General features: G+C 49.3%; 50 protein-coding genes and 2 pseudogenes (2 of these 52 cut by a window edge). 45 read left to right on the forward strand and 7 right to left on the reverse strand.

The annotated features are described in order from the left end of the window. From tssL to D6C13_RS08345, 37 genes and pseudogenes are all read left to right on the forward strand, one after another. Positions 1–304, forward strand: the 3' end of a protein-coding gene (gene tssL / locus D6C13_RS08175; protein ID WP_120132289.1) for a type VI secretion system protein TssL, short form. It extends 350 nt beyond the left edge of the window; 304 of the gene's 654 nt are visible here — the last part of the coding sequence; the start codon falls outside the window, past its left edge; it ends in the stop codon at positions 302–304. Positions 305–307: 3 nt separating this feature from the next. Beyond that, positions 308–2002 (forward strand): OmpA family protein, encoded by a 1695-nt coding sequence (locus D6C13_RS08180; protein WP_120132290.1) that lies wholly within the window; start codon positions 308–310, stop codon positions 2000–2002. Positions 2003–2034: 32 nt separating this feature from the next. Then, on the forward strand, positions 2035–2526 hold the full coding sequence (locus D6C13_RS08185; RefSeq protein ID WP_120132291.1) for an Hcp family type VI secretion system effector: 492 nt from the start codon (positions 2035–2037) through the stop codon (positions 2524–2526). A 169-nt stretch (positions 2527–2695) separates the two neighbouring features. Then, positions 2696–5341 carry a type VI secretion system ATPase TssH gene (gene tssH, locus D6C13_RS08190; RefSeq protein ID WP_120132292.1) on the forward strand — a complete coding sequence of 882 codons (2646 nt, stop codon included), beginning with the start codon at positions 2696–2698 and terminating at the stop codon, positions 5339–5341. A 96-nt stretch (positions 5342–5437) separates the two neighbouring features. Beyond that, the gene (locus D6C13_RS08195; protein ID WP_120132293.1) at positions 5438–5893 is read left to right on the forward strand and encodes an STM2901 family protein; all 456 of its coding nucleotides are present in this window, start codon (positions 5438–5440) and stop codon (positions 5891–5893) included. A 2-nt stretch (positions 5894–5895) separates the two neighbouring features. Then, positions 5896–6210 (forward strand): DUF1493 family protein, encoded by a 315-nt coding sequence (locus D6C13_RS08200; RefSeq protein WP_120132294.1) that lies wholly within the window; start codon positions 5896–5898, stop codon positions 6208–6210. 109 nt (positions 6211–6319) lie between these two features. After that, positions 6320–8950 carry a type VI secretion system Vgr family protein gene (locus tag D6C13_RS08205; protein WP_120132295.1) on the forward strand — a complete coding sequence of 877 codons (2631 nt, stop codon included), beginning with the start codon at positions 6320–6322 and terminating at the stop codon, positions 8948–8950. Further along, the gene (locus tag D6C13_RS08210) at positions 8943–9485 is read left to right on the forward strand and encodes a hypothetical protein (RefSeq protein WP_120132296.1); all 543 of its coding nucleotides are present in this window, start codon (positions 8943–8945) and stop codon (positions 9483–9485) included. The genes D6C13_RS08205 and D6C13_RS08210 overlap by 8 nt, the downstream gene beginning before the upstream one ends. Before the next feature lie 9 nt (positions 9486–9494). After that, positions 9495–11441, forward strand: a complete 1947-nt coding sequence (locus tag D6C13_RS08215) for a LysM peptidoglycan-binding domain-containing protein (protein ID WP_120132297.1) — start codon at positions 9495–9497, stop codon at positions 11439–11441. Next, positions 11438–12127, forward strand: a complete 690-nt coding sequence (locus tag D6C13_RS08220) for a hypothetical protein (protein ID WP_120132298.1) — start codon at positions 11438–11440, stop codon at positions 12125–12127. Before D6C13_RS08215 ends, D6C13_RS08220 begins: the two co-directional genes overlap by 4 nt. Positions 12128–12284: 157 nt before the next feature. Next, positions 12285–12575 (forward strand): hypothetical protein, encoded by a 291-nt coding sequence (locus D6C13_RS25465; protein ID WP_147408177.1) that lies wholly within the window; start codon positions 12285–12287, stop codon positions 12573–12575. A 229-nt stretch (positions 12576–12804) separates the two neighbouring features. Further along, the gene (locus tag D6C13_RS25615) at positions 12805–12963 is read left to right on the forward strand and encodes a hypothetical protein (RefSeq protein WP_167457999.1); all 159 of its coding nucleotides are present in this window, start codon (positions 12805–12807) and stop codon (positions 12961–12963) included. Between the two features lie 75 nt (positions 12964–13038). Next, positions 13039–13305: a PAAR domain-containing protein gene (locus D6C13_RS08225; protein WP_120132299.1), complete on the forward strand. Its 267-nt coding sequence runs from the start codon at positions 13039–13041 to the stop codon at positions 13303–13305. A 3-nt stretch (positions 13306–13308) separates the two neighbouring features. Next, entirely contained in the window at positions 13309–14472 is a 1164-nt protein-coding gene (locus D6C13_RS08230; RefSeq protein ID WP_120132300.1) for a type VI secretion protein, read from the forward strand. Continuing rightward, entirely contained in the window at positions 14456–17869 is a 3414-nt protein-coding gene (locus tag D6C13_RS08235; RefSeq protein WP_120132301.1) for an ImcF-related family protein, read from the forward strand. The genes D6C13_RS08230 and D6C13_RS08235 overlap by 17 nt, the downstream gene beginning before the upstream one ends. Next, positions 17869–19473 carry a type VI secretion system protein TssA gene (gene tssA, locus D6C13_RS08240; protein ID WP_120132302.1) on the forward strand — a complete coding sequence of 535 codons (1605 nt, stop codon included), beginning with the start codon at positions 17869–17871 and terminating at the stop codon, positions 19471–19473. Before D6C13_RS08235 ends, tssA begins: the two co-directional genes overlap by 1 nt. A 22-nt stretch (positions 19474–19495) precedes the next feature. Further along, a complete protein-coding gene (locus D6C13_RS08245; protein ID WP_120132303.1) occupies positions 19496–22213 on the forward strand; it encodes a type VI secretion system Vgr family protein in 2718 nt (905 codons plus the stop codon). Beyond that, positions 22213–24087 carry a phospholipase D-like domain-containing protein gene (locus D6C13_RS08250; RefSeq protein ID WP_120132304.1) on the forward strand — a complete coding sequence of 625 codons (1875 nt, stop codon included), beginning with the start codon at positions 22213–22215 and terminating at the stop codon, positions 24085–24087. Before D6C13_RS08245 ends, D6C13_RS08250 begins: the two co-directional genes overlap by 1 nt. Further along, positions 24087–25370: an SEL1-like repeat protein gene (locus tag D6C13_RS08255; protein WP_120132305.1), complete on the forward strand. Its 1284-nt coding sequence runs from the start codon at positions 24087–24089 to the stop codon at positions 25368–25370. The genes D6C13_RS08250 and D6C13_RS08255 overlap by 1 nt, the downstream gene beginning before the upstream one ends. 55 nt (positions 25371–25425) lie before the next feature. Beyond that, a complete protein-coding gene (locus D6C13_RS08260) occupies positions 25426–26754 on the forward strand; it encodes an SEL1-like repeat protein (RefSeq protein ID WP_244212654.1) in 1329 nt (442 codons plus the stop codon). Positions 26755–26817: 63 nt separating this feature from the next. Then, positions 26818–27195: pseudogene (locus D6C13_RS08265) on the forward strand (hypothetical protein); the annotation flags it as partial. A gap of 40 nt (positions 27196–27235) precedes the next feature. Next, a complete protein-coding gene (locus D6C13_RS08270) occupies positions 27236–27745 on the forward strand; it encodes a DUF6392 family protein (RefSeq protein WP_120132307.1) in 510 nt (169 codons plus the stop codon). Then, positions 27742–28251, forward strand: coding sequence for a DUF6392 family protein (locus D6C13_RS08275; protein WP_167458000.1), 510 nt, complete (start codon positions 27742–27744; stop codon positions 28249–28251). Before D6C13_RS08270 ends, D6C13_RS08275 begins: the two co-directional genes overlap by 4 nt. Positions 28252–28475: 224 nt before the next feature. Beyond that, positions 28476–30239 (forward strand): type VI secretion system baseplate subunit TssF, encoded by a 1764-nt coding sequence (tssF, locus tag D6C13_RS08280; protein WP_120132309.1) that lies wholly within the window; start codon positions 28476–28478, stop codon positions 30237–30239. Continuing rightward, positions 30203–31300 carry a type VI secretion system baseplate subunit TssG gene (tssG, locus tag D6C13_RS08285; protein WP_120132310.1) on the forward strand — a complete coding sequence of 366 codons (1098 nt, stop codon included), beginning with the start codon at positions 30203–30205 and terminating at the stop codon, positions 31298–31300. The genes tssF and tssG overlap by 37 nt, the downstream gene beginning before the upstream one ends. Further along, positions 31281–31817 (forward strand): type VI secretion system lipoprotein TssJ, encoded by a 537-nt coding sequence (gene tssJ, locus D6C13_RS08290; RefSeq protein WP_279630059.1) that lies wholly within the window; start codon positions 31281–31283, stop codon positions 31815–31817. Before tssG ends, tssJ begins: the two co-directional genes overlap by 20 nt. Position 31818: 1 nt before the next feature. Beyond that, positions 31819–32247 (forward strand): type VI secretion system baseplate subunit TssE, encoded by a 429-nt coding sequence (gene tssE, locus D6C13_RS08295; protein ID WP_120132311.1) that lies wholly within the window; start codon positions 31819–31821, stop codon positions 32245–32247. A gap of 11 nt (positions 32248–32258) precedes the next feature. Beyond that, the gene (locus D6C13_RS08300; RefSeq protein WP_120132312.1) at positions 32259–33644 is read left to right on the forward strand and encodes a VasL domain-containing protein; all 1386 of its coding nucleotides are present in this window, start codon (positions 32259–32261) and stop codon (positions 33642–33644) included. A 64-nt stretch (positions 33645–33708) separates the two neighbouring features. Next, entirely contained in the window at positions 33709–34179 is a 471-nt protein-coding gene (locus D6C13_RS08305; protein ID WP_120132313.1) for a hypothetical protein, read from the forward strand. A gap of 130 nt (positions 34180–34309) precedes the next feature. Beyond that, positions 34310–34912, forward strand: coding sequence for a CDP-alcohol phosphatidyltransferase family protein (locus D6C13_RS08310; protein WP_120132314.1), 603 nt, complete (start codon positions 34310–34312; stop codon positions 34910–34912). Then, positions 34905–35834 (forward strand): phosphatidate cytidylyltransferase, encoded by a 930-nt coding sequence (locus tag D6C13_RS08315; protein ID WP_120132315.1) that lies wholly within the window; start codon positions 34905–34907, stop codon positions 35832–35834. The genes D6C13_RS08310 and D6C13_RS08315 overlap by 8 nt, the downstream gene beginning before the upstream one ends. Positions 35835–35924: 90 nt before the next feature. Continuing rightward, complete coding sequence (locus tag D6C13_RS08320) at positions 35925–37688, forward strand: bifunctional alpha/beta hydrolase/class I SAM-dependent methyltransferase (RefSeq protein WP_120132316.1); 1764 nt, start codon at positions 35925–35927, stop codon at positions 37686–37688. Continuing rightward, positions 37681–38997, forward strand: a complete 1317-nt coding sequence (locus tag D6C13_RS08325) for a phosphatase PAP2/dual specificity phosphatase family protein (protein WP_120132317.1) — start codon at positions 37681–37683, stop codon at positions 38995–38997. Before D6C13_RS08320 ends, D6C13_RS08325 begins: the two co-directional genes overlap by 8 nt. Positions 38998–39545: 548 nt before the next feature. Beyond that, positions 39546–40970 (forward strand): cytochrome ubiquinol oxidase subunit I, encoded by a 1425-nt coding sequence (locus D6C13_RS08330; protein WP_120132318.1) that lies wholly within the window; start codon positions 39546–39548, stop codon positions 40968–40970. 2 nt (positions 40971–40972) lie between these two features. Continuing rightward, a complete protein-coding gene (gene cydB / locus D6C13_RS08335; protein WP_120132319.1) occupies positions 40973–41980 on the forward strand; it encodes a cytochrome d ubiquinol oxidase subunit II in 1008 nt (335 codons plus the stop codon). 11 nt (positions 41981–41991) lie between these two features. Next, complete coding sequence (locus tag D6C13_RS08340) at positions 41992–42156, forward strand: DUF2474 domain-containing protein (RefSeq protein WP_120132320.1); 165 nt, start codon at positions 41992–41994, stop codon at positions 42154–42156. 259 nt (positions 42157–42415) lie between these two features. Continuing rightward, positions 42416–42895: an Hcp family type VI secretion system effector gene (locus D6C13_RS08345; protein ID WP_120132321.1), complete on the forward strand. Its 480-nt coding sequence runs from the start codon at positions 42416–42418 to the stop codon at positions 42893–42895. Positions 42896–42943: 48 nt separating this feature from the next. Here D6C13_RS08345 and D6C13_RS26190 read toward each other — a convergent pair whose 3' ends face one another. The 5 genes from D6C13_RS26190 to D6C13_RS08370 form a co-directional block, all read right to left on the reverse strand. Next, complete coding sequence (locus tag D6C13_RS26190) at positions 42944–43291, reverse strand: DUF2645 family protein (protein ID WP_120132322.1); 348 nt, start codon at positions 43289–43291, stop codon at positions 42944–42946. Beyond that, entirely contained in the window at positions 43288–44004 is a 717-nt protein-coding gene (locus tag D6C13_RS08355) for a hypothetical protein (protein WP_120132323.1), read from the reverse strand. Before D6C13_RS08355 ends, D6C13_RS26190 begins: the two co-directional genes overlap by 4 nt. A 41-nt stretch (positions 44005–44045) precedes the next feature. After that, positions 44046–44249, reverse strand: a complete 204-nt coding sequence (locus D6C13_RS08360) for a hypothetical protein (protein WP_120132324.1) — start codon at positions 44247–44249, stop codon at positions 44046–44048. 261 nt (positions 44250–44510) lie between these two features. Beyond that, positions 44511–45089, reverse strand: a complete 579-nt coding sequence (locus tag D6C13_RS08365) for a TetR/AcrR family transcriptional regulator (protein WP_120132325.1) — start codon at positions 45087–45089, stop codon at positions 44511–44513. A 58-nt stretch (positions 45090–45147) separates the two neighbouring features. After that, on the reverse strand, positions 45148–46644 hold the full coding sequence (locus D6C13_RS08370) for an MFS transporter (protein ID WP_120132326.1): 1497 nt from the start codon (positions 46642–46644) through the stop codon (positions 45148–45150). Positions 46645–47155: 511 nt separating this feature from the next. Between D6C13_RS08370 and lptF the strand changes: the two genes are divergently transcribed. Further along, positions 47156–48226, forward strand: coding sequence for an LPS export ABC transporter permease LptF (lptF, locus tag D6C13_RS08375; protein ID WP_120132327.1), 1071 nt, complete (start codon positions 47156–47158; stop codon positions 48224–48226). Then, positions 48223–49302 carry an LPS export ABC transporter permease LptG gene (lptG, locus tag D6C13_RS08380; protein WP_120132328.1) on the forward strand — a complete coding sequence of 360 codons (1080 nt, stop codon included), beginning with the start codon at positions 48223–48225 and terminating at the stop codon, positions 49300–49302. The genes lptF and lptG overlap by 4 nt, the downstream gene beginning before the upstream one ends. Before the next feature lie 221 nt (positions 49303–49523). On the opposite strand, the gene D6C13_RS08385 is transcribed toward lptG, so the two are convergent. After that, complete coding sequence (locus D6C13_RS08385) at positions 49524–50252, reverse strand: nucleoside/nucleotide kinase family protein (RefSeq protein ID WP_120132426.1); 729 nt, start codon at positions 50250–50252, stop codon at positions 49524–49526. 147 nt (positions 50253–50399) lie between these two features. Here D6C13_RS08385 and D6C13_RS08390 point away from each other — a divergent pair, with 147 nt between their 5' ends. Then, positions 50400–51125, forward strand: a complete 726-nt coding sequence (locus D6C13_RS08390) for a nucleoside/nucleotide kinase family protein (RefSeq protein WP_120132329.1) — start codon at positions 50400–50402, stop codon at positions 51123–51125. 29 nt (positions 51126–51154) lie between these two features. Beyond that, the gene (locus D6C13_RS08395) at positions 51155–51910 is read left to right on the forward strand and encodes a nucleoside/nucleotide kinase family protein (RefSeq protein ID WP_120132330.1); all 756 of its coding nucleotides are present in this window, start codon (positions 51155–51157) and stop codon (positions 51908–51910) included. An 87-nt stretch (positions 51911–51997) separates the two neighbouring features. Here the strand turns inward: D6C13_RS08395 and D6C13_RS08400 are convergent, their stop codons facing one another. Next, positions 51998–53122 carry an N-acetyltransferase gene (locus D6C13_RS08400; RefSeq protein ID WP_120132427.1) on the reverse strand — a complete coding sequence of 375 codons (1125 nt, stop codon included), beginning with the start codon at positions 53120–53122 and terminating at the stop codon, positions 51998–52000. 868 nt (positions 53123–53990) lie between these two features. On the opposite strand from D6C13_RS08400, the pseudogene D6C13_RS08405 reads away from it, so the two are divergent. The 4 genes and pseudogenes from D6C13_RS08405 to spt form a co-directional block, all read left to right on the forward strand. After that, a pseudogene (locus tag D6C13_RS08405) lies at positions 53991–55694 on the forward strand (fatty acyl-AMP ligase). Then, the gene (locus D6C13_RS08410; RefSeq protein WP_120132331.1) at positions 55691–56605 is read left to right on the forward strand and encodes an NAD-dependent epimerase/dehydratase family protein; all 915 of its coding nucleotides are present in this window, start codon (positions 55691–55693) and stop codon (positions 56603–56605) included. Before D6C13_RS08405 ends, D6C13_RS08410 begins: the two are co-directional and overlap by 4 nt. Positions 56606–56634: 29 nt before the next feature. After that, positions 56635–56895 carry an acyl carrier protein gene (locus tag D6C13_RS08415; RefSeq protein ID WP_120132332.1) on the forward strand — a complete coding sequence of 87 codons (261 nt, stop codon included), beginning with the start codon at positions 56635–56637 and terminating at the stop codon, positions 56893–56895. Continuing rightward, positions 56882–57671: the 5' portion of a serine palmitoyltransferase gene (gene spt / locus D6C13_RS08420; RefSeq protein ID WP_120132333.1), read on the forward strand. It continues 410 nt past the right edge of the window; the window shows 790 of its 1200 coding nt (coding positions 1–790); the start codon lies at positions 56882–56884; the stop codon falls past the right edge of the window. Before D6C13_RS08415 ends, spt begins: the two co-directional genes overlap by 14 nt.

Below are 57671 nucleotides of genomic sequence, written 5' to 3' on the forward strand. Positions count from 1 at the left end.
ACCGGCACCAGATGTCGCAGTGCTGACCTGTTTTTATCGCGCACTGACGCTCGGTTTCCTGGGACGTTATCGTGAACAAGGGGATGAGCGCAGGGAAGACGTCGTGCGCAAACTTAATCAGTTGGTTCCACCTTTCGCCTCGGCTCAGGAAATGCCCATCGTTTCACGTTCATTACGCCTGCGTTCCGGACGTAAAACCTACTGGTTCTCGTGGGTTGCGGGCATCGTGTTACTGATTGCCCTGTGGTTTGTGCTGAACACACAACTGACGCACATGGTCTCTCAGCTCACAGGAAACCACTGACGGATGCGCGGATTAACGCAATTAATACTGCTGCTTCTGGCTGCCTGCTTGTCGCTGTGGCTCATTCTGGGTTTCTGGCCGCTGGGCACGGGCAGCCGTGTGGCACTTAGCCTGCTGGTGGTTATCCTCAGCGGCGCTGTAGGTTATTTGCAGTGGCGTAAACATCATCGCGAAGTTAGTGCTCACGCACTCATTACCGGTGCAGCCCTTCCTCCTGAAGATTTTCAGGGCGCTGTGGTACTGGTCTGTGGCGACAGTGCAGCGCTGTTTTCCACATCCGTTCCTGTACGTGAAACACGTCAGGGCTGGTATCTGCCGGTCGCATTACCAGAACATCTGCCGTTGCTGGCACAACATCTGGCGGCTGAACGCCCGGCGTTGATCGCCCAGATTTCCGTTCTGCTGGCAGTTGTGCCGGAGCAACATCAGGACAAGGACGATTTCACACAAAAACTGCATGTCTGGCACCGGGCCATCGTGCAATGCAAAAGCTGGCTGGCGGGTGTTCCTCCGGTCTGGATCAGCACCTGGCTCTCGCCGCCAGTGGTATCAGCTCAGCAACCAGAACGCTGGTTCACCATCACACCCGGGCATAAAGACGTTCAGGTTCAGGAAGCCGGTTCAGGCGTTATGCCGCTCGTGGAATGGGGTCAGCAATCAGATGCACGAAACGGTCAGGAAAGATTAAGCACTGTCTTCTGGATGGAAAGCCTGTTGCCCTGGCTTGAAACTCACGTCAGCAGCATCCTTATACAGCGTCAAGGCGATGTTCCTGCCCTGACACCTTGTGTTTGGGGAGCCTGTTTTACACCTGTAACCGGCATCCCGGACAATCTGTGGCAGGTTCATATTGGCAGTATTACCACGCTGACACCTGACGTTCACAATGTGCAGGAATGCCTGCCATTGCCAGAAATACTGCTGCCTTATCTGCCACGCCGCCACGGGGTTTCCCGCCTGATGCAGGCCTGGCTGACCGCAGGTCTGTTGTGCGGAGTTTTCCTGCTTTTCGCCCTGCTTGCATCATTTGTGAATAACCAGCGGCTGGTGCAAAGCGTGGGCGATCACCTCGCCGTGTATAACCGCCTCAGCGGCACGCCCCCGTCACCTAAAACAATCGCTCAGCAGCAACTTCGTGCGGACGCCAGCTTACTGGATGAATGGTTACGCGGCGGCGCGCCGATGCGTATGTCACTGGGCTTGTATCAGGGAATGCGATTGATTGCCCCGCTCGAAGCCGCGATTAACAGCTGGACTCCCCCTCCGCCGCCACCGCCAGTGATTACGCAAATTGTTCAGGGGCCGAAAACCATCCGTTTAGACTCCTTGTCCCTGTTTGATGTGGGTAAATACGAGCTCAAAACCGGTTCCACCAAAGTGCTGATCAACGCACTGGTCGGGATTAAAGCCAAACCAGGCTGGCTGATCGTGGTCGCGGGTCATACCGATATCACCGGGGATGAAAAATCCAATCAGGTTCTGTCACTGCGACGCGCAGAGTCAGTACGTGACTGGATGCGTGACACCGGAGACGTACCGGAAAGCTGTTTTGCGGTTCAGGGCTACGGCCAAAGCCGTCCTATTGCAACAAACGATACGCCGGAAGGCCGTGCAGCTAACCGTCGTGTTGAAATCAGTCTGGTGCCGCAGGCCGACGCCTGTAAAGCAACAGCAACCCCAAATTCATCAAATGATTGATGAATGCTTAACCTAGAAATGGAGAACTACCCATGGCAATTCCTGTTTATCTGTGGCTGAAAGACGACGGCGGCGCGGACATTAAAGGCTCCGTAGACGTAAAAGATCGCGAAGGCAGTATCGAAGTCGTTGCGCAGGAACACAACCTGTACATCCCGACCGATAACAACACCGGCAAACTGACGGGTACTCGTATTCATACCCCGTTCCTGTTTACCAAAGAAATCGATTCCTCCAGCCCGTACTTGTACAAAGCGGTGACCACCGGTCAGACCCTGAAATCCGCTGAGTTCAAATGGTATCGCATCAACGACGCGGGCCAGGAAGTGGAATATTTCAACACCAAACTGGAAAACGTCAAACTGGTGAAAGTTAATCCAGAAATGTACGACATCAAAGATCAATCCAAAGAGAAACACAACCATCTCGAGCGCATTGAACTGCGTTACGAAAAAATCACCTGGACTTACAAAGACGGCAACATCATTCATTCCGATTCCTGGAACGAACGTACTACCGCGTAACACCTTTCAGCAGACGGTTCGCCGTCTGCTGATTTTGTTGTTTCCAAAACTGCCCTGACCGCCGGACGGTTTCGTAAACATCAAACAATACGGACATCGACCTTATGGGCCTGAGTTTCCCTCGTGGAAAAGGCTAAGGGCGGTAGCGTACCCAAAAAAGGAATTCAGCATGGAACAGCAGTCAGCCGTCTTACTTCGTCGCCTCAATCCGTATTGCGCTAAAGCGCTGGAAGCCGCCGCGACCTTGTGTCAGACACGCGCACACGCAGAAATCACCGTTGAGCACTGGTTGCTGAAATTGCTGGAGCTTGGCGAAGGTGACCTTACCGTGCTGGCCCGCCGCTACGAATGGGATATGGACGCATTGTGGCAAAGTCTGCTCCAGCATCTTGATGCCCTGCCGCGCACGGTTCACACCCGTCCGCAGCTGTCCGGTGAGTTACAATCGCTGATGAAATCCGCCTGGCTGGCGGCGTCCCTGCAGGACGATAACGAGAACGTGCGCAGCGTAAACCTGCTGGAAGCGCTGATCGCCAAACCTAAATTGCTGCATTGTGAAGGCTTGTGGCCACTGTTCAGCCTGAGCGAAGAACACATCCGCCGCCTGAAACCGATGCTGGATGCCATTTCGGAAGAGCGCCCAGAGTTACAACAGCAGGAAGGTCTGAACCGCACACCTTCCACGCTTTCTGATAATCCGGCCAGCCCGCAATTGGACTCGCATGCAGGCAGCCAGTCTTTAAGTGAAGCGTTACAGGCCGCGTTGGATAAATTCACGCTGGATGTCACCGCTAAAGCGAAAGCCGGACAAATTGATCCGGTGTTTAGCCGCGATAATGAGATCCGCCAGATGGTGGATATTCTCTCCCGCCGTCGCAAAAACAACCCGATTTTAGTCGGTGAGCCGGGTGTCGGTAAAACAGCACTGGTGGAAGGTCTGGCGCTGCGCATCAGCGAAGGCAACGTGCCGGACAGCCTGAAAACGGTCAGCCTGCGTACCTTAGATCTCGGACTGTTACAGGCCGGAGCCGGTGTGAAAGGCGAGTTCGAACAACGCCTGAAAAACGTCATTGACGCCGTTCAGCAGTCGCCTACGCCGGTTCTGCTGTTTATCGATGAAGCGCACACCATTATTGGTGCCGGTAATCAGGCCGGTGGCGCCGACGCCGCTAACCTGCTCAAGCCCGCGCTCGCCCGTGGCGAATTGCGTACCATCGCCGCGACCACCTGGGCTGAGTACAAACAGTATTTTGAGCGTGACGCCGCCCTTGAGCGCCGTTTCCAGATAGTGAAAGTTGATGAGCCGGATGACGAGATGGCCAGTCTGATGCTGCGCGGCCTGAAATCCCGCTACGCGCAGCACCACGGCGTGCACATCACCGATGAAGCGGTCAAAGCCGCCGTCAGCCTTTCCCGCCGCTACATCACCGGTCGCCAGCTGCCGGACAAAGCCGTTGACCTGCTTGATACCGCGTCCGCCCGTGTACGCATGAGCCTTGATACCTTGCCGGAAGAACTGACCCGCCTTAAAGCGCAGCTCAGTGCGCTGGAGATGGAAGAACAAGCATTACTGGAAGATATCGCTCTCGGCAGCCAGACCCATGGCGAGCGTCTGGAAAAAATAGGCCAGCTGGACAGCGAACTAAATACACAGCTTTCCGCACTCGAAACTCAGTACGAAGCCGAAAAAGACCTGACACAGCAGCTGCTGGAAGTGCGTCAGGACATCAGCCGTCAGGGAGATATTCATGCGCTGCAATCCCAGCTGGCTAAGTTACAGGGTAACGCCCCGCTGCTGTCTCTTGACGTGGATGTGCGCACTGTCGCCACCGTCATTGCCGACTGGACCGGCGTGCCCCTGACCAGCCTGCTGAAAGACGAACAGACTGACCTGTTGCAGCTGGAAAACCATCTGGGCAAACGTGTCGTCGGGCAGGACCATGCGCTGACGGATATGGCACAACGCCTGCGCGCCGCCAAAACCGGTCTGACTTCCGAGAACGGCCCGCTGGGTGTATTCCTGCTGGTCGGCCCGAGCGGCGTGGGTAAAACCGAGACGGCTCTGGCGCTGGCCGATTCTCTGTTTGGTGGCGAAAAATCACTGATTACCATCAACCTCAGCGAATACCAGGAAGCGCATACCGTTTCGCAGCTGAAAGGCTCGCCTCCGGGCTACGTCGGCTACGGTCAGGGCGGTATTCTCACCGAAGCCGTGCGTAAACGTCCGTACAGCGTCGTTCTGCTCGATGAAGTGGAAAAAGCTCACCGTGATGTTATCAACCTGTTCTATCAGGTGTTTGACCGTGGCTTTATGCGCGACGGCGAAGGCCGCGAAATCGACTTCCGTAACACCGTGATCCTGATGACTGCCAATCTCGGCAGCGACCACATCATGCAGTTGCTGGATGAGCAACCGGAAGCCACCGACGGCGAGTTACAGGAAATGCTGCGCCCTATCCTGCGTGATCACTTCCAGCCCGCGCTGCTCGCCCGTTTCCAGACGCTGATTTATAAACCGCTGAACGCCGTGGCGCTGCGCACCATCGTTGAGATGAAACTGGCACAAGTCGCCAAACGCCTGAACAAACATTACGGCCTGCGCTGCACCATCGAAGAAAGCCTGTTCGACACGCTGGTCGCCGCCTGCCTGCTGCCGGACACCGGCGCGCGCAACATCGACAGCCTGCTCAATCAGCAGATACTGCCGGTACTGAGCCAGCAACTGCTACAGCGCATGGCTGGACAACAGCGTACAACTTCGCTGGCATTAGGTTGGGATGAAGAAGAAGGGATCGCGCTGGAGTTTGGGGGTTAGTGGTTCAACATTACCTGACTATAAATTTGGCTACCCGCTGAAAGTGCGGGGAAGGTACCCAATGCTAATAGTTTATTTCCCAGGGGCATTACATCAATGGATACAGTTGAACAACTTAACGGTACTTATTTTTTTGATGGATTAAATAACCTGACAGCCTATGAATTGTTGTTTTGGATATTGGTGGATGAAACTGAAAATCAATTGGGGATTAAGGATATCATTGGCGTGGCCTCTGTGATCCTGGGTAATAATAGTGTCGACGTGCCAGGAAAACCCATTACAGCAACAAAAGGGACGTCGCATGCATCGCTTTTTTTCCGTAAACACCTCAGCTATAAATTCCAAAAACGCATTCTGCCTACACTGACAAAAAAATCCTTTTCAATAAGAGGGGTAAAGATATTTTGGGTTAATAATCTGGGTGCATTTGCAGGGAGAGCAGTTCCCGTTTTAGGCTGGATCATACTGGCAACTGATGTAGCAACGATAAGCTTCAAAACCGTCAGCAAATATAACACCATCGCGCGACCGGAGGATAAAATCTGGTGAATATGACAATTGAAGACAGAGTCAGAGAATTCGTCAAAGCCGACCTGCCGCTGGTTACTAGCCTGTTTATGAAGAAAATTGTCCCTGACGATGACTTCCCGTTACAGAATCTACATGAGGCAGATGATGTTGCCGAGATGGCAGGTAATTTTTTTTCATATTTTAATGTTCAACCTGCCGGCTTTTCTCTAAATAACTATTACCCATGGAAAGTAAAGTCCGTTTTTTCACGAAATGAAATTAATAAAAATAAAATGCCATTAACGATCAGGATGTTTATTGAATCAGCAAAAGCTGGATATTGGTTATATGATTGAAAAAACGAATTAAATAATCATTTCCCTCTTCAAATAAACCTGTCAGCCGTTAATTAGCTATGGTGTATGCAACCCCATGGAATGCAGGTTGTTACCACGGAGTAAGCCCATGAGTCTTCTTGATACGCTTCAAAACACACTTACAGCAATCACTGAAACGACCCTGAATCGTTACCGTCTTAATATTCCTTCCTGTCAGTCTCCTCTGGATGTAGAAGATTTTGTAGGAACGGAAGCGATAAGTGAGTTGTATTGCTACACCATCCACTTCACCAGTACCGACAAGGATATTGATGCGAACCAACTGCTGCGAAAACCAGCCAGTTTGACGATGGGCACGGGTATTCTCCAAAGCCTGTCAGAGCAGAAGGTGGTGCATGGTGTAGTAACAACTTTTGAACGGCTCAGCGGTTCAGAAGACCAGACCGTATACCAGATAACGCTATCCCCTTTCCTGGCACTGCTGCAAAACCAATTCCGTACCCACCGCTTCTTTGTCAATAAATCGGTACCTGAAGTGGTGGAACAGATACTTCAGGAACATGGCCTCAAGGACTGGGAATACGAGTTCGCTTTAAAGCAAACCTACCTAAAACGTGAACAGATAAACCAGTATCAGGAAAACGACCTGGCGTTTATAGAGCGGTTGCTCTCAGAGCTGGGAATATTTTATTTCTTCACCCTGCAGCCGGATACCCAGACCGAAGTAGTGCATTTTGCTGATAAGCAGAGTGCGTATGAATTTGGGAAGACTCTGCCATTAAACAGCCCGTCCGGAATGAGTGACAGTGGTGCAGAGTCAGTTTGGGGAGTCAGTGTTCAGCACAATGTGGCACAAGCAAGTGTTACCGCCAAAGACTACAACCACCGTGAAGCCCAGAAGGTTCTTCAGTCCGCCAGAGCGGATATCACCCGAAGTGATGGCGAAGGTGTCACCTATGGAGATGTCTATCACTACAAGCCACGCCATCTGGATACCGGCGACAAAACCGACCCGGCAGCAGAAACTGCCAACTTTCTGGCGCGCCTTGACCATGAACGTTTTCTTTCGTCACAGACTCTCATTATCGGCTCAGCTAATGATGCCACCCTCAGCCCAGGGCAACAGCTGACAATAACTGAAACCGTCATCATCCCGACACTTCCCACAGTAATACACAACGGTATCGTCATCACGTCGACCTTCTTCAGTGCCAGCCGTAAGGATGCGTTAGTCGTAAATTGGATGGCCATCCCCTACAGCGAAACCTTTTGCTGGCGTCCGGCATTACTTCCGCGCCCAAAAGTCAGCGGCACCATGATGGCACGCGTCACCAGCGCGAAATCAAACGATATCTACGCCTGGCAGGATGCTACGGGGTTATACCGTGTCAAATTCGATGCTGACCAGGATGATAAAGTGCAAGGACAGGAAAGCATGCCCGTCCGTCTTGCCAAACCTTATGGCGGCGATGTGTACGGTATCCACTTCCCACTGATCCAGGGCACGGAAGTGGCGATAGCCTTCCACGACGGTGACCCGGACCGCCCCTATATCGCCCACGCCCTGCACGACTCACGTCATGTCGATCATGTGACGGAAGCCAATAATAGCCGCAACGTTATCCGCACCCCGGCGAATAACAAGCTGCGTATGGAAGATAAACGTGGCGAAGAGCATATAAAACTCAGTACGGAATACGGCGGCAAAACCCAGCTGAACCTTGGGCATAACGTCGATGCTAACAAAGCACAGCGCGGTGAAGGGTTTGAGCTGAGAACGGATAAATGGGGTGCGATACGCGGCGGTAAGGGTATATTTATCACGGCGGAACAGGCCGGTGTCAGTAATCAGATGCTGGATATGGACGCTGCCATTGCACAACTTGAAAATGCCCTGTCGCTGGCGAAAAGTATGTCAAAGGCCGCCGCAATAGCGAAGACCGAGCAAGCCGAAAATGGCAGTCAGGAGACACTGAATAAATCGCTGGAACAACTTACGGCGCCAGGGATCCTCATGCATGCTCCTGAAGGGGTGGGTATTGTCAGCCCAAAAGCGGTGCGACTAGCTTCAGGCAGTGAAAGTGTCGGAGTCATGTCAGGTGATAATACCGATATCAGTGCCGGCAAAAACTTTACGGTAGCAGCAGGAGAAACCGTTAGTCTGTTTGCTCAATCACAAGGGATGAAACTGATTGCAGGTCAAGGAAAAATGGATATCCAGGCACAAGGGGATGCGCTGTCAGCGTTGGCTAAAACTAATGTCGATATTACCAGCGTAGAAGGTACTGTCACTGTGGCAGCTGCAAAGGAGTTGATACTGACATGTGGTGGTGCATATATAAAATTCAGTGGTGGGAACATTGAACTGGGAGCTCCAAATAATATTCTTTTGAAAACAACGAATGTACAAAAGATGGGAGCAGCAAGTCTCAATAAACCGTTACCGCAATTGCCAGCAGCATACAGTGGGAAATTTACCGCAATATCAGATACAGGTACCCCATTAGCTATGCAAAATTATCTAATAACTCTCGCCAGTGGCCAGCAAGTCTTTGGTAGTACAAACGCCAGTGGTGAAACAATTCCTGTCAGCTCTACACAGGCGGGTGAAGATTTTGGAATAGAAATTCTAGCCGATGATTTCTGGTACGACAGCGCAATGGTCGTCGAACGGGCACATTATACTAATATTGAAGATGCATCTCATCATGGCCAAGATTGCCAATGTGACGATTGTGAGGGTTGTGAAAATGATTAATAAAGTTAGATATACCGGCGTATGCTCCCTGCTTGTTTTAGTTTCGTTAAACAGTTTTGCAGATAATAGTTGGGCAAGTCGTGAGGCACATATGCAATGTGGCCCTGCATTGATTAAGATAAGTGCCGAATGTAAAAACGCCCCTAACGACTCAACAATTAATACATGCAAAAATTACAACATTTATATAACCAAAGATAATAAAATCACTTCATATAAGTTACCCTACATGCCAGAGAGTCAAAGAAAATCACTGATAAAGCAAGGGTATGAATTTAACGAGGTAGTTAAAGCCGGTGATTGGGCCTCTCAAACAATGAGCTGTTTTGATAATCAATATATTATAATTGGTTATACAACAGGGATAACTGAAGATGATGAAGTCGATTCATCATTAGCATCCACTGTACAGGCCCCATTTTTTAATCTAAATGGAGACTTTATCACTGGAAATATAGAAAACTCTTTAAGACTAAAAGTCCGAAAGCATTCCGCTGGAGATGTATATGCAAACTTCTTGAATAAATCCAATTGAGAAATAAATATGAATCTATATGAATGTTTACATGCTAAAAAAGGTTATGCATACAAATCAGATCAAGTAGTAAGTGACTCACTAATAAATACCTACCCTAACATAGATACCACTCGCAAGCTCAGGGGGAATAGCAGGGTAACTGGTGATGTAGATATAAATATTCAAAATAACATCATTGACATGCTAGTCAGTATTTCTGCGAGGTACTTACTTAATTATAAAGAAGTTGCATATATATTACTGACTGCTAAAGTTGAATCAGGATTCAATCCAGATGCGGCAGCTGGTACAACTACAGCAGGTGGTCTTGCTCAAGGAACCGTAGGTTTTATAAATGATGCAAAAAATAACTCGAAAGAAATACTTGGCTTTACACTTGACCTCAATGGGGAGAGCATTTTTGATGCAGAGAAAGGGTGTTATGCGCTAGTTTATTCCTTTCTACTTAATAAAAAAAAGGTATCAACACATTACTCTACGAGTCAACTTGATTATTGGATGTGGTTATATTTACTACACCATGATGGTGCATACAGCCTCGGCAAGTATATTGATGGAAAACATAAAATATCAAAGGATGGGAGGAAGTGGGCTGATTATATTATTGAGAAATTACCTTTGGTGGAAGGCTTGCTGAAATCCAACCCGGTCAGCACCTCATTCAAACTATCAACTGGCGATGATACTCCCATTGCAAACAAAGAGTATGTAGCAACTATCTCTTTGGCCCAGAATACATCTTGTCCAAGTATTGTTTCCACTATGAATAACCCATTAATATTCTTTCAAGGGAAAACAGATGGTGAAGGAAAGACTGAAGCGATTAAAGCACTTGCCGGCGCTGAAATAGTCTTTACTATTTTGAAAGATAACTATAAGAAGTTAGCTATGTCTGGAAGTGCTGACTCATCACATCAGCCGAAGACAGAGAAAAGCAAAAAACAGAAACCCAAGCTTTCAGAAGTAGGGCCAAGTAGTGGTACGACATATACAGTGAAATCAGGTGACACGCTATCTGCAATTTCAAAAATGCACAGCACTACCATTAATGACTTAGTTAAACTAAATGGCTTACCTAATGCTAACGTACTTCATATCGGGCAAGTCTTGAAGTTATCAACGCAAAAAAATAATGACACTGAAAGCCAACTCAGCATTAATTATATCAGTCGCTACATCCCTAAAGAAGTAAAGCAGGCTATAATTAAACATCTTGGAATTGATAATGGCAACGCACATGCAGCTATATCTTATTCAAGGAGTCATATTGCTCTTCCTTCAGGGAGTATTTCAGCAGATATTGATAAAAATAAAAATGTAGTGCATATCAAGACAACAACAAAGCCTGAAGCAGTTAAGAAAAAACAACAGCCTCCTGAAAAACATAAAACTGATGATAAAGGAACAGCCAAACCAACAACCGTGAAAGATGACTTTGAACCCGTCCTTATTTTTGTTAAAGGACAAGCAGATGAAAAGAGAGTTAGTGACAAATCTAAAAACATCCTAAAGAGTCTAGCAAAAGAGTCAGGCGCTCACATTCTTTACATAACAAGTACTTTAAGAACTCCTGAAGAACAAGCACAAGCAATGTATACAAATATCCGCACCAGAGGAGTGGAGTCCCAACATTACTATGCTAAAAATGGTCGCATGGTTGTAGATGCAGGCGTTGCTGCTGGTATTGAGGATAAAGATGCCGCATTGGATGCCATGATAAAAAAAATAAAAAACCTCCAAGATATGAATGAAATAGTGTCACGACACTGTGTTAGTGAGGATATGTACTCAAAAAAAAATGTAATGGATATTAGTAAAACCAGATTGGGTTCACTCGGGAGAACTCTCGATAAAGTCATAAAGGAACACATAAAGAAAAACAAAGAATTAAAATACATTAGCCCATACGGTCACGCTGGAGAACCAGCTATTCACATAGAGATTGAACAATGAAAAAAATAACAATTATCGTCCTGGCGTCATTAGGATTTCCATATTATGCAAACGCTGAGAAACCGAGCGACGGCCTTTATTACTCATATTGGAATTACAAGTCAGATGGAAAAATAAAGGAGTATTCCGTACTAAAAAACAAACCAGAGAAAGTAAGCAATAAATATATTTTATCAAAACCAGGAAAGTATGGCGGAGATGACGAGATATATATAGACATAAAAAATGGAGCACCTACGCTATACTATTCACATGCTAATAATGAAAGCCAAAGCATTACACGTGGATGGGCCGACGCTCGTTTTGTGGATAATGAAATTATTATTTCAGCAAGCACTATAATCACAACATCTATAAAGGACGACATGAAAATCAGTAAGGATAATTTTGTAGGAGACCAGTTTCCTGGAAAAAAAATCCCTTTAGAAAGGAATGAAATAGTTCCATTTGAAACGATAAACAGTAATTCCTTTAAAGTTGATTGTAATAAATACCTGGATATAAATAACTATAGGGGTGGTGATATACCTGACTATAATGAGAGTATATCTGGCGACAAAAATCTACGCCAAAGTTACGGCGGGACTGTTTTTATAAATGGAGAGCAATTATGCGCTTTATTTCTGGATGACGATATTGCACCAGAAATTAAAAATGGTTGGATTTCATTCAAGAAAATAAACTAAATATCTTCGATATAAGCAAAAACTTCTCAACAAAAAGTAGCATTAGAAAATCTTTTGACAAAGCATTGACGGATTATGCTAAAAACAATGATGAATTAAAATACATAAGCCCATTTTTACACAGTGGTGAACCAGCATTCCACGTGGAGATTGAACAGTGAAATTCCTATTTATTACTTTGGCTTTTTTCTTCTCTTATGGTTGTAATGCTCAGACTCTACATTTTGAAGATGGTCTTTATCATGCCGATTGGGTATATGGCGAGACTGACAATTACAAAACAAGTTCATTAATTTCAAGCAAACCAGATAAAATAGGAAGTAGCTATTACTTCTTAAACAAGACCAATGACGAATCCAACGATGAAATATACATGTCAGTTGTAAGTGGAGATGTGTTATTTTTCTATAAACATGACGAAATAGAAGGTGGACCTTCTATTGGATGAGCTAATACAACATTAAGTGATAACAAACTGGCCATTGACTCACTCACAGTGAAAAATTCCCATGATGGTACAGATGGTGATACTGATAAAAATATAAAATATAAAATATAAAATAGGCGTTAAATTCACTGGAAACAACCGACCAACAAAAGAGAAAGAAATCATTCCATTACTACAACTAGCCCCTGACAAATTTAAAGTAGACTGCGCATCTTATTTTAATGAAAATATGAAAGCAAACAATTCAAAACCGCCTAAAGATGACCCAATGAAAGATTACAGCAAGAAAGTCATGATTAATAACAATGGATTGTGTAATTTAATCTTGAGTAACAAAAAAGACGAAAAAATAGAAAATGGCTGGATTTTATTCAAAAAAATAGAATGAATATAGAATTCCGCCCATAAATCGCCGTTGTTATTTTCCCCTCCCACCTTTCTAGATATTTTCAAGGTTCAATTTATGCCCAAAGGCTTCGTACTTCTCGGCGATAAAACCACCCACGGTGGTTCAGTGATATCAGCCTCATCAACCATGGTTGTTAATGGCAAAAAAGTCGCGCTGGTTGGCGATCAGATCAGTTGCCCGGTACAGGGTCATGGCACCAATCAAATCGTTGAAGGTTCACCAGAATGGTCTTCTGACGGTAAAGCCGTGGTGGTCGATGGCTGCCGTTGTCAGTGCGGCTGCCAGGTCATCTCCGGCGCACCGGATTGTGTAATAGGATAAATCATGGGCTGGGAACGTCAAAAACCCTTTACCACTGAACAACCTTCGCCGCCCTCTTCCGGTGGCTGGTTAATCAGCGGTGTGCTGGCAGTGATTGCCGGTGTGTTGTTATTCGTGTTACATGCGTCAGGGACGCTGAGTGTCCTGAAAGTCATCAATATCTGGTTATTTGCTCTGTTACCCGTTGTGCTCTGGATCCTGATTTTCAGCACCTGTGGTTATCTTTATGGCCGCAAAATGGAGCGTTTCCAGTTCTTCCAGCGCGAAGCTGAACACGCCCAGCAACAATGGACAGCCTGGGCAGAACGTTACATCGCAATTTCTGCGAGTTGCGTCATGCTGCCGGACAGTATTTCTGCAGCCTTGTTACAACAAAGCTTGAGAGGACTCACTCAGCAGCAGGGGCTGGTACGTCGGATTGATCATCTGAAAGGCAATCAGGCGGTGATGAATGCATTGCTGCAGGGCATTCAGGGTGCCTTGCAAAATCTACCAGCGGAATTAGCACTTCAGGTCACGGTATTAACCGATGAACCTGAATCTGGCAGGCAAAAATTATACGCCCTGTTTGATGAGTGCTGGCAGGTGCATGCGCCTGCAAACCTGCGACCCTCATCGCTGAACATCACCGACCGACTGCCTTTCCAGTTTCTTGATGAAAGGCTCGGCCAGCCTGAATCTACGGTCCAGCTGATTTTGGTGATGCAAATGAACGGGGATACCCGTTATTCGGACGGCCTGGCTGCGTTGCTGTTCACCACTGATGATGTCGCGAAAAAGCATACTTTGCACCACCCCGTCAGGGTGCTGCGTCCTATGCCACTTGATGTCAGTGATCTCAGCGAAGAACTGACGTTACTCCTTACGACACAAACTCAGGCTTGCCAGACCATTAGCGTCCTTGGCGATCACCAGAAATGGACGGAATCCTCTGCCACGCTTATCAGCACAGGCAATGCGCTGGGCACCCGGTGGCAGGCAGAAAACATTCTGACAATCGAAACATATTGCGGCATTCAGGGGCCTTTCTCGCCGTGGTTTACCCTCGCACTGGGGGCTGATTTTGTTCACATCGGACAACAATCATGGTTAGCGCTTTCCACAACAGGAGCAGAAAATTTTGTTTACACCATCACATCAGGGAGTGGGGATGAGCGTATTAAGTAGGCTCTGGCGCATCGGGGGCCTGACGGTTCTGCTACTGGCGGTGCTCAGCCTCATCGGATGGGCTATCTGGCAACACGGTGAAATGATAGGCCTCGACACGACCGCTAAAAAAGTCATGGTATTCCTTCTGGTCTGCGTGCTGGGAATAGCGCTGCGCTTTGGCCCCGCGCTGTTGCGTCTGGTACGCCAGGTCATGCACCGCAAAGAAGAAAAGCAGCAGAACATTCTGCCGGGAAGTGAACCACGTCTGGAACAAACGCCACCGCGCCACGTCACGATTGCCGAACTCCGCGAAGCCCTGCGCCAGACCTACGGTCGCTTCTGGCCACGCAAAGTGCGCATTCTGCTGCTCACCGGCAGCGCTGCTGATGTTGAGCAACTGACGCCCGGCCTCACTTCCCAATACTGGCAGGAAGACGCGGGGACCGTGTTGTTGTGGGGAGGCGATTTGGGCGCGCAGGCAGACAGCGCATGGCTTAACGCATTGCGCAATCTTCGCCGCCGCCCGCTGGATGGCGTAATTTGGGTGACATCTGCGCTGGCGCAACATACCGTGAACGGTCAGTTGCAGACTCAGACACCTCTCACTGCCGACATGATGGACAGTGCAGCGAAGGCATTTTCAGTTCGGTTTGATCTGCTGGGATGGCGGCTGCCGCTCTATGTGTGGTCACTGCATACCGCGGGCGATGATAAAGCGCGTATCACACAACCCGTTGGCTGCCTGCTGCCTGCCGCGTGCAAACCCGATGAACTGAAATCACAATTAACCGCACTGGTGCCAACGTTAATCGAACAAGGCACGCAGCAGATCAGCGCCAGCACACGCAATCAGTTTCTGTTGCAGCTTGCTGAGCAGCTGGCACAGGCGCCGGGCTTTATTGCTGAACCCATTGCGGCATTACTGAATCCTTACCGCCCTGCTCCTCTGGCGGGCATCATATTCAGCCCGGCATCGGTGGATGCAAAACGCAGTGTGAAGCACCACTGGGGCAAAGATAACCGCTGGGATATTTTGCTGGGGTCACTGCCGTCCTTACCCGCAGGACTGACGGCGAAAAAACTCGGGTTCGCCTGGGGTAAAACCTTCAGCATGATTGCTGCGGGTTTAATGGTGTTATGGGGTGCGGGAATGGTCATGTCCTTCCTGGTTAACCGCCAGATGATTAACACCAGCGAATCGCAGGTTAAACAGGCTGCTGATGAGAAGCAAACGCTTCCTGTACGACTCAAAGCCCAGCGCGATTTGCAGCAAACACTCGATAAGCTGCAGTATCGTCAGCAGCAAACGCCGTGGTACAGCCGGTTCGGGCTGAATCAGAATGACCCGTTACTCAGTGCCCTTTGGCCACATTATGCCGCCAGCGCCATCCCTCTGTTGCGTGACGCTGCCGCTTTGCACCTGACAAACAGGCTGAACACCTTCGCAGGGCTTCCTCCGGCAGATCCGCGCAGGGACGCGCTGGTGAAGTCTGCTTATGATCAGTTAAAACTTTATCTGATGCTGTCACGTCCGGAGAAAATGGACGCAGCCTGGTTCAGTAAAACGCTGCTGGCTGACTGGCCGCAGCGCCAGCAAGTACCGGATGGTGTCTGGCAAGGTGAAGGTCCTGCCCTGCTGGATTTTTACGCCGGTAACCTTCCCCGTCATCCTGAATGGAAACTTTCTGCTGATGAAAATCTGGTCAGCCAGGTTCGGACTTTGCTGGTCCGTCTGATGGGTGCACGCAACAGTGAATCCTCGCTGTACCAGAAAATGCTGCGACAGGTCGCTAACCAGTATGCGGATATGACCCTGTCCGATATGGCGGGCGATACCGATGCAGAAAGGATATTTACTACGGATGCCGTCGTACCGGGCATGTTTACCCGCAAAGCCTGGGAAGAAGCTGTCAAACCGGCCATTGAGAAAGTGGTCAATGGCCGACGTGAAGAAATGGATTGGGTGCTGAGTGACAACAAAACCGCCGTGTTAGAGCAAGACTCGCCGGAAGCACTGCAGGCGCGCCTGAAAGAACGTTACTTCGCAGATTTCTCCTCAAGCTGGCTGGATTTCCTGAACAGTCTGCACTGGCAACAGGCGCAAACATTATCAGACGCTATTGATCAGCTGACCCTGATGGCTGACGTGCGTCAGTCGCCGCTGGTGGCGCTGATGAACACCCTGAGCATACAAGGCAAAACCGGTCAGAGCGGAGAAGCACTGTCTGACTCACTGGTAAAATCGGCTAAAAATCTCTTAAACCGTGATGAACAACCCGCCATCGATCAGCAGGCTGGCGCGCAGGGGCCGCTGGATGCCACTTTCGGTCCGGTTCTGGCGTTAATGGATAACAAAGCAGGTGGCCAAAGTAATACCAATCTCAGTCTGCAAACCTTCCTGACCCGCGTCACGCAGGTACGCCTGAAACTCCAGCAGGTCGTCAATGCCGCCGACCCGCAGGCCATGACGCAGACGCTGGCGCAAACGGTATTTCAGGGCAAAGCCGTGGATCTTACTGAAACCCGTGATTACGGCAGTCTGGTGGCGGCAAGTCTGGGTCAGGAATGGAGCGGATTCGGGCAGACGATATTTGTTCAACCGATGGAACAGGCGTGGCAACAGGTACTGGCACCCGCAGCTGAGAGCCTTAACGCTCAATGGCAGACGGCAATTGTCGATGACTGGAACAGTGCATTCGGCGGGCGTTATCCGTTAAAAAATACCGGCAGCGAAGTCTCACTTCCGCTGATGGCCCGCTATCTCAACAGTGACAGCGGCCGCATCGCCCGCTTCCTGCAAACCCGCCTCAACGGCGTACTGCATAAAGAAGGCAGTCACTGGGTGCCGGACAGCATTAATGCACAGGGGCTGACGTTCAGCCCTGCATTCCTAAAAGCCATGGATACCCTGAGTTACCTTTCCGATGTGGTATTCACCAACGGCGAGGCGGGTATGCATTTTGAGCTGCGTCCGGGCACGGCCAAAGATGTCATGCAAACGGATCTGGTGATCGACAACCAGAAGCTCAGCTACTACAACCAGCTACCATCGTGGAAGCGCTTCACCTGGCCGAATGATACCGAAGCACCGGGTGCCAGCCTGAGCTGGATAAGCACACAGGCCGGCACGCGTCAATTTGCTGATTTGCCGGGCGCATGGGGGCTGATCCGGTTGCTCGATAAAGCTACTGTGACGCCTTATCAGGGCATAAGCAGCAGTTTTAATATCACCTGGAAAGCGCCGGACGGCCGGCTACTCCATTACACCCTGCGCACCGAGGCTGGTGAAGGTCCGCTGGCGTTACTGAGATTGCGAGACTTCACCCTACCCGCACAGATTTTCCAGGTTCAGGCTGTACCGGCTGCTCCTGCAGATAAACCCTTTGACCCCGACGCTATCGCTGAGGAGCCGTAATGGCCACATTATTGACACTGCAAAACGCGTGTTCTTGCGGGACTGCGTCTTTGTTAGAACAGGCACAACAGCAAGCCTCGCTTTGGGATAACTGGCTTCAGCCGGTCACGCCACAAATGCCTGCCGGGGAAGATCCAGGGTATGACGATAACTTCCAGCAAATGCGCGAAGAGGTTAACAAACTGTCGGGCGCGGATACGTCCCTGACCTGCGAACTGGCCGAAAACCTGCTCATTGCGCACTGCAAGGACGTCCGCGTTGCTACCTATTACATCTGGGCGCGACTGCATCGCGACGGTGAAGCCGGACTGGCCGATGGCCTTTCCCTGCTGGCCGGACTGATTTCCCGTTTTGGCGAAACCCTGCATCCGCTGCGTTCTACCAGCCGTAAAGCCTCGCTGGAGTGGCTGGCAGGTTCGCGCGTGCTCGACAGCCTGTCGCTGTTCCCGGAAGTGGATAAGACGGATTTTTCCCGCATCGTCGGCGCGCTGTCGCTGATTGAACAGGGATTAAATTCGTGGGAATCCTCTTCCCGCCCGCAGTTTGGGGCACTTTATTCCGCGCTGGAAAACAGGCTTGCGCAGTCCGGTGGTTTCGATGCGGTTATCCCACAAAACAGCAGTGCGGCGTCAACCGGCCAGACGTCAAATTCGTCGGCAGATTCCCCGACGCTTAAGCCGGTGATTTCAGGGCGTGACCTGCTGGATCAGGCAAAACTGCTGGCGAAATACCTGCGTGATCAGCCATCAGGCTGGCTTTCGGGTCATCATCTGATGAAAAGCATCCGGCTGGATACCCTGCATGAGCTCCCCCCGCTGGCTGCCGACGGGCGTACCCGTTTGTCGCCACCAAAACCGGAACACCGCGCCCTGCTCAAACGTCTTTACCTGCAACAAAGCTGGCTGGAGCTGCTGGAGCAAACCGACAGCCTGTTTGCTCAGGGCGTCAATCATCTGTGGCTGGATCTGCAATGGTATACCCATCAGGCGCTGGTCAAAGCGGGCGCACCTTTTGAGAGCTGGGCAGACATCATCAAGCAGGATCTGAGCGGTTTACTGACTCGCCTGCCGGGCCTCGAAGGTCTGGCCTTCAGCGATGGAACGCCGTTCGCCGATGAGGTCACGCTGAACTGGATTAACCAGCAGGTGATGACGTCTTCCGGCAGCTGGGGCAACGAACCTTCCGCATCAGCAACGACGGCGGGTGATGACGATATCCTGCAACTGGAACCGGAAGCGCTGGCGCAGGCCGACAGCGGCGGCGTGGAAGCGGCGCTGAACTGGTTGCAGAACCGCCCCGGTACCCGCACACCTCGCCATCAATGGTTGCTGCGCCTGCTGATGGCGCGCGTTGCCGAGCAATACGGCAAAAATGACATGGCGCTGCATCTGCTCGGTGAACTGGATGGCAACGGCTCGACGCTCACCCTCACACAGTGGGAACCCGAACTGTTGTTTGAAGTGAAAGCCCGACGCCTGAAACTGCTGCGTATGAAAGCCAGCCGCGCAGACAGCGATAAATCCCGTCTGTACGGGGAAATGGAACATCTGCTGGCCGGACTCATCGCCCTCGACCCGGCACGTGCTGCAGTGCTGTGTGGCTAACGCAATTTAAGGAGATACCCGCATGTTGGATATTGCACAAGACTTGCTGTCGCTGTCGAAAACGACCCTGAACCGTTACCGCCTGAGCGTGCCGTCCTGCCAGACAGAACTGGATGTGGAAAGCTTCACCGGCAGCGAGGCCATGAGCCAGCTTTACCGCTACACCGTGACGTTTACCAGCACGGCTAAAGATATCGATTCCGGAGAATTTCTCCGCCAGCCGGCGACGTTCACCATGAGCACCGGCCCGCTGGCAATCCTGTCAGAACAAAAAGTCGTGCACGGCGTGATCACGGATTTTCGCCGCATCTCAGGCTCTGCTGACCAGGTGCAATATCAGATTACGCTTGAGCCCTTTCTGGCACTGCTCGCAAAGCAGTTTCGTACCCACCGCTTCTTTGTTAACAAATCCGTCCCTGACGTGATTGAACAGGTGCTTTCCGAACACGGCCTTAAAGGCTGGGAATATGAATTTCTGTTGAAACAGACCTACCCGAAACGCGAGCAGATCAACCAGTATCAGGAAAACGATCTGGCCTTTATTGAACGTCTGCTTTCAGAACTGGGGATCTTTTATTTCTTCTCCCTGCAACCCGATGCGCAGACCGAAGTCATCCACTTTGCTGATAAACAAAGCTCTTATCAGTTCGGTAAAACCCTGCCGCTGAACAGCCCGTCCGGGATGAGCGACAGCGGTGCGGATTCCGTCTGGGGAGTGTACATCCAGCACAGCGTGGTTCCGGCAGGCGTCACCAGCAAAGATTACAACCATCGGCAGGCGCAGCAGGTTTTACAGTCTGCCAGAGCAGACATGACGCGCGGAGCAGGCGAAGGCATCACTTACGGCGAGGTGTATCACTATAAACCGCGCCATCCGGAAACGGGCAGCAAAACCGATACGGCCGCTGAAACCGCCAACTTTATGGCGCGCCTCGACCATGAACGCTTTTTGTCGCAGCAAACGATCCTTTCCTTTTTTAGTACCGATGCCACGCTGCAACCCGCGCAGGTGCTGACGATTGCCGACAGTGCGATCCCCTCAACGCTGCCGGAATTGCTGACATCTCCTGTCGTATTGATCTACACCCACTTCAGCGGCAGCCGCAAAGATGCCCTGAAAGTCAGGCTGATGGCGGTACCTTACAGTGAAACCCTGTGCTGGCGCCCTGCTCTGCTGCCGCGTCCCGTGGTCAGCGGCACCCTGATGGCGCGCGTCACCAGCGCCAAGGCCAATGATATCTACGCCTGGCAGGATGTGTCGGGACTGTACCGGGTCAGATTTGATGCCGACCAGGATGACAAAGCGCAGGGACAGGAAAGTATGCCGGTGCGCTTCGCCAAACCTTATGGCGGCGATGAATATGGTATCCACTTCCCGCTGATACAGGGCACGGAAGTCGCAATAGCCTTCCATGACGGGGATCCGGACAGGCCGTATATTGCGCACGCGCTGCATGATTCGCGCCACACGGATCACGTCACGGAGCAAAACAACACCCGTAACGTCATCCGCACGCCGGCCAACAATAAGCTGCGGATGGAAGATAAACGCGCCGAAGAACATATCAAACTCAGCACGGAATACGGCAGCAAGACGCAGCTCAACCTCGGGCATAACGTAGATGCCAGCCGTGCGTTACGCGGTGAAGGTTTTGAACTGCGCACCGATGAATGGGGCGCAGTTCGTGCAGGGAAAGGTATTTTCATCAGCGCCGATGAGCAACCGGCAGCCAGTGGTAAACAACTGGAGATGGACGATGCCATTGCGCAGCTTGAACAGGCGCTGACGCTGGCACGCAGTCTGGCGAAGGTCGCGGAAATAGCCAAAGCCACGCCGGGCGATACAGAAAGCCAGAAAGCGCTCAATGCTTCACTGGAAAAACTGAAAGCCGCGGGCATTCTGATGTCTGCGCCGCAGGGCATCGGTATCGTCAGCCCGAAAGCGGTGCGAGTTGCCTCCGGCAGCCAGAGCGTCGGCGTGATGTCTGGCAGCAATACCGACATCAGCAGCGGCAAGTCCTTCACCGCCGCAGCGGGTGAAAGCGTCAGCCTGTTTGCCCAGAAATCCGGCATGAAGCTCTTCGCCGGGAAAGGGAAAGTCGAGATACAGGCGCAGGGCGACGAATTATCGGCGCTGGCCAAAAACGACATCACCGTGACCAGCACGGAAAGCAGCGTCACTATCACCGCCGCCAAAGAGCTGATCCTGACCTGCGGTGGCGGTTACATCAAACTCAGCGAAGGCAATATTGAAATCGCCGATCCGCAAAACATCCTGTTTAAGTCAGCCAACTGGCAAAAGATGGGACCGGCGAGTTTGAATAAAGTGATGCCTCGGCTGTCAGAGGCCGGAGCCTTTACCGCGCCGCCGCAAACGCTGCATCTGAATGTTCCTCAGGCACCTAATGCTCTGGACACCAGTTGGGCAGGCATGCCTTACTCGCTGTATGCCGATGGCGCAGAAGTGAAAAAAGGCGTACTGGATAAAAGCGGAAAAGTCGATATCGAACACAAGCCGGAAACCCAAAGTTACCGGCTGGAAATGGCGAATGGCATTAACTATCAGATCCCGGTAGTGAGTGCTTATCGCAATCAGGAACAAGGCGAACTGGCGAACCGGGGTTTTCATAACCATACCTCCCAGCCAGACGCTGATATTAACCCGCCAGCCTCACACACTGAGCACCGCATTCTTTATAAAGAACTCCTGGATGGCGCCAGTGATAAGGAAGAGAACTGATGAGTCAAAAGGATATTGTTTCTCCCGTAGCAACTGTTGATACCAATCAGTGCACCATCATTCCACCCTGGTTTGTTCAGAACACCGAATACCCTCCTACTCTTGCGAGTTATGCGCCCCTGGTCAATGGCGAAGAAACTTTCAGGGCAGTGCATGAAGCCATCGCCAATGCACAGAAGACCGTCGATATTATCTGCTGGGGATTCCAGCCATCGATGTATTTTATTCGAAACGGCAAAGAACCTTGTATTGGTGAATTACTGATTAAAATTGCAAAAGAGAAGAAGATAGAGGTTCGCGTTCTGGGTTGGGAGTCACCGTTTAATACTGCCGGAGGATTAGGTGGAGAGTCCAATCAGCCAGGTAAAGGCAGTATCAGGTATGGCGACAAAATTGGGCAAACCGCGACAGATGAGCAATATTTCTATGACCGCCAGTGGTATACCGAGCATTCATACGCTGATGATCTTGAAACATTAAGTTCAAAAATAGATCCGGTGGGTAGCGTATTAGACGTCATGGCGCGTAAAGAGCGCCTTAAAATGATTAAGCCCTTATACGTTGGTCGTGGATTCAACCTGACAGACCGTGCCGAAATTGCTTATCAAGCTGGTTGGAACAGCGCGGATAGCGGTCTATCTTTGACCGCAGCATTCTTTATGACTGTTGCTCCTACTCACCATCAGAAGACTGTTATTGTCGATTACGAATTACCAGAATCCGCCGTCGGCTTTGTGATGGGACATAACATGCTCGATGAATACTGGGACACCGATAAGCATTCGGCACTGATTCGGGGGGACAACGCACCGGCACCCAACTTAGGGCCGCGTGGAAAGTTGCCACGACAAGATATGTCCAGCCGGGTGACAGGGCCAATTCTGGAACAATTGCACGAAAACTTTGCTAAGGCATGGCTAAAGGAAACCGGGCAAGACCTCCTGAAATTACGCAATGCCAAATATATAGGCACACAGCTCAAACCTCGCGCAGATCAGGGTACACCTTTAATGGCGCAACTACTGCGGACTCAGAAGCAGGAAGGGAAAACGGATATTGAAAAGCTTTATCTGAAAACGGTGAATAACGCGACGCAGTCTATCTATATTGAAAACCAGTATTTCCGCTGGCCCCCTCTGGCTGAAGCGATTAAAAGCAATATAACAATCCAAAAGAAAGCCGGACGAATTCCCGAAGATGATGGTTACCTTTATTTGTTCGTAGTGTCTAACGTCACGAAAGAAGGGATTGGCCCTGGCACCGGAAATACGCAACGAATGCTGGAAAGCCTTGGACGCGGGGATACCATTCCGGAGCTCACCAGACTGCGCCGGATAGATGAATATGAAGAAAAAATGAATGAAACGTCGCTCTATCCGGATTTATCAGAAAAAGGCATCGCGGAAGATCTCAGGAAGCGCGCTGAACTCAAAAAGGAAATTGAGGTGATGAAAAATACAGTAGCTAGTGACTTCATGAAACCCATTGACGGCCTGAAAGTGCATATCTGTTCACTGGTCGCAAAGGATTCTCCTGCAGATGCGTGGATGCCAGTTTATATTCACTCCAAACTAATGATTATTAATGATGTTTTCACCACTCATGGCTCAGCTAATATCAACACCCGCAGTATGGAAACGGATAGTGAAATGAATATTGCCCATGACTGGGCCAAAGTGACTAAAAATTTGCGGCGCAGATTATGGAATATGCATACGAGTGGAAGAGGTGTGCAGGATGATCCAGCAGCTGCGTTTAAAGCTTGGGAGCTTCTTCTTGCTGATAATAATGATCTTCAGAAAAATAGACAGAAACCTTCTGCTCCATTGATTAAGTTTCTTTATGATAAAAATATTCTAACGGATCAGGATTAATGCAAAAACTATTATTGCCATTTTGTCTGCTACTGGCAGCGTGTGACCAAAGTGGGGTTTCAACTTCGACAAGACAGGATGTTCCCATGAATTCGCTTTCCACAATTAATACTCGTCTGGTTTTCACCTGCAAACATGAAGCTATCCCAGAGGCTTCTGCCGATACCGATGTCTTATTTAAATACGCCCGCTGGTTGCAGGTAAATAACCAACTTAAAGAAGATAAAGCTGTAGAAGCGCAAACTGAACGGCTGTACCGCATTGCTGCCGAGAACGGCCACTATAAAGCCAATATAAACCTACAAAACGGTGCAATGCGCGGCCAGTTTGATCTCAGTAACAAAGAACAGCTACATATGAGCCAGAAGCTCATTGACGCGAAAGTGGCAACAGGCTACTACTTTATCGCCATTTATCTGGATAACGGGGCTGCGGGATTGCGGCAGGATACCGAGATGGCATTGCGTTATTACCGAAAAGCAGCAGATGAAGGTAACCCCCAAGCTCAGGCGTATCTCGGCGATAAATTGGCTCCAATAGATGTGGCACCAGATATTTCCCGCCAGATGTTCCGCTGTGCTGCGGAGCAAGGTGAGGGTGAGGCAGCAAAAGCCTTAGGGATTAACTTGAAAAACCGTGGCAATTATAATGAAGCCATTAATGTTTTCCAGCTAGGCGTTGCAGCAGGCGATGATATATCTGCTTACTCGTTACAACATGGGTTCAGTGGACCTGATTCTAAAGACAAGCTTTACTATTTAGGCCAGCAAAAAGACTCAGAGCGCGCCAGCCGTTATGAAATAATAAGCGATATACTGAGCCGCTATTCCTACGCCCACCCCACCGTCCCTGAAATCAACGACATCGTCCCTCTTCCACCGACCCCTCTTCCTGCCTGGGATGGCAAGATAAAATGGGTGGAAGATCGAAAAGCGAATATTCCGCCGACCAAACCCAGCGAAGCCCTGATAGAGAAGCTGGCGAAAGACAAACACCTGAACCCGGAAACAGGCAGACCCCTGCCGACTTCACCGGATTTTGATAAAAGTGCCTCAGTAAATCTGCTGTGTAAAACCGGTGAACCTTGTCCGAAAAGCGGTTACTGGCAGATTGCCTGGCTGCCGCGTGAAGGACTCAGCCAGAACGCCATTATCGCGTTCAGAGAGGGCGATATTATGCCCACCGACCGGGTTGAGTTTTGCCGCTCACGCCCCTGGCCGCTCAGCGACAAACTGTTCCATCAGGACCAGCACGTTGACTGGCGCTTTGTAGGTAAAGCGTAATCTCACGCAGTAATCAGCGGTTCAGAGCAGTAAAAACCACGGATGAATTACAGGGATGAACATCATGGTTCGATGTATTAAAGGAAATGCAAATCCGAAGTTTCGCCGCTGGGCGTTGCTCTCTTGCCTGTTGCTGGCCGCCTGCGATCAGAGCAGCATTCAGACCACCGTGAGTGAAGAACCTGCTCTGAATCCGCTTTCCGACATCAATGCCAATTTGGCCTTTACCTGCAAACATGAAACCATTCCTGCAGGTTCTGCCGATACTGATGTGCTATTTAAATACGCCCGCTGGTTACAAAAAAATAATCAGCTTAAACAAGATCCGGCAGTGGATACCGAAACAGAACGCCTTTACCGTATTGCTGCCGAAAACGGCCACTACAAAGCCACTATTAACCTGCAAAATGGCTCGTTACGCGGACAATTTTCCCTCACAGCGGCCGAACATCTTCGCTTCAGCCACCAGTTGATTAAGGCTAATGTTGCCACTGGTTACTACTTCACCGCTATCTATCTGCAAAACGGTGTGGCCGGATTAAAGCAGGACGCTGAGTTGGCGCTTCGTTACTATCGCAAAGCGGCCGATGAGGGTAACCCACAAGCTCAAGCTTATGTAGGAGAAAAACTAGCTCCAGGTAACATGGCACCGGACATTTCCCAACAGATGCGTTATTGCGCTGCTGAACAAGGAGAGGGGATGGCTGCTCGCTATCTTGGAGTGACATTACAAAGTGAAGAACTATTTAAGCAGGCTATAGAAGTGTTTCAATTGGGTGTAGCCGCTGGCGATGAAAATGCTGCAAGCTTTTTATTTAATGGTTTTGCTGGGCCTGAACCTACGAATACTCTGTATTACTTGGGACAGCAAAAAGACCCTGAACGTGCTCGACGCTATAAAGCAATCTTGAAAATACTGTCGGACTATTCTTATGCCCACCCCACGGTCCCTGAAATCAACGATATCGTCCCTCTCCCACCAGCCCCGCTGCCCGCCTGGGATGGTAAGTTGAAATGGCTGGAGGAGCGTGAAGCAAACATTCCGCCGACCAAACCCAGCGAAGCCCTGATAGAAAAGCTGGCGAAAGACAAACAGCTCAATCCGGAAACCGGCAGGCCGCTGCCGACTTCACCGGATTTTGATAAAAGTGCCTCAGTGAATCTGCTGTGTAAAACCGGTGAAGCTTGCCCGAAAAGCGGTTACTGGCAGATTGCATGGTTGCCGCATGAAGGCATCAGCCAGAACGCCATCATCGCGTTCAGAGAGGGCGACATTATGCCCACCGACCGGGTAGAGATTTGTCGCTCACGCCCCTGGCCGCTCAGCGACAAACTGTTCCATCAGGACCAGCACGTTGACTGGCGCTTTGTGGGTGAAGCGTAATCTCACGCAGTAATCAGCGATTCAGAGCAGTAAACCCAAGGATTAATAACAGGGATGAACATCATGGTTCGATGTATTAAAGGAAATGCAAATCCGAAGTTTCGCCGCTGGGCATTGCTCTCCTGCCTGCTGCTGGCCGCCTGCGATCAGAGCAGCATTCAGACCACCGTGAGTAAAGAACCTGCTCTGAATCAGCGTTCCGACATCAATGCTAATTTGGCCTTTACCTGCAAACATGAAACCATCCCGGAATCCTCTGCCGATACCGACGTATTGTTTAAATACGCCCGCTGGTTGCAAAAAAATAATCTGCTGAAACAAGAGAAAACTGTAGATGCCGAAACTGAACGTTTATATCGCATCGCTGCTGAAAATGGTCATTTTAAAGCCAATATTAACTTGCAGAATGGTTCGATCCGTGGGCAGTTTTCTCTCTCAGCAGATGTTACATGAACTAGATCGACAAGTGGGATTATATTAAATGAATATTGATGCTGAAAAGCTAATCAAACAATTGAATAAACCTTATATGGAAATTTATAATAAAGGCTTAATTCCATATAAAACAAAACCTTATGGTCCAGTTGACGAGAATGAGGCTGGGTTAGATATGAAACGAGAAGGTATGCTTTTAGTCTTTATTAATAATCTAGAAAAAATACTTAAAGAAGTAACTCTAAGATTAGAAGACAAAACTAAAACTGACTGGTTATTTCCTAATCAGATGCCGTTTGGTCTGGAACCAGTAATGTCCCAGCAATGGGTGCGGAAACATTTTGGAGCCCCGATGATTTATGTTGATGCAAAGATAGCTATGAATATCTATATGGGAGTGAAGGAAATTTACACCTTGCCAGCACCTGATCAATATATTGCAGCAGCACTTACATTTAATAAAGATCTTTTTGTTAAACGTGTAACCTTCTACCCTATAGAGCGGGCAAAAGAGATTCAGGAAGCATTAGAGAAAAAACGGTTGTCTGGAAAGTGAATATTAATGTTGAAGCGCTGGTAAAGAAATTAGGCAGTCCCTATCAGGAAATTTATGAAAATGGCTTAATCCCCTATAAAACAAAACCATATGGGGCTATCGATGATGATGTTGCTAGATTAGATATGAAACGTGAAGGCATATATTTAGCCTTTATTAATAACGCTGTAAAAAATCTTACTGAAGTGACGATAACATTGGAGGATGAAGGAAAAACCGACTGGCATTTCCCCCATCCAATGCCATTTGGTCTGGAACCAGTGATTACACAGCAATGGGTGCGAGGGCGCTTTGGTTTGCCAATGATTTATGTTGATGCGAAAACTGTTATAACTATTTATAGGGGAGTAAAAGAGTTTTATTCGTTACCGACCCCTAATCAATATATAGTTTCCTCATTTACTTATAATAAATTTTTATTTGTATCGGATATAACTTTCCTCCCGATAAAGAGAGCCAAAGAAATTCAGACAGCATTAGAAAAGAAACGATTGTCTGACAAATGAATATTGATATTGAAATACTAGTAAAGAGAAGTGAAGCGTAATCTCACGCAGTAATCAGCGATTCAGAGCAGTAAACCCAAGGATTAATAACAGGGATGATGAGTTTGAAAATAAATAAAGTGATGGCAATTCATCACCTCAGTAAAACAACCTATTTAAGTGACGATAAAAAAATAACCCATTTTCAGATATAACAAATAAATTCCTCAAGGATTTATATTTTAATGAAAGACCAAACCCTGCGTTATTACGATGCCGAGCTGCGCTATTTGCGTGATGCGGCAAAAGAGTTTGCACAAACTCACCCCGATCGCGCCGCGATGCTTGATCTCGATAAACCCGGTACGCCTGACCCTTATGTTGAACGTCTTTTTGAGGGTTTTGCTTTCTCTATGGGACGGCTGCGCGAGAAAATTGACGACGACCTGCCGGAATTTACCGAAGGGCTGGTGAGCATGTTGTGGCCGCATTATCTGCGCACCATTCCGTCTCTTTCCATTGTGTCGCTGAGTCCGGACGTGCCGTCGATGAAAATGGCAGAAACCGTGCCCGCAGGAATGGAAATCTATTCCCGCCCTGTCGGCCCTAAAAATACTGTGTGCCAGTACCGCACCACGCGCGACATGACGCTTAATCCGCTGGCTGTTTCGAAAGTGGTGATGGCGACGGAGCCGGACGGGCGTTCCGTATTGCGTCTGCGTCTGTCATGCAGCACGCAGACTGACTGGTCGCAGGTTGATTTACGTCGCCTGTGTTTTTATCTGGCTGGCGAAGCATCGGTCAGCAACGCGCTGCATCTGACCCTTACCCGACGTCAGGCGGCGCTGTATATCCGTCTGCCCAATATGGCTGACCGCATCAAACTGGATGGCTGGTTCTCGCCGGGCGGATTTGCGGATGAAGATCTGCTGTGGCCTAAAGGCGAAAGTGCGTTCAGCGGTTATCAGTTACTGCTGGAGTATTTCACCTTCCGCGAAAAATTCATGTTCGTGCATCTTAACGGGCTTGAGTCGGTGACCCTACCCGCAGGCATCGCGTACTTTGATCTCGAAGTGGTTTTTGACAGCCAGTGGCAAAGCGACCTGCCTGTCACCGATGAAGCCATGGCACTGCACTGTGTGCCGGTGATCAACCTTTTCACACTGGAAGCCGATCCGCTGATGGTCAATGGCCTGGAGAATGAATATCTGCTGCGTCCCCGTCGCTTGCAGGACGGGCACACCGAGATTTATTCGGTGGATTCAGTCACCGGTTCGCAGCGCACATCAGATGCAACCTACGTGCCTTTCACCAGTTTCCGTCACCGCGGGGGAATGCAGCGACGCCATGCGCCGGAACGTTATTTCCACACCCGCGTGAAACGTGGTGTGGCCGGGCTGCATGATACCTGGCTGATCCTCGGCGGACAGCAGTGGGAAATGGACAGAGAATTTACGCGCGAAACTGTTTCTCTGAAAATCACCGGTACCAACGGGCAGCTGCCGCGCAAAGCGTTACAAAGTACCCTGCTTGACCGCTGTGAAGCCGTCTTACAGACGCCGCTGAAAGTCCGAAATCTCAGCAAACCGACGCTGCCGTCCTATCCTCCGGCGGAAGATCACTTCCAGTGGCGCGTGCTCAGTCATCTTGGTTCCAGCTATCTCAATCTGATGAGTAACGCAGACGTGTTACGCGGTACGCTTGAGCTTTATAACTGGCAAAGCGATGAGCTGAACAATCGTCGTCTGGATGCCATTCAGCGGGTGCAACATCATCAGATCCAGCGTTTTGAGAAAGGCTTTTTGCTGCGCGGCATTGATATTGAAGTCACGCTGGATGGTAATGGTTTTACCGGCGAAGGTGATATTCACCTGTTCGGGGAAATGCTCAACCGCTTCTTTGCGCTTTACGCTGATATCCATTTATTCAATCAGTTAACCCTTATCGTTCAGCCTGCCGGGAAATGTATCCGATGGAAAGAGAATCACAATCAGCGCCTGCCCGGCTGATCGCACAACTGCACGATAAACTGCCGTACACCCAGTTTTATCGGTTTTGTCAGTTACTGGAGCAGAGCCAGCCAGAGGCTCCTGCGCTGGGCAGCCAGTGGCAGGTCAGACACGATCCGGTGCGTTTTCGTCCTCATCCGGGGATGGGATTTCCGGCCAGCGAGTTTAAACGGGTGGAAATGCCGGAACATCCGCATCTTCCGCCGACCATCCGCACGACGTTTATCGGGCTGTATGGCGTGGAATCACCACTTCCTACGGCTTATATCGATGACATTACCCAGCGGCGCGATGGTTACGAGGCGGTCAGCGATTTTCTGGACATCTTCAACCACCGGCTGACCACCCAGTATTACCGCATCTGGCGTAAGTACTCTTATCCCGCCACGTTTACTCCCGGCGGAACGGACAAAACCTCGAAATATCTGCTGAGCCTTTGCGGGCTGGGCATAGAGGGATGTACTCAGGATATTGCCACGCCGGTTTCCCGCTTTCTGGCACTGACCAGCATGATGCGGCTGCCGACACGCACCAGCGAGGGCATTATCGCTCTGGTTCAGCTGCTGGCACCGGATACACAGGCGCAGATACTGGCGCATGACCGCTGCAATATTCCATTGCGCAAGCAACTGACGATGAGTGCCACCGCACCGGTCAGCATGAACAGCAGCCCGGTGATGGGGCGACAGACCGTCGATGTGAACTGTCAGGTTCTGTTGAAACTGACCACTGAAAATCCGGACGAAGCCCGGGAATGGTTACCCGACGGGCAGTTGTATACCGATTTGCTGGCGTTGTTGCAGGTGTATCTCGGGTCACGACTGCATGTCCGTTTGCAACTGTCGGTGTCACGCGCACTGTTGCCCGATGCGCGACTTTCCTGCCAGCCGGGAAAATCCGGTGTGCTGCTGGGCAGAACCGCGGTGATGCGCAGAGTAAAGCCTGCTCCTGCAGCCCACAATAAAACTGAAATGATCACAATAAATCTGGGCCGCTATCAGCGCGTTCAGGAAAATCTTCACAGAAGGGAAACTGATGAATATGGCGACTACCGCTGGTAAAACCCGTTTTACATTACTGATGCTGGCAATGGTATCCACACTGAGCGGATGCGGGCTGACCCAAACAGTCAGCGACGGCACCGTCGCCATGACTAAATCCATTTTTTACAAGCAAGTAAAAACTCTGCATCTCGATATCACGGCCCGTGACGCCATCAACAATAATGCCACCGGCGCCCCGCTCTCCACTGTGGTGCGTGTCTATCAGTTAAAAGATCGCAAAGTGTTTGACGATACTGATTATCCGTCGTTGTTTGCACAAGACAGTCAGGCGATAAAAGCCGATCTGCTGGAGCAAAAAGATATCCGGATCCGTCCGGGGGCGGCAGTGACAATCGACGTGCCGATGAATGAAAAAGCACAGTATGTTGCGGTCGCCGGAATGTTCCTGTCACCGGATATTACCAACAATACCTGGCGGATCGTGCTGAGCCGCGACGATCTGGATCCTGATAAAGCACGCCAGATTGAGCTGAATAATCAGGGAATGAGTTTGCTGCCGTTGAAGGATAAGTGACATGCCGCAACCCTCACTCTACGAAATGCTGCTCGGCAATTTTGCCGGCGGCCTCGACCTGCATAATGTCAGTGAAGAGAACCAGGTGATCCTCTCCGTGCTCGATAACATGCAGCGCATTCTCAACTGTCGCGCGGGCACCCTCACGCATCTGCCCGATTACGGTCTGCCGGATATGAGTAAAATCTTGCAAGGGATGCCCGGTACCGCGCATTCGCTGCTGACCACGCTTTCCGGCACGTTACTGAAATACGAACCCCGTCTGAGAAAAATCAATGTGATATTGCTGCCCCAGTCCACACCGGGGCATCTCGAATACGCCATCGACGCCGAGCTGAAAGACCTCGGGCTGGTGCGCTTCGGAACTGAGTTTATGCCGGAAGGCCGCGTGCTGATGCGTCATATGAAACAACAGAATTACGTCAGTTAAGGAAAACGATTATGTCTATTGAACGCCAGTTGCGCACCGGTGGTGATCCGCGTGCGCTGGCTGACTACGCCGGTTTGCGCGAAGAGCTGAGTAAATTGACGCATCCGGCGCGTCCGGACGTGGATTGGAAAAAGGTGGAACAGCTGTGCCTGAATCTGTTTCAGCAAAACGGCATCGAGCTGCAAACCGCGTCGTGGTATACGCTGGCCAGAACTCAGCTCGTCGGACTGGCGGGGCTCAATGAAGGTCTGGCGATCATCGAAGCGTTAATCTCCCGGCAGTGGCCCGGACTGTGGCCGCTGCCGGTTCATGCGCGAATGGAGATTCTGACCGGGCTGAGTCAGCGGCTCCAGCAATCGTTGCGCACCATGACGCTGGAATATCGCGATTTACCGGCGATTTATCGGGCTGAAAAGCTGATCACTTCCTTGTGTACTGTGCTGCAACGGCTGGAACTGAAACACGCCAGCCAGTTTGACGTTTTAGGCACGTTTATGCACGGCGCCTCCGTCCGGCTGGAGAATATGCACGCCCCCACCCGTGCTGCCGTCGTGCTACCCACCATGGCGGTTCAGACAGAAACTCAGGGGGAAAACGCGTCTCGTGAACAATGGGTGTATGTCGCACAGGCCGAACCCGCGGAGCCTCAGGTTGTAGTCGTCCCGCCGCTGCCGGTAAAACGCGCAGTCCAGTGGAAGGGTTTTATTGCGGGCGTGGCGATCACCGCGCTGGCGGGATTTGGTCTTCAGGCAGGAATCAATGCGTTCAACCGTCCCCAAGCGGCCATGCAACTGACCGCCGCGCTGCCAGTTCTTCCGAAACCTCTTAGTACGCAATCGCTGGAAACACTGAAATCTGAGCAAGCGGATATGCTCAAACGTGAAGCCCCTGCACTTATCTCAGCAATGCAAAAACAGACTGACCAGTTGGCAAAACTCTCCCCGCACTGGGCGCAGGACACCGGAACGCAACTGGTAAAACAGGCGCAAACCCTGTGGCCGGATAATCCGGCGACTCAGCAACTGGCAAAAAGCTGGACGCAACAGCTGAATGCCAGCGCGGCTCCGCTGGAAAGCCTCGACGGCTGGGATCGCGCCAGTACCCAGTTGCAGCAACTGGCGGATAAATTAAACGGACTGGATGAGCAGCGCGGTAAATACATGACCGTCTCGCAGCTGAAATCTTCCGTGTTTGCTATCCAGCAGGCGCTGAACAGTTCTCCTCCGGTGGAAGAATCGCTGCGTAAACTGGCGCTGGATAAACAGCAAAACAAGGATGTCTCCCCGCAAAGGGCGATGCAGGTGGATAATCAGTTCACGCAGTTACTGAACCGCTACGCATTGCTTATCAGTGCCTTACCTGCTTCATCTGATGAAAGTAGTCAGGGTGATAACTGAAGAACAGCATTGGGGGCAGCATAGCAAAACGGGTCATATTGCCCCCTCACATTACAGAGGACGTATGTCAGCAAAGGAACGGTTTCTAAAAAAGCTGCAAGACAGTCAGCCCCGCAGCGGCTCATTTGATAACAAAGGTCAGGCAGATATCGCGCAGTTCCGGCAACGGATGAGTGAACTTCAGGAAAACATGGAGGAGTGGCTGACGGACACCGGTATAGAAGTTGAAAGCACGACCGTCTCACTGGTTGAGTTTCTGATTGGAGGGAAATCGTTCAGCGTGCCGGGTATTCAGCTTAAATATGACGACCGAAAAGTGAAATTCACGCCGGTCTTTTTGTACGGGCAAGGCGTCACAGGCTGCGTGGAAGCCAGTCTTTGCACGCAAGGAGGCGTGACTGTTTTGTGCCGGTTATTTATGCAGTCTGGCGAAAACAGACAATGGACCTGGCGTCCTGCTAATGCCTTCACCGGACCGGGCGGGATGTTCGGTGAGGACGCCTTTTTTGAACTGGTAGAACGTTTATTGCCATGACGCCTAGGGCGTCATTTTTTTGATGAATGTTATCTTTTGAAATAGCAGCAAGATTCGGGGAACGATGTTGAACCCGCGCTGTCCATCCAGCAGGAAAAGAATATCCATCACTAACGGCAGGAGCCACACAGTGACGCTCTACGACATAAAACCCCAATTTCAAAATCTGTTACGGCCGCTTGTATTGAAACTCCACCAGCGGGGGGTGACACCTAACCAGGTGACGCTTACGGCATTAGCCATGTCCGTTATTGCGGGAGTTCTGTTAAGTGCTTTCCCCTGCCCTCTCCTCTTCTTGTCGTTGGGGGTATTTTTAACCGTCCGCATGGCCCTGAACGCGCTGGACGGCATGCTTGCCAGGGAATTTAATCAGCAGACCCGCACGGGTGCCATTCTCAATGAAGTCGGAGATATCCTTTCTGATGTCTCGCTGTATCTGCCTTTTGCCTTCCTGCCAGACGTCTCGTTGTGGTGGGTGATACTGGTGCTTTTTCTTTCCTGTCTCACCGAATTTTGCGCAGTAGTATCCCAGACGCTGACGGGTCAAAGGGGCAATGGCGGTCCTTTGGGCAAGAGTGACCGCGCTTTGTTGTTTGGCACAACGGGGCTGGGCATCGCGCTATGGCCTCAGTATCTGTTTATCATCAACATTGTGTTTATTATCGCAGCGCCATTACTGGTCTGGACATGTATTAACCGCTGTCGCGGTGCCATGGTTGCGAAGAATGTCTGATGCATCGCTGACCTTGTACTATTGTCTCTCGGGGATTTTTGGGGCGTTGCTGCTTGCAACACTCATTTTATTCATCCTGATAAAATGTGCTCCGCAAAGTAACTGGCTGGAGTTAAGGCGGCGTATCACCAGCTGGTGGGTGATCATTTTTGTTTTTTCTCTGGCGATGCTTTCCCCTAAATGGCTGGCCCTGAGCTTCTTTGCTTTCGTCAGCTTTTTGGCACTAAAAGAATATCTGACCCTCACCGCAACAAGGCGTTCGGACGATATCCCCCATTTCTGGCTGTACGCTGCCATCCCCTTGCAATACCTTTGGGCAGGCATGTCGTGGTATGGCATGTTCCTTATTTTCATTCCGGTCTGCGTATTTCTTTTTCTCCCCGTGCGGGCGGTCATTGCCGGGAACACCAGAGGGTTTATTCATTCCACCAGCGTGATGCTGTGGGCAATGATGACTACGGTATTCGCCCTGAGCCATGTCGCGTATCTGATGATGTTACCGGGCAACAATGGCAAAGCCGGTGCCTTGCTGGTGACTTTTTTAGTGGCCGCCACAGAAATAAACGATATCGCCCAATACTTATGGGGTAAGGGATTCGGCAACATTAAGGTGACACCCGGAGTCAGCCCCAATAAGACCCTTGCGGGATTATTGGGCGGCGTGCTGACCACCACGCTGCTGGGGGGAATATTGGGTCCGCTTTTAACGCCAATGAACGGTCTGCATTCTCTCGCTGCCGGAGTCATCATCGGTTTTGGCGGATTTTGCGGGGATGTGGTGATGTCTGCCATCAAACGCGACGTCGGCGTAAAGGATTGCGGAAATCTGTTACCCGGTCACGGTGGCATTATGGACCGGCTGGATTCTTTGATTTATACCGCACCGTTATTTTTCTACTTCTTTAACTATTTCTATGGCTAGGTGCTCGTATTAAAAAAAACGCATCCCGGGGCTGTGACACTTTATTCACAGGCTTTTCAATATGCAGAATAAAACAACAAGGAAAGTTACATGAATCAGGAAGTTCGCCAATTTCAGGAAAATACCTTTTCGACCAGCGATGATGAAGCGCTGTACTTTCGCCACTGGCCGGCGGCAGGCAGTACTGGCAATAAAGTCATCATTTTATTTCACCGCGGGCACGAACATTCCGGCAGGTTGCAGCATATTGTTGATGAGCTGCTGATGCCTGACACCGATTTTTATGCCTGGGACGCGCGCGGGCACGGCCAGTCACCCGGCGAGCGTGGATACAGCCCGAGCCTTGCCCGTTCCGTGCAGGATGTCGATGAGTTTGTCCGTTTTGTTGCCAGCCATGCTCAGGTACGCATGGAAGATATTGTTGTGATTGCGCAAAGCGTGGGCGCAGTGTTAGCCGCCACGTGGGTACATGACTATGCCCCTAAAATTCGCGGCGTGGTGTTGGCATCTCCGGCATTTAAGGTCAAACTCTATGTGCCTTTTGCTCGTACGGGACTGGCACTGATGCAGAAATTTCGCGGCCTGTTCTTCGTGAATTCGTATGTTAAAGCCAATTATCTCTCCCACTGTCCGCAGCGCATTGCCAGTTTTAATCAGGACAAACTGATCACCCGCCAGATCGCCGTCAATATTTTGCTGGATTTATACAAAACCGCCAATCGTATCGTCAGTGATTCATCCGCGATTACCCTGCCAACTCAGTTGCTGATTTCGGGCGACGATTTTGTTGTTCACGCCAAACCGCAAAAGCAATTTTATGCCGGATTGCGCAGCAGGATTAAAGAACAGCATATTTTACCAGGGTTTTATCACGATACGCTGGGTGAAAAAGACCGCAGCATCGCGTTGGACAAAATCAAAAGTTTTATCGCCAAACTCTACAATCAGAAACCTGAACCCTTTAATTACAATGATGAGGACTGCTGGAGCCCCGGTGCTGATGCGTATCGAGAATTGCAGGTTCCGTTAAAACCTCTCACACCTGAAGGGATTTCTTACCGCTTACTCAGTTATGGAATGAATACTGTCGGGCGATTATCCACAGGCATACGCCTTGGTTATGAAACCGGTTTTGACTCCGGAAGTACGCTTGACTACATCTACCGGAATGAGGCTCAGGGAAAGGGTTTTTCAGGCCGCTTTTTAGACCGGGTTTATCTCAACAGCATCGGCTGGCGCGGGATCCGGGTACGGAAAATTCACATTCAGAAGATGATCAGGCAGGCTATCGGGAAATTACGCGAGCACGATATGCCGGTGCGCATCGTGGATATTGCTGCCGGACATGGCCGGTATGTGCTCGATTCACTTGAAAATCAGCCGGAAGTTGAAAGTATCCTGCTGCGCGACTACTGCGATATTAATGTAGAAAAAGGTCAGAGAATGATTGAGCAACGCGGGCTTTCCCACATTGCTCAATTCAGGAAAGGCAATGCGTTCGATTACGACTCCCTGGCGTCACTCGCTCCCAAACCGACGCTGGGCATCGTTTCCGGACTTTATGAATTGTTTCCTGATAACAATCTGCTCAGTAATTCTCTGGCCGGACTAGCAGCAGCGATACCGCCGGGGGGTATGCTGATTTATACCGGTCAGCCGTGGCATCCGCAGCTAAAAACCATCGCATATACCTTAACCAGCCACCAGAACGGGATCCCGTGGATGATGCGGGTACGCAGTCAGAACGAAATGGACACCCTTGTTGAAGAGGCGGGCTTTGAAAAATCTCATCAGTTCATTGATGAATTTGGCATTTTCACCGTGTCTCTGGCGGTAAGAAAATCCCATGACTGACATTGCAGCGTCGGTGACGGCGTCCCGCCCCTGGAAGCAGGGGCTGGGCTGGCTGTTAATACTGGGCCCATTGTTTTTACTGTGTTATAGCCAGGTGAATCAGTACACCGCAACGCGGCATGATGTCGGCAGTTTGGTGTTTAATTGGGAGCAACAGGTCCCGTTTATGCCCTGGACGATTGTTCCTTACTGGAGCATTGACCTGCTATACGGTATTTCGCTTTTCATCTGTACCTCAAAACAGGAGCTGACACGTCATGGCTGCCGCCTGCTTGCTGCATCGCTGATTGCCTGTGTCTCGTTTTTACTTTTTCCGCTGAAATTCACGTTTACGCGCCCCGAAACACAAGGCTTTTTTGGCTGGCTGTTCGGGCAACTCGAGCAATTTGATCTGCCCTACAATCAGGCTCCTTCCCTGCACATCATTATCACATGGCTGCTGTGGCTGCGTTTTCGTCAGCATATACAAGGTTATTGGCGGCACATCGCTGGCTTCTGGTTTTTACTGATCGCCGTGTCAGTACTGACCACCTGGCAGCATCATTTTATCGATGTCGTCAGCGGAGTGATTGTTGCTTTGTGTATAAGCTACGCCATCCCTGTATGCGGAAAATGGCAATGGCATCGCCCGAAACCTCATGCATTACGTCTTGCATCAAAGTACGCTGCTGGCGCCATCGCGTTTAGCATGGCGGGTGTGATGACCCCCTACGCCTGTGTTTTGTTTTGGCCATCCGCGGCCTTGTTTCTTGTCGCTGCGGCTTACGCCGGTGCGGGTACGGCTATTTTTCAAAAAGATGCTGCCGGACATTTATCGATCCCGGCGCGCATTCTTTTGTTGCCTTATCTGGTAACTGCAGGGATCTCAAAACGCGGGTTTGTCCGCAATATCCCCGCAGTATCTGACATGAGAAACGGAATATTCGTCGGTTGTTTCCCTTTGAGCGCAGTTGAGCAAAACGCTGTGCTGGATCTCACCGCTGAGTTTCAGCGCCAGCCGGGAACCACAGCGTACTGGAGTTCCTGCCCGCTGATGGATCTGGTTGCGCCAGATTTAGCACAAATCAAAGAAGCGGTGAACCAGCTGACACGGGTTAAACATTCACATGACACCGTTCTGGTCTGCTGCGCTTTAGGATTGTCGCGAAGTGCCACCATCGTTGCAGCCTGGCTTATCGCAGAGGGTAGATGTCAGTCTGCACAGCAGGCGACTGCCTATGTCCGGTCACAACGGCGTCAGGTGGTATTTTCTGATGAACACCTGCGTGCACTCGAGCACTTTCAGAAATCGCTATGCCAGACACCCTGATGACCAACAAAATCATCTGGCGTGCTGACGTCATCTGGCGAACATAAATGTAAACAAATGCTACAACCATTACCTGATCTGATGCGGATTCCGCCAAAAACGATGACATAAATTTACATTGCATTAGAAATAAGAATGCGCTGTTGCTCTGTTGGATTTAACTTTTTTGTTACCGATTTTGCACACAAAAAATCATTACCGGATGCAGGGTAATTACATTTGGAAAACATCAAAACTCTTTGATCCAGATCAATGCAACAACATATCCACCCGTTATTTAGGGTTAATCCCTTTCACACTCCCTCGCTCTGAAAATTGTTTTTCCACCCCGTTCGCTCGGCCCAACACGAAAGTGTGTCAGCCAGTAATTCCCCCCCGTGACCGTCCCTGTTAATGCCTTCTCTGGCTATGTTTAAATCCATTCCTCGCGAAACCCCAGCTGTACAGCCCTTTCATTCAAGACTTCACCTGCGAATGTCCGACATCGCCGGTTCCCGTACCGGTGTCGACGTCTGGAAGGGTTATCTGACACACAAAAAGAGGTTGTTATGTTTGGTCTTGATGCGCTAGAACTGGCCCGGATCCAGTTTGCCTTCACCGTCTCTTTTCACATCATTTTTCCCGCTATCACTATCGGGCTGGCCAGTTTTCTGGCGGTTCTGGAAGGCATGTGGCTAAAAACAAAAAAAGAGGCTTACCGCGACCTGTACCATTTCTGGTCGAAAATCTTTGCCGTTAACTTCGGTATGGGCGTGGTCTCCGGTCTGGTAATGGCTTACCAGTTCGGTACTAACTGGAGTATGTTCTCCTCGTTTGCGGGCAGTATCACCGGCCCGCTGCTGACCTACGAAGTGTTAACTGCGTTCTTCCTCGAAGCCGGTTTCTTGGGCGTAATGCTGTTCGGCTGGAACCGCGTCGGACCCGGCCTGCATTTCTTCTCCACCTGTATGGTGGCGCTCGGCACGCTGATGTCGACGTTCTGGATCCTCGCGTCTAACAGCTGGATGCAAACGCCACAGGGCTACGAGATTGTTAACAATCTGGTCGTTCCGGTCAGTTGGATGAAGATCATCTTTAACCCTTCCTTCCCGTTCCGCTTAATGCACATGACCACCGCCGCTTTCCTTGCGTCGGCCTTCTTCGTTGGTTCTGCTGCGGCGTGGCATTTACTGCGTGGTCGCGATACGCCGGCAATCCGTACCATGTTGTCAATGGCGATGTGGATGGCGCTGATCGTCTCGCCAATTCAGGCGTTTCTGGGCGATGCTCACGGCCTGAATACCCTGAAATATCAGCCCGCTAAAATTGCTGCCATCGAAGGCCACTGGGAAAATAAAGACAACAAACCGTCCCCGCTGGTGCTGATTGGTTATCCGGACATGAACCGCGAAGAAACCCGTTACGCGATAGAAATCCCGTATCTGGGCAGCCTGATCCTGACACACAGCCTGACGCATCAGATCCCGGCGCTGAAATCCTTCCCGAAAGAAGACCGTCCGAACTCATCCGTCATCTTCTACACCTTCCGCATCATGGCGGGTCTTGGCATGCTGATGATTTTGCTGGGTGTGCTGAGCCTCGTTCTGCGTCGTGGCGGCAAAATGTATACCTCTAAAGCGTTCCTGCGCTTTGCCTTCCTTATGGGACCTTCCGGTCTGCTGGCGCTGCTGGCGGGTTGGATCACCACTGAAATGGGGCGTCAGCCTTGGGTGGTGTACGGCCTGCTGCGCACCAAAGACGCGGTATCTAACCATAACGTCATCCAGATGAGCGTCAGCCTGATCCTGTTCATCGTCATTTACTGCTCGGTGTTTGGTGTCGGCTACGGCTATATGATGCGTCTGATCCGCAAAGGGCCACAGGCACATGAAGGCGAAAGCGTTGATCACGGTGGACCGGGCCAGCACCGTACGCCTGCGCGTCCGCTGTCTGCGATTACAGAATCACTGACCGACGAAACTAAGGGAGCTTGATAATGGGTATCGACTTACCGCTGATCTGGTTTTTGATCATCATCTTCGGCGTGATGATGTATGTAGTGATGGACGGCTTCGACCTGGGTATCGGTCTGCTGTTCCCGCTGGTGAAAAAAGAGCACGACCGCGACGTGATGATGAACACCGTTGCGCCGGTCTGGGACGGCAACGAAACCTGGCTGGTGCTGGGCGGTGCGGCGCTGTATGGCGCATTCCCGCTGGCATACTCAGTGATTCTGGATGCGCTGACTATCCCGCTAACCCTGATGCTGTTCGGCCTGATTTTTCGGGGTGTCGCCTTTGAGTTCCGCTTCAAAGCCAGTCCGGCCAAACGCCACGTGTGGGATAAATCCTTCATCGGCGGTTCAGTGCTGGCCACCTTCTGTCAGGGCATCGTGCTGGGCGCGGTGATCAACGGTATTCCGGTGGTGAACCGTACTTATGCCGGTGGCGCACTGGACTGGCTGACGCCGTTCACGCTGTTTTGTGGTTTTGCGCTGGTGGTGGCTTACGCCCTGCTCGGCTGCACCTGGCTGATTATGAAAACCGAAGGCGAATTGCAGGAAGCGATGCACAAAATCGCTAAACCGCTGCTGATGGTCTTCCTGCTGGTGACGCTGGCGGTCAGCCTGTGGACACCGCTGACGCACAGCGATATCGCCACCCGCTGGTTCTCGCGGCCTAACCTTTACTGGTTCCTGCCGGTACCGGTGCTGGTGGTGTTGGTCTCTGCATGGATGTACCGCGCCATCAGCAAAAATGCGCACCACGCGCCGTTCCTGCTGACGCTGGCGCTGGTGTTCCTCGGCTATACCGGTTTGGGTATCAGCATCTGGCCGAACATCATTCCGCCGTCCATCTCCATCTGGGAAGCGGCTTCACCTCCGCAGAGTCAGGGCTTTATTCTGGTTGGCGCCCTGTTCATCATCCCTATTATTCTGGTGTACACCTTCTGGAGCTACTACGTGTTCCGCGGGAAAGTCACACCGGATCAGGGCTATCACTGAGGAATCGCGTTATGAATCTCATCAGAAAAATGGATGACGGCAACATCACTAAAGCCCCGTTCTTAAAGCAGGTCGGCTGGATGGCCGTCATCTGGGGCGGCAGCGTGCTGGCGTTATTTGTTGTAGCATCGGTGTTTCATCTGCTGATGTTCGCGGCGGGAATGAGAAGTCATTAAGTGAACGTTTTGCGCCGCCCATGAGTATGGCCGGCGCAGTATAGAAATTAAATAGAAGTTTGTTGATATATTCAGAAAGCAGATTATATTTTTATCTTTAGTTATTTTGATGCGAACAGCTCACACATTAATAAATTACTTTACTAAATTATCGCTATGCCATAATTTGAATGCTAGCTCGATATAGCACTTAAGTTAAAATAAATAATTAACGCTTAATTATTGATAAGACTTATATATTTATTAAAAGGATTTACATATGGCTAATATGATTTACGTATCAATTACAGGTAAAAACCAGGGTTTAATCTCTGCCGGATGTTCAACTTTTGATTCAATTGGAAACAGATATCAAACCGGACATGAAGATCAAATCATGGTTCATTCATTTGAACACACGATTTCCAGAGATCTAAAAGTCAATCACGGTCCGATATCTTTCATTAAACCTCTGGATAAATCATCCCCTTTGATTGGTGTTGCCATATCCAACGATGAAGAATTGGATATTAAAATTGACGTCTACAGAACATCAACCCCCGGATCCAATCAACTCTATTACACGGTGAAATTAGCAAAAGCTTACATCAGCAGAGTTAGCGTCATTTGCCCTCACTCGATAGACCATACCACCAACCAACCGGAAGAAATGGTCTCAATTAAATACCGCAGCATTACCTGGGAGCATCACACCGCAGGTACGTTTGGGTATAGTATATGGGAGGAACGAGTATATTGATTTTTGATTGCCAGCTCATAGAATTCTATGAGCTGGCTTTATGAAAAATTAAAACCAGAGACAGTTTCTGAATTTAATAATGAAACAACATACCCATACCAAAACAAATAACACCAGTGAAATATTAATTACTTTATTATTAAAATTAATTATACAAGAATAAATAAAAACCGGTACAACCATGATTAATATAGGTATTGCAATCACCCTGTAGTCATCTGACACAAAATTACTAATAACATAACAGACATCCTTGATTTCCTCACCATCGATAAATATTTCTTGTCCGAAACTGCTGAACAAAGTACAAAGGAACATCATGAAAAGCATATATACGGTGATTATGACGTTCAAAATAACTCGTAATATGTTTGATTTTTTTATTGTTTTTTTCATTCATTGATTCCGAATAAATTATTAAAGGCCTCTTTCCTTCTCATAATGGTTCTTCCACTGGAGGAATACTCTCTGATGGGATCTCCTTCTTGCGCAGCGATTGATGCAACATAGTCTTCCCTCTTTCGCTCCATCCCACGATTATATCGTGAACCCGCTATTATTATCTGCTCCTCAGAAAGAATTCGATAATCTTTAAGGTTAGGATTATCAGCCTTTATAAGCACTCTTAAATGCCTGGCAACAATGTTAATATTAAAACTATCATCTAATAGACAATTTGCTAGCTGTAATTGCTGAGTTGTAGTCAATGCTTCCGCATCAATACCCATTGTTTCTGCTGCAACTCTGAGTTGCATAGCGGTGCTACCCAATGAGGTTTTGTTTGATCTATTATTTCCCTCACCTTTGATTAAGTCATCAATTTTATATAGTGGTAATACAATAAATAATTTAGCTCGCTCTGGCATCCCACCTAATTCATTAAATATAACGCCTACAAGCAGGAGTACAGGTATACCTTCTTGTCTTGCAGTTTCACTTATTCTATCTTTATTATATTCCAGATAAGCAAATTTATATGCAAATAGACGAGAATCCCCAACCCACGAAAAAATAGAATGATGTCGAAAGGAAATCCATAAGCCCGCGTCCCAGGCACTCCACTTAGGAAAATCTGAAGACAAATTAGTACTGCAAAACGAATTACGCATTAAACACTCCTTGTTTACAATAGCTTGTCAAATGTTTTTTCTTAGTGCGCCGTCACCGGCAACCCCAGTATCAATGACAACGTCCGCCCGTCAGAAACTTTCATGTTGATTCTGTCACCACCCGACTCTTTAAATAAAGAAAGGCAAACCACCATCATTACCGCAAGTTTGTCTTCAGCACGTAACGTTTCAGTATTGTCTAAAACCTTATAAATATCTTCCAGTAATAGATCATGCTCATTCATAACTCAACCTAATTAATTAATGTGAAATGAATTTTCACAGTACAACATTAAATTATTTTGCCATAAACAAATTATTCAAAATTGAGGAGCACTGACATTCAGGCCAATGATTTATTATGAGAAAGAATAATGAATGTCGGCCATTAACGGGCTGCACGGCGTGAAACCCTCCGGCATATTGAGTCTGCCGGAAAGGTTTTAAAAGATTCTGTCAGCAGTAACGACTTCACTAGAGAATGAGTGAACCGCTTCAGTGCTGGATTATTTCTCCAGCACCAGCGTCACAAAATCCAAAATATCATCCATCGCTTCCTGACGGGCTTCGGCAGAAGGCATGACGATCAGCTGGTCGGAATAGCCATTCATGATGGCGGATAACTGGCGGGTGACGCGTCCGGCATCGGTCGGGCGGAACACGCCGCTGTCGATCCCGGCACGGATGATCTCAGCCAGCAGTGCCAGCCACTTATGCACCATCAGCCGCGCCAGTTCGGCGTAAGCCTCGTTATGCGCCGCCAGTTGCCACAGCGATCCGTACAACTGCCAGATATCACCCTGCGTATCGGGCAGATAATTGCACACCAGCGTGTGCAATTTTGCTTTGGGTTCCAGCGGAGCGATTTCAGCGGAAAACTCTTTCAGCTCCGCCATCATCACCACCGACAGCGCCTCGATACACAGCGTTTGCCAGTCAGGAAAATAATGATAAATGTGGCTGCGGGAAATCCCGACGTACTCCGTCAGTTCGCGCGTCGTGACTTTCTCAATCCCTTTTTCGATAAAAAGACTGATGGCTCCGTCAAGAATTTTAGCCCTTAACGCTTCCCGGTTTTCTTTCATAATTCATCCTGTACTGGCCCTGGAATGACATTGAGCAGGCGCTCAGACCGGCATTTTATCAGGAAGCCCGGCGTGTGCCCACGGACTTACGCAGCACGATTTTCAGCACCACCACACTGGCAATCACCAGCGCAGCCGCAGAAATCAGCACCGCCAGAAACGCCTGATCAAACGCAGTTCTCGCCAGATTTGTCAGCAACGAAGCCTGTTCAGGGCTGAGATGTCCGGCGATCGTTAATGCTTCATCAAGACTGTCATACGCGGTTTCACCGCTGACCAGCCCGTGCGGAAGTGTCAGGCTGCGGCTGTAAACGGCGGTCATCAGGCCACCCAGCAACGTCACGCCGAGCACGCCGCCCATTTCCCACGATACATCCTCTATCGCCGCGACCATTCCGGCCTTATCTTCCGGGGCATTAAGCATGATCGAAGTGGAAGCCGCTGTCACTGCGCCACCAAGTCCAAAACCTAAAATAAACAGGCTCACTAACTGCATCACCACGCTGCCATCATAGACCAGCGCGTGAATGACGATGCCGAGGGCAGATATCGCGAAGCCGCCCAGCATCATTTTACGCACGCCGACACGCGGGAGCAGCATACCCGCCAGCGGCGAGGCCAGTGCAGACGCCACCGGGATCGGCAGAATAAACATCGCCGCCATAAACGGCGTCAGTCCGAGCACCAGCTGTAACCGCTGGCTGAGCACCAGTTCGATACCGATCAGCGCAATCATAGAGGTGATCGCCACGCCCACGCCGCAGGCAAAGGCGCGGTTGCGGAACAGTGAAAAGTCGATCATCGGCTGAACAGCCTTCTTTTGTCTTCTGACGAATAAGCCGAGGAACAGCACACCGAAAGCGGCAGAACCCAAGATCACCAGCCATGACGAGTTAATCTGGCTCAGCTCTTTCAGTGCGTAAATCACCCCGACCAGCCCCGCCATCACCATCGCAGAACCGGCAAAATCACAAGGACGGTGTTTATTGCCTTCACCGCGCGGGATCAGCGCCTGCGCAAACGGGAATACGGCCAGCACGATCGGCACGTTGATCAGAAACACCGATCCCCACCAGAAATATTCCAGCAGCACGCCGCCGATGACCGGTCCGAGCGCCGCCGCACCGGACGCCACCGCCGACCAGATGCCGATCGCCAGCGCGCGTTCGCGCTCGTTGGTGAAAACGTGGCGCACAATCGCCAAAGTCGCAGGCATCATCATCGCCGCGCCGATCGCCAGAAACACGCGGGAGGCAATCAGCATTTCGGCGCTGGCAGAAAACGCCGCGCACAGGGAAGCGAGCGCAAACACCGGCAGCCCGCTCATAAAGAGATTTTTGTGCCCGATACGGTCACTGAGCATTCCCGCGCCCGGTAACAGACCGGCGACCACCAGCGGATAGGCGTTCACTATCCATAGTTTTTCCGATGCCGTGGCACCCAGCGCCTGCGTCAGGCGCGGTAACGCGGTGTACAACACGGTCATATCAATGATGATCAAAAAAAGTGTACTGGTGACAATCGCAAGTATCAGCCAGCGGTTATTGACGAACATAAAAAGTGCCTCAGCCTGGTTTTGAGCAACCGCTCAAGTCCAGCAAAAATACTTGAGCGATTGCTCAAAAGCAAGCAACGTCTGCCTGATGGTTGACGCATTATTGAAGTTACGTTCCGGTACGGGCTGTAGATCAATCCAGTTGCGGCGGATCGTTTCCTCCTGAAAAGCGACACAATGGACTGGTTAACGTCTCTGCCAATGCCACCGGCTTGTTCTGCCGTTGGTTAACCAGAAATCTTCATTCTGATTAGCTTCATAAAAGGTATTTTAATAAATTTATTCACCTATATTGTTACCGGTGAATAATGAAATTTAAAGTCAGCAGAAAACACACCTGTTCGTGCTACTTAAAAAAACAGCACGGATGTACAAGACGTTAATGGCCGAAAGGCTATAAGATTAATTTAATATAAACATTAGGCTGTGATTTGAAATTAATATAAATCCTTTCGACAGTATTCATTCAACAAATACTATTATTCGTTATAATGTAGGAAGTTCATAATATATGTATCTGATTGAGCGCTACATTATGGGTGAGACACGTCGCTCGGTGACAATCATCGTGGGCTTTCTGACTTTCATATTCGCCAGTTACTCAACCCAGCGATATCTGACCGATGCGGCGAATGGGATCATCTCTCTGCAAGCGGTGTTTTACATCGTCTTTTACAAAGTTCTGATCGCCCTTGAGATGTTACTGCCCGTCGGGCTTTATGTGTCTGTGGCGATTGCACTGGGACAGTTGCACAGTGATTCGGAAGTTATCGCGATTTTAGCTTCCGGTTGCAGTCCTTTAAAACTCTACAAAGCGATCCTGTATCTGGCCATCCCCGTGGGCATTCTGGTAACGGTGCTGTCAATGTACGCCAGACCCTGGGCGTATTCTCAGATTTATCAGTTAAAACAACAATCGCAGTCAGAACTGGACACCCGTCATCTACAGGCGAAAAAGTTTAATCTTAATGACAGTGGCAGAATGATCCTGGCCGAGAAAATTGATTCGACAACTCAGATGCTGACAGATGTCCTGATTTACACTCCTTCTGTCGGTAAAACTTATGTTTTCAGAGCACGCTCCATGCAGGTTACCGACCCTTCCCAGACCACGCCTTCGGTGATGTTTCACGCGGGTACGGCATATGAACTGGATCATCAGGGTTCCGCCGATAACGGGCAGACTTATAATAATTTCAATCTACATCCTAAACCCGCCCGACAAGAAACTGAGGTTAAAAGTAAAGCGGCTTCGAATTCTGAATTGTCCCGGGCGTCTGATCCTGCCTATAAAGCAGAGTTACAATGGAGAGAAAGTCGGGGCATAAGCGCAATCCTCATGGCGCTTTTAGCTATTTCATTAAGTCGAACCAAACCACGACAAGGGCGTTTCTCCACACTGTTGCCATTAGCGATTGTATTTACGATTATATTTTATGCAGGGAATATTTCCCGGACATTAGTTGCTAATCACACTCTTCCGACTTTCCCGGGGGTGTGGTTAGTCCCCTTATTAATGCTCATAAGTTTGTTGATTCTGCTAGCCCGGGAATTTTCATTGCTGCAGAAACTACGTAGATGAATATTTTCAGCCGATATTTAATTCGCAATATTTTCACTGGATTCGCCGCAGCGGCAGCTTTATTGATCCCGCTGTTTACCACTTTCGACTTTATCAATGAACTTGATGATGTCAGCTCGAACGGATACCGCTGGGAACTGGCGCTGCTCGTCGTATTAATGAGATTGCCCCGCTGTCTGATCGACCTCAGCCCCTTTATCGCATTACTCGGCGGTATTGTCGGTTTGGGCCAACTGTCAAAAACACTTGAACTGACGGCGATGCGGGTGGCAGGTTTGTCTGTCTTTCGAATTTCACTGGTTGTTTTATGTTCAGGTCTGATAATGAGCAGCGCACTCAGCGCACTGGATGAATGGGTGGCTTCCCCGCTACAACAACGTGCTTTGCAAATAAAAGACACTGCTTTTGCCCGAAGCGACAAAACTGTTCCGACCATGAATGCGCTCTGGGCGCGGCGAGATAATGAATTTGTCATGGTAAAAACCATAGACCCGGATAATCATCCGGTCGGCATTGAGATATTCCGCTATAATCCAGATCTTTCTCTGATGTCATATATATACGCAGAAAATGCCACTCCAAAAAATAATGGCACCTGGATACTGCATAATGTTAATCAGAAATCCTGGGCAAGCGGCCAGGAAAGCGGAAATTCGGTAGTGAGTCTCGAATGGCCATCAATATTTACCAATACTCATCTCAATGAACTGACGATGCCGGGTGACAGTTTTTCAGTCAGGCAGCTTAATCATTTTATCCGCTATCTTAAAAACACCAGCCAACCTGCTCTCGAATTTGAACTGGCGCTATGGCAAAAAATGGGACGCCCGATATTAGTTCTGGCAATGCTTTTACTCGCTGTTCCCTTTACGTTTGGTAATCCCCGGTCTCCGGGTTTAGGCAGTCGCTTGGCCATAGGCGTTATCGTCGGCTTATTCACTTATATTATGGATCAGATTATTGTCAATCTAGGACTACTTCTCTCTTTGAATGCTGTTCTCACAGCAATTGCACCCCCTTCGTTTATTCTGGCTCTGGCATTCGTATTGATTCACCGATTTAATAAACAGCAATGAATATATTCAGTGCCTTTAATACTCTCTCCAGCACCAGGAATAAACTTCATCACTGAGCTGCGGTATTTTTTCCACCGGGTTGACGGTACAGTCATTTAAGGTGCAATAATCATTTAAAGTACAATAGTCATTTAAAGTACAATAGGCACAACTTCTGAGGAGCGTTCCTCCCGATGCATGGCTGGTTTTACCCTTGCATCGGGATTAAACAGCCTTTAATTTTACGAAATTACGACAGGTTTTTCTGCATTATTGCGGCTATAGCCACGGGATTCCATAAAACGTGAGACCGCCTCTTTGGCCGCATCCAAAACAGACTCCAGGTTATCGTTTGCATTAATATCAATAATTTGTGAACCTTGAAATGTTAATTTTGAGGTTACCAACACTTTCTTAGCCAGTGACTCTCTGCGGTGATCGGGCTTACGTGCGCAGGCAACATCAAGATCAACATTGAGTTTGATCACGAGATCCGGTTTATGACTTGCCATCCATTCAAAAGCGGCACGTTCGCGCCCCGCTAACCACGTAACAAAAGGTCTGCCGGGGACAGTTTGAGGAAGTAAAATACCATCATAAGCACCAGGAATTTGAATTTGTGGAAAACGATCTGAAAGAATAATTAATCCACGTTGACGAAGCGCCAGCATTCTGCGAAAACGTAACAATCTGCGCACGACAAAAGAGATAACAACCAAAGCAGGTAGTGGTCCGATACCTGATTTTGCTACGCTGACTTTATTACGTTCAATGCTTTTCCGAAGAATCCCTCCCAAAATAGGGATTTTTATAACCTGACGCTCGACATTTCCAGCTTGCTTGCCTAAATGAACTGCGGCTGCTGGGCCGTATTCATTCACGCAGATAATAAGATGTTCGCAAACCGTCGATTTACCTGAACCATCGCTACCAATAACGGCGATAAGTGGGGGGGGAAGAGTGGAATCCATGAAATTATTCTCCGTCTTAAATATTGCTGTCAATATAACACCCGAACAGATAAAAGTCGCTATTTGTCGAATTATTAAACCCATCAAAACACCTTGATAATATGTCTCAGTGTAATACAATAGTTTTTTGTGACTGGATTTATTAATGTGAACTTACAAACTCCACCGACTATTAATCATTCCCCTCTCCGGGTGATAGCAATAACGGGATGTGATGGTTCAGGTAAATCAACTTTAGCGACAAATCTTGTTAATCATCTTTCTTCACAAGGTGCGACGGAATTAATTTACCTCGGACAATCTTCCGGCCGTATTGGGGAGTGGTTCTGTAATCTTCCTTTTATTGGCGTGCCATTCGGTCGTTATTTGCTGTCGAAATCAGCCCGCGTTCACGATCAACCGTCAACACCTCAGGGTAATGTCACGACTCTGGTGATCTACCTACTTTCATGTTGGCGGGCGGTTAAGTTTCGTCGGATGCTGGTTAAGTGCAAAAAAGGCACATTGCTGATCACCGACCGTTATCCCCAGGCCGAAGTGGCAGGTTTTCGTTTTGACGGCCCGCAGCTGGCTAAATCACAGGGGGGGAATTATTGGGTACGGATGCTCCGAAATCGTGAACAAAAACTCTATCGCTGGATGGCGTCCTTCCCCCCTGTTTTATTGATCCGTCTGGATATTGATGCGGAAACTGCGCATTCACGTAAACCTGATCACGCAATTTCTGCTTTACGGGAAAAAATTTCTGTCATCCCTCACCTTACTTTTAATGGTGCACATATTCTCGATCTGGATGGCCGGCGGCCGGCAGGTCAGATTCTCGATGAATCGTTATCTGCGATTCGATCCTCACTTTCCGATTCACATTCCTGAATTTGTGATCACTTTGTAATGCTAAGCTAATGCAAAAAGAAACGATGAAAACAAAAGAACATGTCACGCCTGAGATTATCCCCGGACTTATTGCTGTTGTGGGTTGCGACGGAACGGGAAAATCCACGCTAACTCATGACTTAGTGAAAATTTTGCGGGAACATTGCCCGACCGAGCGCCGATATCTCGGACTCATTTCGGGTGAAGATGGCGATAAAATCAAACGCCTTCCATTCATCGGTGTTTGGCTAGAACGCCGTTTGGCGACTAAATCTTCGAAAACGCAAAGTATGAGTAGTAAATCTCCGGCACTTTGGGCGGCGCTTATCATGTACGGGCTTTCATTGAGACGGGAATCACATTTGCATAAGGCTAAACACCTGGCTGAAAGTGGTGTATTCGTGATCAGCGATCGTTATCCGCAAGCACAAATTTCTGGTTTTCATTATGACGGCCCCGGCATTGGCATTGAACGCGTTTCCGGATGGGTTATGACAAAATTAGCAGAAAGTGAATACCGGTTGTATAAACAAATGGAATTGTTATGCCCGGAATTAATCATTCGTCTTGATATCGATATCGCAACTGCTATTGCCCGCAAGCCCGATCATAGTTATCCGGAATTGAAGGACAAAATCGGCATAATGACTCAGCTTAATTACAATGGATCCAGAATTATCGACCTGGATGCTCGCGCCCCTTATGACGAAGTGTTAAAGAAAGCATTAGAAGCTGTTGTTCCTTTGGTTTCACATTTTGCAAGTCGTGAAGAAGTCTTATTGTAACGCTACAAAATTACTTTTCCGGATTTGAAAATAATCAGCGCCTTTCTGCTACGGTGCTGATTATCATTTCATAAAAGAGCGTTTGGCTCAGAGTTGCTTTTCATATAACCGATAACGTTTATATGCAACGGCCCCGATCTTCTCGAGGATAGAGCGCATCCCGGTGTTTGTCTCTAATATCCAGGACATCTCCACAGCATTAATATTTCGTCTCTCAAACGGTTCACGAAGAGCATCGATTAACAGCAAGGCGATGACAGGACCCTTGCGGCTAAACTGATACTCCATCCGCACGCCCATCAGAGGGACACGAGCAGTGCGTACACCACTCACCTTAAGCCGCCATAACAATTTTGCCCAACCAAAAGGCAACAGTTTTCCCTTTAAATCGGCAATGGCCTCATTGATGTTCGGCAAGCCTACAATGAAAGCAACCGGAATAGAGTCTATTTCGGCAATATAAATGAGGTCTTCAGGTACTAAGTACTTCAGCTGATCACCCATAGTGGCAAATTCATGCTCGGTGAAAGGCACAAATCCCCAGTTTTTTTTCCATCCCGAGTTGAAGATGTTTCTGAGAACCTGCATTTCCGCGGCAAAATTTTTGCGATTCAGACGGCGGACCGTTACCTTTTGGCGCACCTCGCTCATCAATTTTAATAATGATGGGGAAAAATGCAGCTCTGGCCGTTTCATCCAGTAAGCCAGTAAATCAATCCCCGGCGTGTAGCCTTGCTGTTCCACGCGCGACGAATAATAAGGTTTACCGTGCGTCATCAGCGCGCTGGGCGGGGTCTCAAACCCGTCAACGAGCAAGCCGCTTTCCTGGTTGATGTTCAGGCTGAAGGGACCGGTGATTTTTCGCGCGCCTTTCGAAGTCAGCCACGCCTCTGCTGTCTCAAATAACCGGCTGAAGACTTCGGGGTCATCGACCGCATCAATCATTCCAAAATGGCCGGTATCCTTTCCATATAGTTCACGGTGTAACGTATCGATTTGCGCTGTAATTCTGCCGACCACCTTGTCATCTTTTTTGGCTAACCACGCCTGCCATTCTATGTGCTCGGTACCGGGGTTCTTTTCGGAAAGATGCTCTTTTCGTTCAACATGTAGCGGTTCAATCCAGTTTGGATCGTCACCATAGAGTGAAGAAGGAAAAGTAATGAAATCATGAAGGTCACCCTGGTTAATTACTTTTTCAATGCAAATCATAAATACCATCAATTTAAAGAAATTTAAAAGGACACATTTCCCTGTCAGCGATCTGTTTGTGTTTTCTTTCTAAAGAGACCAAGAAAAGCAGCATTCCCTTTCCGAATAACAGAAAGGTATTAGCGTCCGGGATATTTCATTTATTACATACCATGCCGAGGGAGCGGGTACATACGTTAGGCATATTATGCTGTTGTTGGTCCTTATCATCAATTGAGTTTTAAAACGCTGAGACAATGCCAAATCAAAGTATAGTAGGGTTACTAATCTTTAACACTTAATGCTTTATTCCTCGCAAAATTGAAATATTGTCTTTTACAGGGGTTTTAAAAAAATGATGATGGAAGTATCTTACAACTCGAAAAGTAATTTAAACCATCCTAATATTCACGGAACTGTTCGTTTGAAGACATAGTATTGATTGCCATGATGGCATATAGCGAATGGATTCTGCTTTGACACTATAAGTTCGTCCAGGCACCCGTATTGAGAACTGCCACGTTTTCAAAGCCGAAATATTCTACTGCAACGAACATCCTGACAAATTATCACCTGATTGCGCAACAAACATAATATATAAAAAATCTATAAAACACGCGATTAGACGAGAGTTTTAATATGTTTACGTCATTATAGAAAGGTAATTTCAGTGGGTAACCAATATCTAAAACTTTAGTGACCGGGAATGTTTTATTCTTTGCTAACACTGGATCTATAGAATATAAATTGTAAACAAAAATTAACGTATACGAATATATTGTTACATTAACTCTCGTTTGCACATTAATTGTTACCTTTATCGTTTGATTTTTTTTAACCTACAGATGGGTTGTATATGTACGCAACAAGCTCTACGAACGTTCTTCCAATGTGCTACGCAGAATTCCCTTCACTGGCGGAGGCGTTAGACTATGCCGCTCAGGGAAACAGCGGTATGAATTTCTACGATCGCCGCAATCAGCTTAGTGCGTCATTGGAATATCGTGTGCTGAGACAACGTGCGATTTCCGGAGCCAAACGTCTGCTGTCTCTTAACTTAAAAAAAGGGGATCGCGTCGCACTTATCGCTGAAACGAGTGTGGGTTTCGTAGAAGCTTTCTTTGCTTGTCAGTATGCGGGGCTGGTCGCGGTCCCGCTGGCTATCCCTATGGGCGTCGGCCAAAGCGCGTCATATATCGAAAAACTTCAGGGATTGCTCAAAAGCTGTCAGCCCGCAGCCATCATCAGCAGTGATGAATGGATGCCCCTGGTTAAGCCAGCACACAATGATGCGTCGGGTATTCTTATCCTGAGCCATGTGGAGTTTAATGCCCTGCCAGAAACAGAAATGGAACTGGTCCCGCCAGCTCCCGATGACATCGCCTATCTGCAGTATACTTCCGGCAGCACGCGTTTCCCCCGCGGCGTGATTATTACTCAACGCTCGGTGATGGCAAACCTGCAAGCCATCAGCCGTCACGGCATTAAATTGCGCGCCGGTGACCGTTGTGTTTCCTGGTTGCCGTTCTATCACGATATGGGACTTGTCGGGTTTCTGCTGACACCCATGGCCACCCAGTTATCCGTGGATTATTTGCGGACTCAGGATTTTGCCATGCGACCGATGCAATGGCTGAAACTGATCAGCCAGAACCGCGGTACCGTGTCTGTTGCCCCCCCTTTCGGTTACGATATTTGCCTTCGCCGCTGCAATGAAAAAGAAATTGCCGGGCTGGATCTGTCTGGCTGGCGCGTGGCAGGTGTCGGGGCTGAACCCATTCCCGGAGATCTGCTCAGCCGGTTCGAAGAGTGCTTTAAAACCATCAACTTTAACGGTGAAGCTTTCATGCCTTGTTATGGCCTTGCCTAAAATACGCTGGCGGTCAGTTTCTATAACAACGCAACAGGCCATCAACTTGATGAAGCCGACCGTGAAATTTTGGAATATGAAGGCACAGCGGTTGCCCCTACAGCAAAAACCCGCTCCGTCGTGACTTTCGTCAACTGTGGCAAAGCGCTCCCCGGCCACAAGATCGACATTCGCGATGAATCCGGTATTTCTCTGCCCGAACGTGAAGTGGGTCATATCTGTATCTCAGGCCCAAGCCTGATGAGCGGATATTTTAAAGATGATATTTCACAGCAAAAGATTCAGTCGATGGGCTGCATGGATACGGGTGATTTGGGTTATCTGCTGGACGGTAACCTGTATGTCACCGGTCGGAAGAAAGATCTCATCATTATTCGTGGCCGTAATATCTGGCCGCAGGATATTGAGTATCTCGCTGAGTCTGAACCGGAAATTCGCACCGGTGATGCCATTGCTTTTGTCACTCCTGAACATGACAACGGCGGCAAAATCATTTTGCAGATCCAGTGTCGTATCAGTTGTGAGGAGCGACGTAGCCAGATTGTCCACACGCTGAGCGCACGCATTCAAAGTGAATTCGGCATTGCTGTCGATGTGGTGTTATTGCCGCCGCACAGTATCCCCCGCACTTCCTCCGGCAAACCGGCCAGAGCTGAAGCCAGAAAACGTTACCTGAATGAGTCAGTCCTTTCCCGAAGAGAGCTGGCAGGTTTCGCGCAATGACCAGAACGGTTGCCGTGACGGGTGTGACAGGTTTTATCGGCAAGCATATTGCCGATAATTTGCTTGCCTGTGGTTTTAAAGTCCGGGGATTAACCCGCAAGCAACGCCCTGCGCCCGGCGGCAATTTCACCTGGGTACAAGGTTCGCTGGAAGATTCAGATTCTCTCGCTGAGCTGGTCAGAGGTGCGGACTCTGTCGTCCATTGCGCTGGTCAGGTTCGGGGACATAACGAAGACGTTTTCACCCAATGCAATGTGAACGGTAGCTTGCGTTTGATGCAGGCGGCCAAAAAAAGTGCCTCATGCATACGCTTTCTCTATATTTCCTCGCTTGCGGCGCGTTCACCGGAATTGTCCTGGTATGCAAAATCGAAATATGACTCTGAACAGCTATTAACGGCGTTAACTCCCCGAAACCTTTCACTGGGTATTTTCCGCCCGACGGCCGTTTACGGTCCGGGTGATAAAGAGCTCAAAGCGGTATTTGACTGGCTGTTACGCGGCCTGCTTCCCCGTCTCGGCCCGGAACACGCGCAGCTTTCGTTTCTTTATGTGAGCGACTTAGCAGAAGCCGTTTGTCAGTGGCTCATCAGCGAAGTGCATAACCCGGTTCCCTACGAGCTCTGCGACGGTATCCCCGGTTATAGCTGGAAGCAGTTACAGGAAATGGGATCGCAAGTGCGAAATGGACGGGTGCAACTCATCGGCATACCGTTACCCCTTCTCAAACGCATCGCGGACATCAGCGTATTCGCCAGCAGACTCGCAGGAAAAGAACCGATGTTAACGTACAGCAAAATCCGCGAACTGACCCATGACGACTGGTCTGCGAGTAATAAAAGCGTGTCCGAAGATATTAACTGGCTTCCGAAGGTGAGTTTGGAACGCGCTCTGCGTGAAGGACTGTTTTAATTATTTTTATCATAGGTGTTTAAAATTCTATGTGTAACCGTGCAGTTTTGATGGACTACGTCCTTGAATGCTTACAGGGCATGATCCAGGCCGATGTCGAGCTAAAACAAAATAGCGACCTGGTGAACGACCTCGGCCTTGAGTCAATTCAGGTTATGACCTTGCTGATGATGATGGAAGACAAGTTAGATATCTCCATCCCAATGAATATCTTACTGAATGTCAGAACGCCCGAGCAGTTCCTGGATGCCATTCTTTTACATCTGGAGAATACTCATGGGGCTTTATGAAAAATTCACCCGCATTGCAAACCAGCGGGAACAGTTTCAGATATCCGGTCTCAATCCTTTCGGCACCTGCATTGATGAAATATATTCTGCAACCGAAGGGCGGATTGGCGACCAGAAAATTGTGCTGGCAGGCACCAATAACTATCTGGGTTTAACCTTTAATCCTGAAGCCATTACCTCCGGACAGAAAGCGCTCGAAGTTCAGGGCACCGGCACGACAGGTTCCCGCATGGCGAACGGCAGCTACGGTTCGCATCTGGCGCTGGAACGTGAGTTAGAAGCTTTCTTTGACAGACCTACCGCCATCGTTTTCTCTACAGGTTATACCGCAAACTTAGGAATAATCAGTACCCTGGCAGATCCGAATCGCGTCGTACTGATTGACGAAGACTGCCATGCCAGTATTTATGACGCCTGCGTTTTGGGCGGAGCGCAGATCATTCGTTTTCGCCACAATGATGCGCATGATCTGGAAAAGCGCATGCTACGCCTGGGTGAACAGGCGAAGGAAACGATCATTATCGTGGAAGGGATCTATAGCATGCTCGGCGATGTAGCACCGCTGGTCGAAATTGCTGAGATTAAACGTCGCCTCGGCGGCTATTTGCTGGTCGATGAAGCGCATTCGTTCGGCGTTATGGGCGCAACAGGTCGCGGGCTGGCACAAGATCTCGGCGTCGAAAAAGACGTGGATATTCTGTTGGGCACCTTCAGTAAAAGTTTGGCTTCAATCGGCGGCTTTGCGGTGGGTTCAGAAGCGATGGAAGTGATGCGTT

The organism is Rahnella woolbedingensis, from assembly GCF_003602095.1.
GTDB lineage: Bacteria > Pseudomonadota > Gammaproteobacteria > Enterobacterales > Enterobacteriaceae > Rahnella > Rahnella woolbedingensis.

What these genes read in the sequence shown, in the direction of transcription:
- D6C13_RS08180 (WP_120132290.1), top strand. Translation starts at nt 308, where the DNA reads ATGCGCGGATTAACGCAATTAATACTGCTGCTTCTGGCTGCCTGCTTG.
- D6C13_RS08185 (WP_120132291.1), top strand. Translation starts at nt 2,035, where the DNA reads ATGGCAATTCCTGTTTATCTGTGGCTGAAAGACGACGGCGGCGCGGAC.
- tssH (WP_120132292.1), top strand. Translation starts at nt 2,696, where the DNA reads ATGGAACAGCAGTCAGCCGTCTTACTTCGTCGCCTCAATCCGTATTGC.
- D6C13_RS08195 (WP_120132293.1), top strand. Translation starts at nt 5,438, where the DNA reads ATGGATACAGTTGAACAACTTAACGGTACTTATTTTTTTGATGGATTA.
- D6C13_RS08200 (WP_120132294.1), top strand. Translation starts at nt 5,896, where the DNA reads ATGACAATTGAAGACAGAGTCAGAGAATTCGTCAAAGCCGACCTGCCG.
- D6C13_RS08205 (WP_120132295.1), top strand. Translation starts at nt 6,320, where the DNA reads ATGAGTCTTCTTGATACGCTTCAAAACACACTTACAGCAATCACTGAA.
- D6C13_RS08210 (WP_120132296.1), top strand. Translation starts at nt 8,943, where the DNA reads ATGATTAATAAAGTTAGATATACCGGCGTATGCTCCCTGCTTGTTTTA.
- D6C13_RS08215 (WP_120132297.1), top strand. Translation starts at nt 9,495, where the DNA reads ATGAATCTATATGAATGTTTACATGCTAAAAAAGGTTATGCATACAAA.
- D6C13_RS08220 (WP_120132298.1), top strand. Translation starts at nt 11,438, where the DNA reads ATGAAAAAAATAACAATTATCGTCCTGGCGTCATTAGGATTTCCATAT.
- D6C13_RS25615 (WP_167457999.1), top strand. Translation starts at nt 12,805, where the DNA reads ATGAAAGCAAACAATTCAAAACCGCCTAAAGATGACCCAATGAAAGAT.
- D6C13_RS08225 (WP_120132299.1), top strand. Translation starts at nt 13,039, where the DNA reads ATGCCCAAAGGCTTCGTACTTCTCGGCGATAAAACCACCCACGGTGGT.
- D6C13_RS08230 (WP_120132300.1), top strand. Translation starts at nt 13,309, where the DNA reads ATGGGCTGGGAACGTCAAAAACCCTTTACCACTGAACAACCTTCGCCG.
- D6C13_RS08235 (WP_120132301.1), top strand. Translation starts at nt 14,456, where the DNA reads ATGAGCGTATTAAGTAGGCTCTGGCGCATCGGGGGCCTGACGGTTCTG.
- tssA (WP_120132302.1), top strand. Translation starts at nt 17,869, where the DNA reads ATGGCCACATTATTGACACTGCAAAACGCGTGTTCTTGCGGGACTGCG.
- D6C13_RS08245 (WP_120132303.1), top strand. Translation starts at nt 19,496, where the DNA reads ATGTTGGATATTGCACAAGACTTGCTGTCGCTGTCGAAAACGACCCTG.
- D6C13_RS08250 (WP_120132304.1), top strand. Translation starts at nt 22,213, where the DNA reads ATGAGTCAAAAGGATATTGTTTCTCCCGTAGCAACTGTTGATACCAAT.
- D6C13_RS08255 (WP_120132305.1), top strand. Translation starts at nt 24,087, where the DNA reads ATGCAAAAACTATTATTGCCATTTTGTCTGCTACTGGCAGCGTGTGAC.
- D6C13_RS08260 (WP_244212654.1), top strand. Translation starts at nt 25,426, where the DNA reads ATGAACATCATGGTTCGATGTATTAAAGGAAATGCAAATCCGAAGTTT.
- D6C13_RS08270 (WP_120132307.1), top strand. Translation starts at nt 27,236, where the DNA reads ATGAATATTGATGCTGAAAAGCTAATCAAACAATTGAATAAACCTTAT.
- tssF (WP_120132309.1), top strand. Translation starts at nt 28,476, where the DNA reads ATGAAAGACCAAACCCTGCGTTATTACGATGCCGAGCTGCGCTATTTG.
- tssG (WP_120132310.1), top strand. Translation starts at nt 30,203, where the DNA reads ATGGAAAGAGAATCACAATCAGCGCCTGCCCGGCTGATCGCACAACTG.
- tssJ (WP_279630059.1), top strand. Translation starts at nt 31,281, where the DNA reads ATGGCGACTACCGCTGGTAAAACCCGTTTTACATTACTGATGCTGGCA.
- tssE (WP_120132311.1), top strand. Translation starts at nt 31,819, where the DNA reads ATGCCGCAACCCTCACTCTACGAAATGCTGCTCGGCAATTTTGCCGGC.
- D6C13_RS08300 (WP_120132312.1), top strand. Translation starts at nt 32,259, where the DNA reads ATGTCTATTGAACGCCAGTTGCGCACCGGTGGTGATCCGCGTGCGCTG.
- D6C13_RS08305 (WP_120132313.1), top strand. Translation starts at nt 33,709, where the DNA reads ATGTCAGCAAAGGAACGGTTTCTAAAAAAGCTGCAAGACAGTCAGCCC.
- D6C13_RS08315 (WP_120132315.1), top strand. Translation starts at nt 34,905, where the DNA reads ATGTCTGATGCATCGCTGACCTTGTACTATTGTCTCTCGGGGATTTTT.
- D6C13_RS08320 (WP_120132316.1), top strand. Translation starts at nt 35,925, where the DNA reads ATGAATCAGGAAGTTCGCCAATTTCAGGAAAATACCTTTTCGACCAGC.
- D6C13_RS08325 (WP_120132317.1), top strand. Translation starts at nt 37,681, where the DNA reads ATGACTGACATTGCAGCGTCGGTGACGGCGTCCCGCCCCTGGAAGCAG.
- D6C13_RS08330 (WP_120132318.1), top strand. Translation starts at nt 39,546, where the DNA reads ATGTTTGGTCTTGATGCGCTAGAACTGGCCCGGATCCAGTTTGCCTTC.
- cydB (WP_120132319.1), top strand. Translation starts at nt 40,973, where the DNA reads ATGGGTATCGACTTACCGCTGATCTGGTTTTTGATCATCATCTTCGGC.
- D6C13_RS08340 (WP_120132320.1), top strand. Translation starts at nt 41,992, where the DNA reads ATGAATCTCATCAGAAAAATGGATGACGGCAACATCACTAAAGCCCCG.
- D6C13_RS08345 (WP_120132321.1), top strand. Translation starts at nt 42,416, where the DNA reads ATGGCTAATATGATTTACGTATCAATTACAGGTAAAAACCAGGGTTTA.
- D6C13_RS26190 (WP_120132322.1), bottom strand. Translation starts at nt 43,291, where the DNA reads ATGAAAAAAACAATAAAAAAATCAAACATATTACGAGTTATTTTGAAC.
- D6C13_RS08355 (WP_120132323.1), bottom strand. Translation starts at nt 44,004, where the DNA reads ATGCGTAATTCGTTTTGCAGTACTAATTTGTCTTCAGATTTTCCTAAG.
- D6C13_RS08360 (WP_120132324.1), bottom strand. Translation starts at nt 44,249, where the DNA reads ATGAATGAGCATGATCTATTACTGGAAGATATTTATAAGGTTTTAGAC.
- D6C13_RS08365 (WP_120132325.1), bottom strand. Translation starts at nt 45,089, where the DNA reads ATGAAAGAAAACCGGGAAGCGTTAAGGGCTAAAATTCTTGACGGAGCC.
- D6C13_RS08370 (WP_120132326.1), bottom strand. Translation starts at nt 46,644, where the DNA reads ATGTTCGTCAATAACCGCTGGCTGATACTTGCGATTGTCACCAGTACA.
- lptF (WP_120132327.1), top strand. Translation starts at nt 47,156, where the DNA reads ATGTATCTGATTGAGCGCTACATTATGGGTGAGACACGTCGCTCGGTG.
- lptG (WP_120132328.1), top strand. Translation starts at nt 48,223, where the DNA reads ATGAATATTTTCAGCCGATATTTAATTCGCAATATTTTCACTGGATTC.
- D6C13_RS08385 (WP_120132426.1), bottom strand. Translation starts at nt 50,252, where the DNA reads ATGGATTCCACTCTTCCCCCCCCACTTATCGCCGTTATTGGTAGCGAT.
- D6C13_RS08395 (WP_120132330.1), top strand. Translation starts at nt 51,155, where the DNA reads ATGCAAAAAGAAACGATGAAAACAAAAGAACATGTCACGCCTGAGATT.
- D6C13_RS08400 (WP_120132427.1), bottom strand. Translation starts at nt 53,122, where the DNA reads ATGATTTGCATTGAAAAAGTAATTAACCAGGGTGACCTTCATGATTTC.
- D6C13_RS08410 (WP_120132331.1), top strand. Translation starts at nt 55,691, where the DNA reads ATGACCAGAACGGTTGCCGTGACGGGTGTGACAGGTTTTATCGGCAAG.
- D6C13_RS08415 (WP_120132332.1), top strand. Translation starts at nt 56,635, where the DNA reads ATGTGTAACCGTGCAGTTTTGATGGACTACGTCCTTGAATGCTTACAG.